General features: G+C 67.7%; 51 protein-coding genes (2 of these 51 running past the window's edge). 19 read left to right on the top strand and 32 right to left on the bottom strand.

Going from position 1 to position 56990, the window contains the following annotated elements:
* Together CFB81_RS07120 and CFB81_RS07115 are read right to left on the bottom strand one after the other, a co-directional pair.
* Positions 1 to 674 carry the 5' portion of an alpha/beta fold hydrolase gene (locus CFB81_RS07120; RefSeq protein ID WP_069621351.1) on the bottom strand. Its footprint begins 223 nt before the window's first position, so only the first 674 of its 897 coding nucleotides appear in the window; its start codon is at positions 672 to 674; the stop codon falls past the left edge of the window.
* A gap of 124 nt (positions 675 to 798) precedes the next feature.
* A complete protein-coding gene (locus tag CFB81_RS07115) occupies positions 799 to 1707 on the bottom strand; it encodes a LysR family transcriptional regulator (protein ID WP_089434928.1) in 909 nt (302 codons plus the stop codon).
* A 134-nt stretch (positions 1708 to 1841) separates the two neighbouring features.
* Here CFB81_RS07115 and CFB81_RS07110 point away from each other — a divergent pair, with 134 nt between their 5' ends.
* Genes CFB81_RS07110 through CFB81_RS07100 form a run of 3 tightly spaced genes read left to right on the top strand, consistent with a single transcriptional unit; the run spans position 1842 to position 4179 of the window.
* Entirely contained in the window at positions 1842 to 2399 is a 558-nt protein-coding gene (locus CFB81_RS07110) for an ester cyclase (protein WP_089434927.1), read from the top strand.
* Between the two features lie 11 nt (positions 2400 to 2410).
* Positions 2411 to 3427 (top strand): polysaccharide deacetylase family protein, encoded by a 1017-nt coding sequence (locus tag CFB81_RS07105; RefSeq protein WP_089434926.1) that lies wholly within the window; start codon positions 2411 to 2413, stop codon positions 3425 to 3427.
* Positions 3428 to 3465: 38 nt separating this feature from the next.
* Complete coding sequence (locus CFB81_RS07100; protein ID WP_089434925.1) at positions 3466 to 4179, top strand: SDR family oxidoreductase; 714 nt, start codon at positions 3466 to 3468, stop codon at positions 4177 to 4179.
* 76 nt (positions 4180 to 4255) lie between these two features.
* On the opposite strand, the gene CFB81_RS07095 is transcribed toward CFB81_RS07100, so the two are convergent.
* Positions 4256 to 4897 (bottom strand): CoA transferase subunit B, encoded by a 642-nt coding sequence (locus tag CFB81_RS07095; RefSeq protein ID WP_069621346.1) that lies wholly within the window; start codon positions 4895 to 4897, stop codon positions 4256 to 4258.
* A 1-nt stretch (position 4898) separates the two neighbouring features.
* A complete protein-coding gene (locus tag CFB81_RS07090) occupies positions 4899 to 5603 on the bottom strand; it encodes a CoA transferase subunit A (RefSeq protein ID WP_069621345.1) in 705 nt (234 codons plus the stop codon).
* A 215-nt stretch (positions 5604 to 5818) separates the two neighbouring features.
* Here CFB81_RS07090 and CFB81_RS07085 point away from each other — a divergent pair, with 215 nt between their 5' ends.
* Positions 5819 to 6364 (top strand): LuxR C-terminal-related transcriptional regulator, encoded by a 546-nt coding sequence (locus tag CFB81_RS07085; RefSeq protein WP_069621344.1) that lies wholly within the window; start codon positions 5819 to 5821, stop codon positions 6362 to 6364.
* A 120-nt stretch (positions 6365 to 6484) separates the two neighbouring features.
* On the opposite strand, the gene CFB81_RS07080 is transcribed toward CFB81_RS07085, so the two are convergent.
* Both CFB81_RS07080 and CFB81_RS07075 read right to left on the bottom strand, forming a co-directional pair.
* Positions 6485 to 6925, bottom strand: coding sequence for a thioesterase family protein (locus tag CFB81_RS07080; RefSeq protein ID WP_089434924.1), 441 nt, complete (start codon positions 6923 to 6925; stop codon positions 6485 to 6487).
* Between the two features lie 32 nt (positions 6926 to 6957).
* Positions 6958 to 7740, bottom strand: a complete 783-nt coding sequence (locus tag CFB81_RS07075; RefSeq protein ID WP_050012456.1) for an SDR family oxidoreductase — start codon at positions 7738 to 7740, stop codon at positions 6958 to 6960.
* A 178-nt stretch (positions 7741 to 7918) separates the two neighbouring features.
* On the opposite strand from CFB81_RS07075, the gene CFB81_RS07070 reads away from it, so the two are divergent.
* Positions 7919 to 9592 carry an electron transfer flavoprotein-ubiquinone oxidoreductase gene (locus CFB81_RS07070; RefSeq protein WP_089434923.1) on the top strand — a complete coding sequence of 558 codons (1674 nt, stop codon included), beginning with the start codon at positions 7919 to 7921 and terminating at the stop codon, positions 9590 to 9592.
* 144 nt (positions 9593 to 9736) lie between these two features.
* Here CFB81_RS07070 and aroC read toward each other — a convergent pair whose 3' ends face one another.
* The 3 genes from aroC to CFB81_RS07055 all read right to left on the bottom strand — a co-directional run bounded on the left by aroC (position 9737) and on the right by CFB81_RS07055 (position 13659).
* Entirely contained in the window at positions 9737 to 10837 is a 1101-nt protein-coding gene (aroC, locus tag CFB81_RS07065) for a chorismate synthase (RefSeq protein WP_089434922.1), read from the bottom strand.
* A gap of 292 nt (positions 10838 to 11129) precedes the next feature.
* On the bottom strand, positions 11130 to 13064 hold the full coding sequence (locus tag CFB81_RS07060) for an MFS transporter (protein ID WP_069621340.1): 1935 nt from the start codon (positions 13062 to 13064) through the stop codon (positions 11130 to 11132).
* A 139-nt stretch (positions 13065 to 13203) separates the two neighbouring features.
* Entirely contained in the window at positions 13204 to 13659 is a 456-nt protein-coding gene (locus tag CFB81_RS07055; RefSeq protein WP_006488504.1) for a CBS domain-containing protein, read from the bottom strand.
* 157 nt (positions 13660 to 13816) lie between these two features.
* Between CFB81_RS07055 and CFB81_RS07050 the strand changes: the two genes are divergently transcribed.
* A complete protein-coding gene (locus tag CFB81_RS07050; protein WP_069621339.1) occupies positions 13817 to 14134 on the top strand; it encodes an Mpo1-like protein in 318 nt (105 codons plus the stop codon).
* Between the two features lie 18 nt (positions 14135 to 14152).
* Here CFB81_RS07050 and CFB81_RS07045 read toward each other — a convergent pair whose 3' ends face one another.
* Entirely contained in the window at positions 14153 to 15481 is a 1329-nt protein-coding gene (locus CFB81_RS07045; protein ID WP_069621338.1) for a YihY family inner membrane protein, read from the bottom strand.
* A 145-nt stretch (positions 15482 to 15626) separates the two neighbouring features.
* Between CFB81_RS07045 and wrbA the strand changes: the two genes are divergently transcribed.
* The 4 genes from wrbA to CFB81_RS07025 are packed head-to-tail and all read left to right on the top strand — an operon-like array spanning position 15627 to position 18932.
* Positions 15627 to 16247: an NAD(P)H:quinone oxidoreductase gene (gene wrbA, locus CFB81_RS07040; protein WP_069621337.1), complete on the top strand. Its 621-nt coding sequence runs from the start codon at positions 15627 to 15629 to the stop codon at positions 16245 to 16247.
* Entirely contained in the window at positions 16244 to 16636 is a 393-nt protein-coding gene (locus CFB81_RS07035; RefSeq protein WP_089434921.1) for a DUF2069 domain-containing protein, read from the top strand. The genes wrbA and CFB81_RS07035 overlap by 4 nt, the downstream gene beginning before the upstream one ends.
* Before the next feature lie 18 nt (positions 16637 to 16654).
* The gene (locus CFB81_RS07030; RefSeq protein ID WP_089434920.1) at positions 16655 to 18076 is read left to right on the top strand and encodes an FAD-binding oxidoreductase; all 1422 of its coding nucleotides are present in this window, start codon (positions 16655 to 16657) and stop codon (positions 18074 to 18076) included.
* A gap of 25 nt (positions 18077 to 18101) precedes the next feature.
* Positions 18102 to 18932 carry a metallophosphoesterase gene (locus CFB81_RS07025; protein WP_069621334.1) on the top strand — a complete coding sequence of 277 codons (831 nt, stop codon included), beginning with the start codon at positions 18102 to 18104 and terminating at the stop codon, positions 18930 to 18932.
* 61 nt (positions 18933 to 18993) lie between these two features.
* On the opposite strand, the gene CFB81_RS36050 is transcribed toward CFB81_RS07025, so the two are convergent.
* Together CFB81_RS36050 and CFB81_RS07020 are read right to left on the bottom strand one after the other, a co-directional pair.
* The gene (locus CFB81_RS36050) at positions 18994 to 19146 is read right to left on the bottom strand and encodes a hypothetical protein (RefSeq protein WP_162838134.1); all 153 of its coding nucleotides are present in this window, start codon (positions 19144 to 19146) and stop codon (positions 18994 to 18996) included.
* A 117-nt stretch (positions 19147 to 19263) separates the two neighbouring features.
* Entirely contained in the window at positions 19264 to 20205 is a 942-nt protein-coding gene (locus tag CFB81_RS07020; RefSeq protein WP_089434919.1) for a LysR family transcriptional regulator, read from the bottom strand.
* A 157-nt stretch (positions 20206 to 20362) separates the two neighbouring features.
* Between CFB81_RS07020 and CFB81_RS07015 the strand changes: the two genes are divergently transcribed.
* Genes CFB81_RS07015 through CFB81_RS07000 form a run of 4 tightly spaced genes read left to right on the top strand, consistent with a single transcriptional unit; the run spans position 20363 to position 25235 of the window.
* Positions 20363 to 21928, top strand: a complete 1566-nt coding sequence (locus CFB81_RS07015) for an efflux transporter outer membrane subunit (protein WP_089434918.1) — start codon at positions 20363 to 20365, stop codon at positions 21926 to 21928.
* Between the two features lie 14 nt (positions 21929 to 21942).
* Positions 21943 to 24147, top strand: coding sequence for an FUSC family protein (locus CFB81_RS07010; protein WP_069621331.1), 2205 nt, complete (start codon positions 21943 to 21945; stop codon positions 24145 to 24147).
* On the top strand, positions 24144 to 24347 hold the full coding sequence (locus CFB81_RS07005; RefSeq protein ID WP_006476212.1) for a DUF1656 domain-containing protein: 204 nt from the start codon (positions 24144 to 24146) through the stop codon (positions 24345 to 24347). Before CFB81_RS07010 ends, CFB81_RS07005 begins: the two co-directional genes overlap by 4 nt.
* A 12-nt stretch (positions 24348 to 24359) precedes the next feature.
* On the top strand, positions 24360 to 25235 hold the full coding sequence (locus CFB81_RS07000) for an HlyD family secretion protein (RefSeq protein WP_069621330.1): 876 nt from the start codon (positions 24360 to 24362) through the stop codon (positions 25233 to 25235).
* A 21-nt stretch (positions 25236 to 25256) separates the two neighbouring features.
* Here the strand turns inward: CFB81_RS07000 and CFB81_RS06995 are convergent, their stop codons facing one another.
* Positions 25257 to 26930, bottom strand: a complete 1674-nt coding sequence (locus tag CFB81_RS06995; RefSeq protein WP_089434917.1) for a methyl-accepting chemotaxis protein — start codon at positions 26928 to 26930, stop codon at positions 25257 to 25259.
* Between the two features lie 407 nt (positions 26931 to 27337).
* Between CFB81_RS06995 and CFB81_RS06990 the strand changes: the two genes are divergently transcribed.
* Positions 27338 to 28573 (top strand): MFS transporter, encoded by a 1236-nt coding sequence (locus CFB81_RS06990; RefSeq protein WP_069621328.1) that lies wholly within the window; start codon positions 27338 to 27340, stop codon positions 28571 to 28573.
* 83 nt (positions 28574 to 28656) lie between these two features.
* Here CFB81_RS06990 and CFB81_RS06985 read toward each other — a convergent pair whose 3' ends face one another.
* From CFB81_RS06985 to CFB81_RS06965, 4 genes are all read right to left on the bottom strand, one after another.
* Positions 28657 to 29454: a 5'-methylthioadenosine/adenosylhomocysteine nucleosidase gene (locus CFB81_RS06985; protein WP_089434916.1), complete on the bottom strand. Its 798-nt coding sequence runs from the start codon at positions 29452 to 29454 to the stop codon at positions 28657 to 28659.
* Entirely contained in the window at positions 29451 to 31814 is a 2364-nt protein-coding gene (locus CFB81_RS06980; protein WP_089434915.1) for a UvrD-helicase domain-containing protein, read from the bottom strand. Before CFB81_RS06980 ends, CFB81_RS06985 begins: the two co-directional genes overlap by 4 nt.
* A gap of 143 nt (positions 31815 to 31957) precedes the next feature.
* Positions 31958 to 32383 (bottom strand): type VI secretion system amidase immunity protein Tai4, encoded by a 426-nt coding sequence (locus tag CFB81_RS06970; RefSeq protein WP_089434914.1) that lies wholly within the window; start codon positions 32381 to 32383, stop codon positions 31958 to 31960.
* A complete protein-coding gene (locus CFB81_RS06965) occupies positions 32380 to 32790 on the bottom strand; it encodes a type VI secretion system amidase effector protein Tae4 (RefSeq protein ID WP_256976067.1) in 411 nt (136 codons plus the stop codon). The genes CFB81_RS06970 and CFB81_RS06965 overlap by 4 nt, the downstream gene beginning before the upstream one ends.
* Before the next feature lie 300 nt (positions 32791 to 33090).
* Here CFB81_RS06965 and CFB81_RS06960 point away from each other — a divergent pair, with 300 nt between their 5' ends.
* Positions 33091 to 35958 carry a valine--tRNA ligase gene (locus CFB81_RS06960; RefSeq protein ID WP_089434913.1) on the top strand — a complete coding sequence of 956 codons (2868 nt, stop codon included), beginning with the start codon at positions 33091 to 33093 and terminating at the stop codon, positions 35956 to 35958.
* An 87-nt stretch (positions 35959 to 36045) separates the two neighbouring features.
* Complete coding sequence (galU, locus tag CFB81_RS06955; RefSeq protein ID WP_089434912.1) at positions 36046 to 36930, top strand: UTP--glucose-1-phosphate uridylyltransferase GalU; 885 nt, start codon at positions 36046 to 36048, stop codon at positions 36928 to 36930.
* A gap of 53 nt (positions 36931 to 36983) precedes the next feature.
* Here the strand turns inward: galU and CFB81_RS06950 are convergent, their stop codons facing one another.
* The 7 genes from CFB81_RS06950 to CFB81_RS06920 all read right to left on the bottom strand — a co-directional run bounded on the left by CFB81_RS06950 (position 36984) and on the right by CFB81_RS06920 (position 44305).
* A complete protein-coding gene (locus tag CFB81_RS06950; RefSeq protein WP_089434911.1) occupies positions 36984 to 37598 on the bottom strand; it encodes a DUF4136 domain-containing protein in 615 nt (204 codons plus the stop codon).
* Positions 37599 to 37635: 37 nt separating this feature from the next.
* Positions 37636 to 40023: a CHASE2 domain-containing protein gene (locus CFB81_RS06945; protein ID WP_069621322.1), complete on the bottom strand. Its 2388-nt coding sequence runs from the start codon at positions 40021 to 40023 to the stop codon at positions 37636 to 37638.
* A 10-nt stretch (positions 40024 to 40033) separates the two neighbouring features.
* Positions 40034 to 41395 carry a FecR domain-containing protein gene (locus CFB81_RS06940; protein WP_069621321.1) on the bottom strand — a complete coding sequence of 454 codons (1362 nt, stop codon included), beginning with the start codon at positions 41393 to 41395 and terminating at the stop codon, positions 40034 to 40036.
* Entirely contained in the window at positions 41392 to 42096 is a 705-nt protein-coding gene (locus CFB81_RS06935) for a response regulator transcription factor (RefSeq protein ID WP_006490421.1), read from the bottom strand. Before CFB81_RS06935 ends, CFB81_RS06940 begins: the two co-directional genes overlap by 4 nt.
* Before the next feature lie 266 nt (positions 42097 to 42362).
* A complete protein-coding gene (locus CFB81_RS06930; RefSeq protein ID WP_089434910.1) occupies positions 42363 to 42797 on the bottom strand; it encodes a peptidase in 435 nt (144 codons plus the stop codon).
* Positions 42798 to 43024: 227 nt separating this feature from the next.
* Positions 43025 to 43252, bottom strand: a complete 228-nt coding sequence (locus tag CFB81_RS06925) for a sulfurtransferase TusA family protein (protein WP_006402122.1) — start codon at positions 43250 to 43252, stop codon at positions 43025 to 43027.
* Positions 43253 to 43369: 117 nt separating this feature from the next.
* Positions 43370 to 44305 carry a LysR family transcriptional regulator gene (locus tag CFB81_RS06920; RefSeq protein ID WP_069621319.1) on the bottom strand — a complete coding sequence of 312 codons (936 nt, stop codon included), beginning with the start codon at positions 44303 to 44305 and terminating at the stop codon, positions 43370 to 43372.
* A 111-nt stretch (positions 44306 to 44416) separates the two neighbouring features.
* Between CFB81_RS06920 and CFB81_RS06915 the strand changes: the two genes are divergently transcribed.
* Positions 44417 to 45937: a CoA-acylating methylmalonate-semialdehyde dehydrogenase gene (locus tag CFB81_RS06915; RefSeq protein ID WP_069621318.1), complete on the top strand. Its 1521-nt coding sequence runs from the start codon at positions 44417 to 44419 to the stop codon at positions 45935 to 45937.
* Between the two features lie 57 nt (positions 45938 to 45994).
* Here CFB81_RS06915 and CFB81_RS06910 read toward each other — a convergent pair whose 3' ends face one another.
* The 8 genes from CFB81_RS06910 to CFB81_RS06875 form a co-directional block, all read right to left on the bottom strand.
* Positions 45995 to 46879, bottom strand: coding sequence for a MurR/RpiR family transcriptional regulator (locus CFB81_RS06910; protein ID WP_069621317.1), 885 nt, complete (start codon positions 46877 to 46879; stop codon positions 45995 to 45997).
* Positions 46880 to 47153: 274 nt separating this feature from the next.
* Positions 47154 to 48326: a Gfo/Idh/MocA family protein gene (locus tag CFB81_RS06905; RefSeq protein ID WP_069621316.1), complete on the bottom strand. Its 1173-nt coding sequence runs from the start codon at positions 48324 to 48326 to the stop codon at positions 47154 to 47156.
* Between the two features lie 31 nt (positions 48327 to 48357).
* A complete protein-coding gene (locus tag CFB81_RS06900; RefSeq protein ID WP_089434909.1) occupies positions 48358 to 49284 on the bottom strand; it encodes a TIM barrel protein in 927 nt (308 codons plus the stop codon).
* Between the two features lie 35 nt (positions 49285 to 49319).
* On the bottom strand, positions 49320 to 50333 hold the full coding sequence (locus CFB81_RS06895; RefSeq protein WP_089434908.1) for a Gfo/Idh/MocA family protein: 1014 nt from the start codon (positions 50331 to 50333) through the stop codon (positions 49320 to 49322).
* Positions 50334 to 50403: 70 nt separating this feature from the next.
* The gene (locus CFB81_RS06890) at positions 50404 to 51315 is read right to left on the bottom strand and encodes a sugar phosphate isomerase/epimerase family protein (RefSeq protein ID WP_089434907.1); all 912 of its coding nucleotides are present in this window, start codon (positions 51313 to 51315) and stop codon (positions 50404 to 50406) included.
* A gap of 43 nt (positions 51316 to 51358) precedes the next feature.
* Entirely contained in the window at positions 51359 to 52384 is a 1026-nt protein-coding gene (locus tag CFB81_RS06885; RefSeq protein ID WP_069621312.1) for an ABC transporter permease, read from the bottom strand.
* A gap of 27 nt (positions 52385 to 52411) precedes the next feature.
* Complete coding sequence (locus tag CFB81_RS06880; protein WP_069621311.1) at positions 52412 to 53986, bottom strand: sugar ABC transporter ATP-binding protein; 1575 nt, start codon at positions 53984 to 53986, stop codon at positions 52412 to 52414.
* Positions 53987 to 54054: 68 nt separating this feature from the next.
* Positions 54055 to 54981, bottom strand: coding sequence for a sugar ABC transporter substrate-binding protein (locus tag CFB81_RS06875; protein ID WP_069621464.1), 927 nt, complete (start codon positions 54979 to 54981; stop codon positions 54055 to 54057).
* 316 nt (positions 54982 to 55297) lie between these two features.
* Between CFB81_RS06875 and iolC the strand changes: the two genes are divergently transcribed.
* Positions 55298 to 56990: the 5' portion of a 5-dehydro-2-deoxygluconokinase gene (iolC, locus tag CFB81_RS06870; protein WP_089434906.1), read on the top strand. It continues 263 nt past the right edge of the window; 1693 of the gene's 1956 nt are visible here — the first part of the coding sequence; it begins with the start codon at positions 55298 to 55300; the stop codon falls past the right edge of the window.

Genomic DNA, 56990 nt, shown 5'->3' with positions numbered 1-56990 from the left:
CCGAGCGCGGCCAGTTCGGGCGTCGTCGCCTTGAACGGCTCGGCGATGCGCGGATCGTAGCGCATCGTCCAGCCACCTTCGGGCAGTTCGTGCAGCAGCGGCCCGTTGATCTCGCGCCACTCGTCGGCGCTCAGCGCACCGAACGGCAGCGACAGCGAAGTCAGATAGTCGATCCCCTCCTGCTCGGTCGCGAAGCGCGGCTGCACGCCGAGGTATTCGCCGATGCGCGTCAGCGAATCGGGTTCGATGCGCGGGCCGACGTCGTTGACGATCATCCGGCGCAACGGCGAACCGGGCAGCCCGGCGAGCGCCATGCCGATCAGGCCGCCCATCGACGTGCCGAACCAGTCGACCGATTCGACGTCGAGCCGCGCAATCAGCGTCACCATGTCGGCCACGTATTGCGGAATCGCATAGAGCCGCGGATCGGCCAGCCGGTCCGACCGGCCACGCCCCGCGACATCGGGGCAGACGACGCGATACGTATCGGACAGCGCGGCGGCAAGCCGGTCGAAATCGCGGCCGGAACGGGTCAGACCGTGCACGCAGACGAGCACGCGCGAATTCGCGGGGTCGCCCCACTCGGTATAGGCGACGTGATGAAGGCCGGCCGTGCTTGCACACTGCACGCGCCGCTGGCGGGGAACCAGGGGATTCGCTGGGGTCGTTGGCATCGTTGGCATCCTGTCGAACGGGGGGCGACGCGCGGGGCAACGCTTGCGACGCCCGATGCAAACGATTGTAAACCGCTTCGGAATGACGGGTCGGCACGCGCCCGGCCCGCCACCCGGGACGGGTTCAGTCGTGGCGGCGCCACGCGTGACGCCACTGCTCGCGCAGGAAATCGACGAACGTCCGCACGCGCAACGGCACGTGACGACCGCCGGGATAGACGGCATGCAGCGGCGCGGCGGACGCCGCGAAGGCCGGCAGCACGCGTACGAGCCGACCGGCGTCGAGATCGGCGCCGACGTCCCAGATCGACTTCAGCGCAATGCCCGCGCCCTCGAGCGCCAGCGTGCGCGCCGCGCCGCCGTCGTTGGTCAGCAGCGCGGCCGTCACCTCGACCGCCACGCCGCCTTGCACGCCGTCGAACCGCCATTCGGTCCGCGGCTGGTCGCCCATCACGATGCATCGATGCGCACGAAGCTCGGCCGGATGGGCCGGCGACCCGTGCGCCGCGAGATAGCCCGGCGACGCGCACAGCACGCGATGATTCGGCGCCAGCTCGCGCGCGATCATCGTCGAATCGGCGAGATTGCCGATCCGCACGGCGACGTCGATGTCGGACGCGAGCAGATCGACGACCGTATCGGTCAGCATCAGCTGCACGGTCAGTTGCGGATGTCGCTGCTGAAAGGCCGCTATAAGCGGCGCGATTCGCAGGCGGCCGAGTTCGCCGGGCGCCGTCACGCGCAGCACGCCGCTGACCGTGCCGCGGCGATCGCGCATCAGCGTTTCCGCATGCTCGACCTCGGCGAGGATGCGCAGCACCTGCGCGTGAAACTGCGCGCCGTCGTCGGTGAGCGTTTGCTGCCGCGTCGTCCGGTGCAGCAGGCGCACGCCGAGCCGCGACTCGAGATGCGCGAGCCGCGTGCTGACGACGGACAACGACAGGTCGAGTTCGCGCGCCGCCGCCGACAGGCTGCCGGCCGACACGATCCGCGCGAAGGTATCGAGCGCCGGAAAATCGTCGATCAGCGTCATGGCGCCTGCCTCACCCCAACCTTTCCTTTTTTCGAATAATCCATTCGCCTTTTGCCCGTATTTACATGCAAAACAGAAACCTACCATACCTGTTCCGCGTCGTCGCCTGACGCTTTCACAGGACTCTCGAAACCATGTCGATCCGCCTTCGTTCGGCCACCCGCCCCGTCGCGCATGCATTCGCGACAGCCGCTTGCGTCGTCGCGCTCTGGCCCGCCGCCGCCCATGCCGCCGATCTCGTCGAGCCGCACGCCCTGACCGTCGCGGCAGGCTTGCCGGCCGCGCAGGCCCGCGCGCAAGTTCTGGCCGCGCGCCGCTACGGCAGCTTCTGGAATACCGGCGACCCCGCGCTCGCCCGCGCGGCGCTCGCCGACGACTTCACCGACCGCACGCTGCCGCCCGGCCGCGAACAGGGCCTACCGGGACCGCTCGCGGCCTCCGGCACGATGCGCGGCGCGATCCCGGATCTGCGCTGCGACATCGAACAGATGATCGTCGCCGGCGACCGGGTCGTCGTGCACCTGCATTTCCGCGGGCATTTCACCGGTACGTTCAACGGAACGGCCGGGCGCGGACAGGCGATCGACTTCATCGCGACCGATATCTATCGGATCGACCACGGCCGGATCGCGGAAAACTGGCACATCGAGGACAACCTGACGCTGATGCGCCAGCTCGGGCTCGTCGGTTGACGGAGGGGACGATGACTCACGATAACGACACTTCCGCGACGCCTTCGCCGCGCCGCAGGTTCCTGGCCCGGGCCGGCGCCGGGCTCGCGGCCGGCGTCGCGCTGGCCGCAGGCACGTCCCTGCCGGCCACCGCCGCGCCGACGCCGTCACCGGCGCCCGCGACGCCGGGCGCCGCGCCGTTCTGGCCGGACGGCGCGCGGCTCGTGATCTCGATCTCGATGCAGTTCGAGGCGGGCGGCCAACCGCCCACGGGCGCGGACAGCCCGTTTCCGGCCGTCGCGTTCCCGCCGTCGGTGCCGGTCGATCTCGCATCGGCCACCTGGTTTGCATACGGCTACCGGGAAGGCATTCCGCGCCTGCTCGATCTGTGGGACCGGCACGGCGTGAAAGTGACGTCGCACATGATCGGGGAAGCCGCGCGCCGGCACCCCGAACTGGCCCGCGAGATCGTGTCGCGCGGCCACGAAGCCGCCGCGCACGGCCCGACGTGGCGCGCGCAATTCGCGATGAGCCGCGACGACGAGCGCCGCTTCCTGACCGAAGCGCGCGACATGGTCGAAGCGGTGACCGGCCAGCGCCCGACCGGCTACAACTGCAACTGGCTGCGGCGCGGACCGCATACGTTGCCGCTGCTGCAGGAACTCGGCTACATGTATCACATCGACGACGTCAGTCGCGACGAACCGTTCATCGAGACCGTCGGCGGTCGCGATTTCGCGGTGGTTCCGTACACGCTGCGCAACAACGACATCCTGCTGATCGAAGGCCGCAACTACTCGCCGACGATGTTCGTCGAGCAGATCAAGCTCGATTTCGACCAGTTGTACGCGGAAGCCGGACAGCGGCGCAGACTGATGTCGATCAGCGCGCACGACCGGATCAGCGGCACGCCGCAGATGGTCCGCGCGTGGGACGCCTTCCTGCACTACGCTCGATCACACCCCGGAGTCGCTTTCATGCGCAAGGACGACATCGCGCGCTTCGCGCTGCACAGCCCGTCGACGCTGCGCGAGACCGAAACCATCTGACCGGATTCCGCTCAACTCATCACCCAGGAGAGACTTTCATGAATGATCCGCTCCACGGAAAGCACGTACTCGTCGTCGGCGGAAGCTCCGGCATCGGCGCCGCCACCGCGACGGCATTCGCGCGGCGCGGCGCGCATCTGACGATCGCGTCGCGCGACCCGGCCAGGTTCGACGTCGACGCCATACCGGGCGCGCAGGTGCGGACCGAAGCGCTCGACATTACCGATACGGCGGCCGTCGATGCGTTCTGCGCACGCGCCGGCCAGTTCGACCACGTCGTGATTTCAGCCGCGAAGACGGCCACGGGCCCGGTCCGGGCGCTGCCGCTCGCCGACGCGCAGGCAGCGATGGACAGCAAGTTCTGGGGCGCCTATCGCATCGCCCGCGCGATCGATATCGTGCCAGGCGGCTCGCTGACGTTCGTGTCGGGCTACCTCAGCGTGCGGCCGAGCGCGTCGTCGGTGCTACAAGGCGCGATCAACGCGGCGCTCGAGGCCCTCGCCCGCGGGCTGGCGCTCGAACTGGCGCCGGTTCGCGTGAATACCGTGTCGCCGGGCCTGATCGCGACGCCGCTGTGGGACAAGCTCGCACCCGACGCACGCGACGCGATGTACGCCGGCGCCGCCCAGCGGCTTCCGGCGCGCAGGGTCGGCCAGCCGGAGGATGTCGCGAATGCGATCCTGTATCTGGCGGCCACGCCTTATGCAACCGGCTCGACGGTACTGATCGACGGCGGCGGCGCGATTGCGTGACGCGTGCGCGCGTGACAAAACGCCCCGCGTTCCGTCGGGAACGCGGGGCGTCGAGGATCACGCACCAGGGTAATGCTCAGGCCACGGCGCTGACGTCGAGCGGTGCGCCCGTCTTCGCCTGGATCTCGTCGACGCTCACGCCGTCGGCGAGTTCGAGCACCTTCAACCCGGACGGCGTCACTTCGATCACGCCGAGATCGGTGATGATCAGGTCGACCACCCCGACACCCGTGAGCGGCAGGTTGCATTCGTCGAGGATCTTGTGCTGATCGCCCTTCGCGACGTGCTCCATCAGCACGACGACGCGCTTCACGCCCGCGACGAGGTCCATCGCGCCGCCCATCCCCTTGATCATCTTGCCGGGGATCATCCAGTTCGCGAGGTCGCCCTGCTTGCTGACCTGCATCGCGCCGAGGATCGCCAGGTTGATGTGGCCGCCGCGGATCATCGCGAACGAATCGGCCGACGAGAAGATCGACGAACCGGGCAGCGTCGTGACGGTCTGCTTGCCGGCGTTGATCAGATCGGCGTCGACTTCGTCTTCGGTCGGCGACGGGCCGATGCCGAGCAGGCCGTTCTCCGACTGCAGCCACACCTCGACGCCTTCCGGCACGTGGTTCGCGACGAGCGTCGGCAGGCCGATGCCGAGGTTCACGTAGAAGCCGTCCTGCAGTTCCTTCGCCGCGCGCGCGGCCATCTGGTCACGATTCCAGGCCATGTCAGTCTCCTTTCGCGCGTACGACGCGTTGTTCGATGCGTTTTTCCGGCGTCGCGTTCAGCACGATGCGCTGCACGAAGATCCCCGGCGTATGAACCTGATCCGGATCGAGCGCGCCGTTCTCGACGATCTCCTCGACCTCCACCACGGTGATCTTGCCGGCCATCGCGCACATCGGGTTGAAGTTGCGCGCGGTGCGGCGATAGATCAGGTTGCCGGACTTGTCGGCCTTCCACGCCTTCACGAGCGCGACGTCCGCCGTCAGCGACGGCTCGAGCACGTAATGGCGATCGCCGAACTGGCGCGTTTCCTTGCCTTCCGCGATCACCGTGCCGTAGCCGGTATTCGTGAAGAATGCGGGGATGCCCGCGCCGCCCGCGCGCAGCTTCTCGGCGAGCGTGCCCTGCGGCGTGAATTCGAGTTCGAGTTCGCCGGCCAGGTACTGGCGCTCGAACTCCTTGTTCTCGCCGACGTACGACGAGATCATCTTCTTGATCTGGCGCGTTTCCAGCAGCAGGCCGAGGCCGAAACCGTCGACGCCCGCGTTGTTGCTGATGCAGGTGATGCCCTTGACGCCCGAATCGCGCAACGCCGCGATCAGCGCCTCGGGAATGCCGCACAGGCCGAAGCCGCCCACCGCGAAGGTCTGCCCGTCGCGGACGATCCCCTCCAGCGCGGCAGCCGCGCTTGGATAGACTTTGTTCATCAGTTGTCCCTTCCTCTATGGAAACCAGCAAAACCGGTTCACGCGCCACGTGGCGCAAGCCCGCCGCATCATTCTATGCATGCGCGGCGATGCCTGCGTCGAGGCACGCTTTTTATGTCGCGACGAACGCCGCGAGATGCCTGAAAGGGTACGATGCGGCGCGGATGCGGCACAATACGCAAAAATACATAAGCATTTCCCTCCGCCCCCGCGCCATGCCCGATCTCGATTACCAGACCGCCTTCCACCTCGCGCCGCTCGGCCTCGTGCTGTCGCGCGACCGCGTGGTCGAGGACTGCAACGACGCGCTCGCGTCGATCTTCCGCTGCGCGCGTGCCGACCTGATCGGAAAATCGTATGCGGTGCTCTACCCGTCCACGGACGAATTCCAGCGAATCGGCGAGCGCATCGCACGCGTGATGGTCGCGAACGGCGTCTACTCGGATGACAGAATCATGAAGCGCGCGGACGGCGAACTGTTCTGGTGCCACGTGACGGGCCGCGCGCTCGACCGCACCGCGCCGCTCGCGGCCGGCATCTGGACCTTCGAGGATCTGAGCGCGACGCGCCGCGTCGCGGTCGAGCTGACCCCGCGTGAACGCGAGATCGCCGCGCAGCTCGCGACCGGCAAGACCAGCAAGCAGATCGGGCGCGTGCTCGACATCAGCTCGCGCACGGTCGATATCTATCGCGCGCGACTGATGCGCAAATACGGGACGAACAATACGCCGGAGCTGCTGCAGCGCCTGCTCGGGCAGTGAACGCGCAGCGGATGGTGGCGCGCGAATGACGATCGGCCGCACATGGCGGCCGATTGACGGAAACGACGGGCACGGCGCGCCACCGACGACCCGATGCGCGGGGCGTGCCGATATACGCGCTCAGCCGACTTTCGTCGCCAGCGCGTGCTCGATCGTGTCGCGCAGCAGCGGCGGCAGCGGCACCGACTTGCCGAGCGCGTAATCGACCCACACGCAGCGCGCGTTGCCGCGTGCATAGACATGCTGCGGATCGTCCGCGCGCGTGAGCTCGAACCCGGTGTCGAAGCTGCTTCGGCCGGGCTTCGCGGCCGACATCCTCGCGATCACGTCGCCCGGATAGTGCAGCTGCTTGAGGAACTCCATCGACGCAGTGACGATGACGGGCCCCTGCCCCTCGCCGTTGCCGCCCGCAATGCCAAGCTGCTCGAACCACGAGATTCGCGCCTGCTCCATGTAGCGGAAATAGACCGTGTTGTTCACATGGCCGAATGCGTCCATGTCGCCCCAGCGGATCGGCATCGACATCTCAAAAACGGGGGAGTAATCGCTCGTTGCGCTCATTGCTGTCTTCTTTGTTGCGAAATGTCATCCGCTCAGGCAAGGCCGAAGCCGTCGTCCGCGGAGATGATCGAGCCATTGATGAACTGCGACTCGTCGGCCGCGAGCAGCAACAACAGCCCGTCGAGATCCTGCGGCTTGCCGACGCGCCGGCGCGGCAGTATCGACTGCAGCTTCTGGCCCTGTTCGGTTTCCCACAGGTAATGATTGATTTCGGTATCGATATAGCCCGGGCAGATCGCATTCACGTTGATCCCGTGGCGGCCCCATTCCAGCGCCATCGCGCGCGTCATCTGCACGACCGCGGCCTTGCTCATCGCGTACAACCCGATTTGCGGGAACACGCGCAGCCCGGCCACCGACGCGATGTTGATGATCCGGCACGGCGGCTTGCCGTTGCCGCCGCCGTTCGCGCGCATGATCATCCGCTTCGCGACTTCCTGCGCGACGAAAAATGCGCCGCGCGTGTTCGTATCGAACACGAACTCGAAATCCGCCGGCGTCACGTCGACGAGCTTCTGCATCGTCGACACGCCCGAATTGTTCACGAGGATGTCGATCGTGCCGGCTTCCGTCTCCGCATGCGCGACGGCCGCCTTGATGCTCTGGACGTCCGTCACGTCGAGCGACACGACGTGCGCGGCGCCGCCCGCCGCCTCGATCTCCGCGCGCAGCTCCTTCAGACGCTCGACGCGGCGGCTCGCGAGCACGACCTTCGCGCCGGCCTGCGACAGCACCTGCGCAAAACGCTGCCCGAGGCCGCTCGACGCGCCCGTGACCAGCGCAACCTTGCCTTCCAGATTGATCGATCGACCCATTTGCCCATCCCCTTTCGATGTCGTTGCGCCAGCCCGGGCGGCACAGTCCGGGCGGCATTACCCTAGCACAAAAATAGAACGATCGTGCTAATCTACCTGCATGCTGTTGCGGCAAGCGTTTCGTTTCGCAGACAATACGCTCCCGAATAAAAGCATTCTAACGGTTAGAGGAACGCCAATGACCCCCGCAAGCCTCATCGAGCAATACGGCCCGCGCGAATCGATGGAATACGACGTCGTGATCGTCGGCGGCGGCCCCGCCGGGCTGTCGGCGGCGATCCGGCTCAAGCAGCTGGCCGCCGAGAAAGGCACCGAGATCGGCGTGTGCGTGCTCGAGAAGGGTTCCGAGATCGGCGCGCACATCCTGTCGGGCGCGGTGATGGACCCGCGCGCGATCACCGAGCTGTTTCCCGACTGGAAGGAGCGCGGCGCGCCGCTCGATGTCGAGGTGAGCGAAGACCGCTTCCTGTTCCTGTCCGAGAAGAGCGCGGTGACCACGCCGAACTGGGCGCTGCCGGACAACTTCAAGAATCACGGCAACTACGTGATTTCGCTGGGCAACGTGACCCGCTGGCTTGGCCAGCAGGCCGAGGCGCTCGGCGTGGAAATCTTCCCCGGCTTCCCCGCTGCGGAGATTCTCTACAACGACGACGGCTCCGTGAAAGGCGTCGCCACCGGCAACATGGGCGTGGGCAAGGACGGCGAGCCGACCGAGAACTTCCAGCTCGGCATGGAGCTGCACGCGAAGTACACGCTGTTCGCCGAAGGCTGCCGCGGCCATCTGGGGCGGCAACTGATCGCGAAGTACAAGCTCGACGCGAACGCCGATCCGCAGGCGTACGGGATCGGCATCAAGGAACTGTGGGAAATCGATCCCGCGAAGCACAAGCCGGGCCTGGTGATCCACACGGCCGGCTGGCCGCTGAAACCGGATACGTACGGCGGCTCGTTCCTGTATCACATGGACAACAACCAGGTCGTGGTCGGCTTCGTGGTGGGCCTGGGCTACACGAACCCGTACCTGTCGCCGTTCGAGGAATTCCAGCGCTACAAGACGCATCCGTCGATCCGCGCGTTCCTCGAAGGCGGCAAGCGCGTGTCGTACGGCGCGCGCGCGATCACGGCCGGCGGCCTGCTGTCGCTGCCGAAGACGGTGTTCCCGGGCGGCGCGCTGATCGGCGACGACGCGGGCTTCCTGAACGCGTCGCGAATCAAGGGCAGCCACGCGGCGATCAAGACCGGCATGCTGGCGGCCGACGCCGCGTTCGACGCGGTGCAGGCCGGCCGCCAGTCGGACGAGCTGAACGCGTACCCCGATGCGTTCAAGCAATCGTGGCTGTACACGGAGCTGTACCGCGCGCGCAACTTCAAGCAGTGGATGGCGAAGGGCCTGTACCTGGGCACGCTGATGGTCGGGCTGGAGCAGAAGGTGATGGGCGGCAACGTGCCGTGGACGCTGCATCACCAGCATGCGGACCACGAGATGCTGAAGCCGGCGTCGCAGTGCGAGCCGATCGCGTATCCGAAGCCGGACGGCAAGCTGACGTTCGACCGGTTGTCGTCGGTGTTCATCTCGAATACGAACCATGAGGAGAACCAGCCGGCGCACCTGACGCTGAAGGATGCGAACGTGCCGGTGAACGTGAACCTGCGCACGTACGCGGGGCCGGAGGCGCGCTTCTGCCCGGCGGCGGTGTACGAGTTCGTGAAGAACGACGACGGCAGCGATCGCCTCGTGATCAACGCGCAGAACTGCGTGCACTGCAAGACCTGCGACATCAAGGACCCGACGCAGAACATCGTGTGGGTCACGCCCGAAGGCGGCGGCGGGCCGAATTACCCGAACATGTAAGCTGCCGGAACGCGCCGCCGCGAGCGGCGCGTTTTTTTGGTCGCGGCACACCACCGCCGCAAACAAAACGGGGCGCTGCATCACGCAGCGCCCCGTTTGCATTCATCGTTCGACGGCCGACGCGACGCGCCCCGCCCGCTTCTGTCAGGTCGCGCTGCCGGCGATCTTCGGCGTGGCGGTCTCGACGTCGCCGCACTGCGCGCGATGGCGCAGCGCATGGTCGATCAGCACCAGCGCGAGCATCGATTCGGCGATCGGCGTCGCGCGAATGCCGACGCACGGATCGTGGCGACCGAAGGTTTCCACCGTCGCCTCTTCGCCGGACTTCGTGATCGAGCGGCGCGGCGTGCGGATGCTCGACGTCGGCTTGATCGCGATCGACACGGTGATGTCCTGCCCCGTCGAAATCCCGCCGAGCACGCCGCCCGCGTGGTTGCCGACGAAGCCGGCCGGCGTCAGTTCGTCGCCGTGCACCGAGCCGCGCTGCGCGACGCTGTCGAAGCCCGCGCCGATCTCGACGCCCTTCACCGCGTTGATGCTCATCATCGCCTTCGCGATATCGGCATCGAGCCGGTCGAACACCGGTTCGCCCCAACCGACCGGCACGCCCGACGCGACGACGTCGATGCGCGCGCCGATCGAATCGCCGTCCTTGCGCAACGCATCCATGTACGCCTCGAGTTCCGGCACGACGGCCGCGTTCGGCGAGAAGAACGGGTTCTCGTGCACGTATGACCAGTCGACGAACGGCACGTCGATGTCGCCGAGGCCGCTCATGTAGCCGCGCACCTCGACCCCGAAGCGCTCGCGCAGCCACTTCTTCGCGACCGCGCCCGCGCCGACGATCGGCGCGGTGAGACGCGCGGACGAGCGACCGCCGCCGCGGTAGTCGCGGATGCCGTATTTCTGCCAGTAGGTGTAGTCGGCGTGGCCGGGACGAAACGTCTCGACGATGTTGCCGTAGTCCTTGCTGCGCTGGTCGGTGTTGCGGATCAGCAGCGCGATCGGCGTGCCGGTCGTCACGCCTTCGAACACGCCCGACAGGATCTCGACCTCGTCGGCCTCCTGCCGTTGCGTCACGTGCCGCGACGTGCCGGGCTTGCGGCGATCGAGCTCGATCTGGATGTCGGTTTCGGTCAGCCCCATCCCCGGCGGGCAGCCGTCGATCACGCAGCCGATCGCGGGACCGTGCGATTCGCCGAAGGTCGTGACAGTGAAAAGCGTGCCGAGGGTATTGCCGGACATGATGGAACCGCCCAAAGAGAAATGGTCAAACCGATGCGCTGCCGGAGCCGCAGGCAGGTCGATCGTTTGCCGGTCGAGAAAGAGGTAAACCGCTATTATGCCAGCGGTCCCGGGGCCTGCGTGCCGGGTGAACCGTTCAGACCACACGGGCCGGCCGCGGATAAGGGCGGATGCGACGCAGGTGTGGCGACCGCAGGCCCTCGGCGTTGCGCTGGAGACCCGCCGAACCGGGCCGCCATCCCGGCCAAGTGCGCGGATCGATCATCCCGCGCCGGAGCCGACGCCCGCCCGCCTACTTCCGCGCGCCGCGCAGCTCGGTCACCGCCGCCTGCAGCACCTCGGGCGTCGCCACCGACGCCGGAATCGGCTCGCCGACCGCCAGCGTCAGCCGGCTCATCACGCCGCGCTTGATCGGGCGCGGCATCCGCGCATCGGTATGCCGCGAAAAATAGCTGCCCCACAGCCCGCGCAGCGCCATCGGGATCACCGGCGCCGGCGTGCGGTTCAGGATCTCGGTGATGCCGTGATGGAACGTGTTGATGTCCCCGGTCTTCGTCAGCTTGCCCTCGGGGAAGATGCACACGAGTTCGCCGTCCTTCAGCGCGGCCTCGCACAGGTCGTACGCACGCGCGAGCATCGCGGGATCCTCGTGGCGCGGCGCGATCGGAATCGCCTTCGCATGCCGGAATACCCAGCTCGCGAAACGCGTCTTGAAGATCCGGTGATCCATCACGAAACGGATCGGACGCGGGCTCGCGGCGGCCAGCACGAGCGCATCGACATAGCTGACGTGATTGCACACGAGTACCGCCGCCCCTTCGGCCGGAATCCGCTCCGCGTGCACGAGGCGGATCCGGTAGAACGTATGCACGAGCACCCACGCGACGAAGCGCAGCAGGAACTCGGGCACGAGCAGGTAGATATACGTCGCGACCACGACGTTCAACAGCGCGGTGACGAGGAACAGCCCCGGGATGTCGACGCCGGCCTTGGTCAACCCCATCGCCATCACGGCCGACAGGATCATGAACAGCGCGTTCAGGATGTTGTTCGCGGCGATGATCCGCGCGCGGTGCGTCGGCGCGCTGCGGCTCTGGATCAGCGCATACAGCGGCACGCTGTAGAAGCCGCCGAACATCGCGAGCAGGAACAGGTCGGCCAGGATGCGCCAGTGGCGCGCACCGGCGAGGAATTCGCCGACCGACAGCAGATGGCCGGGGGACGGCAGCGCATGGCTCGCGAAATACAGCTCGATCGCGAACACGCTGATGCCGATCGAGCCGAGCGGCACGAGGCCGATCTCGACGCGCCGCTGCGACAAGCGCTCGCACAGCAGCGAACCGAGGCCGATGCCGACCGAGAACGTCGCGAGCAGGATCGTGACGACGTCGGGGCTCGCGGACAGCACGTCCTTCGCGAAATTGAAGAACGACGTGAGAAACGTCGCGCCGACGAACCACAGCCACGAGATGCCGAGCAGGCTCAGGAACACCGTGCGGTTCTGGCGCGCGAGCCCGAGGTTGCGCCAGGTCTCGCTGACCGGGTTCCAGTTGATCACGAGGTCGGGCTGCGGCGCGGGCGTGGGCGGCACGCGCTGCGCGACGAGCCGCCCGGCCAGCGCGATGACGACGACGCTCACCGCGAGCACGCGCTCGCCGCTGCCTTCGATGCCGGCCGCCGCGCCGCCGATGATCGTGCCGATCAGGATCGCGATGAACGTGCCCATCTCGACGAGCCCGTTGCCGCCGACCAGCTCATGTTCGCCGAGATGCTGCGGCAGGTACGAATACTTGACGGGCCCGAACAGCGTCGAGTGCATCCCCATCATGAACGTGCACAGATACAGCAGCGTCGCGCTGTGCGTGACGAAGCCGGCCGCGCCGACCAGCATCAGCACGATCTCGAACGATTTCACGAAACGCGTGAGAGTCGCCTTGTCGTATTTGTCGGCGATCTGGCCAGAGGTGGCCGAGAACAGCACGAACGGCAAGATGAAGATCGCGGAAATCAGGAACGCGGCCGTCTTCGCATCGACGCCGGAGAACCGCGCGGTGTGATACGTGACGAGCGACGTGAAACCGATCTTGAAGACGTTGTCGTTCAGCGCGCCGAGGAACTGGGTCGTGAAGAACGGCGCGAAGCGGCGCTCGCGCAGCAGGTCGAACTGGGATGCGTGCGCGTGCCGTTCGCCGCGCCGTTCGGAAGTGGCTTGCGTGTGATCGCTCATTCGGAATACGCGCGCATCGTCTGGGCAATGCTGCGCGGGCCTTGTATGGTTGTTGAAAAAACGGCGGCGCAGGACATGCCTGCGCCGCCGCGTGCCGGATGGCGGCGCCCATGCACCGACGTGCCGGGCGCGGCGCGATTCACGGCTTGTGCGCTTCGGCTTCCGATTCCGGCCAGTCGCGAATGTACGCCTTCAGCATCCGGTTCTCGAAGCTCTGCGCCTCGACGACCGTCTTCGCGACGTCGTAGAACGAAATGACGCCCATCAGCACCTTTTTGTCGAGCACCGGCATGTAGCGTGCGTGGCGCTCGAGCATCATCCGGCGCACCTCGTTGACGTCCGTTTCCGGCGTGCACGTGAGCGGCTCGTCCATCACCTTGCGCACCTGAACGTCGCCGATCGCGCCGCCGTTCACGTGCAGACGCAGGATGATCTCGCGAAACGTCAGCATCCCGACGAGATCGCCGTACTCCATCACGACGAGCGAACCGATGTCGTGCTCGGCCATCGTATCGACCGCTTCGCGCAGCGGCTTATCGGGCGTCACCGTAAACAGCGTGTTGCCCTTCACTTTCAGAATATCGCTGACGCGCATCGTAGTCCCCTCATGCTTGAATGCAAAATCTCTTTCGATCCTATCGGAAAGCCTGTCAAAAGGAAAGCACGGGCCGGCGCAGCGGCCCGCCGGCGCTTGCGGACGCGGGCCACCGGCCGCACAATGACCGCATGAACAGCGGCCCGAGGAGACGGCCATGGCGCATACGCATACGGAGCAATTCGCCAGCTTCGCTGACTTCTACCCGTATTACCTGAACGAGCACCAGAACCTGACGTCGCGGCGGCTGCACTTCATCGGCTCGCTCGGCGTGATCGGATGCGTCGCGATGGCGGTCGCGACCGGGCACTGGCTGTGGCTGCCGGCGGCGATCGTCTGCGGCTACGCGTTCGCGTGGGTCGGCCACTTCTTCTTCGAGAAGAACCGCCCGGCCACGTTCCGGCACCCGATATACAGCCTGATGGGCGACTGGGTGATGTTCAAGGACATCTGCACCGGCAAGATCCCGCTGTAGCCCGCCGGGCCCCTGCCGTCAGGCGGGCCGCGGCGGCCGCGCGTGCGGATCGGCCGCACCCGGCGCCTGGCCGGTGCTGCCGGCCGGCTGCCCACCCGCGAGCCGGTGCGCGGCGATCAGCGACGCGAGCGTCACGTCGAACCGGTCGCTCGACAGCACGTCGAGCAGCGCCGCACCCTCGACGTGGCTGCGGCGCCGCTCCAGCTGATAGGTCAGCTCCGTGCGGTCGATCACCAGCACGTCGAACAGTTGCGCGAGCGTCAGCTGCTCCGGGTTCGCGAGCAGGATATAGCGCGGCGTGATCTCGTCGCCGCCGTCGAGCCGCGCGACCCATTCCCGCTCCTCCATCGTCGTCAGCAGCCGCTGCGCGGTTTCCATGTCGCAGCGCAGCATCGTCGCGAGCCGCAGCGCCGTGTAGCCGCGCTTGCCGGCCGCGCGCGCCTCCGCCAGCCGCGCGAGCAGTTCGAGCGCGTCGAGCAGGTCGCTGCCCGGATAGTGGATCCGATGGAACTGGCCGACGCGGATCGCCGGCAGCGCCGACGCGACCATCGCGCCGAGCAGCGCGATGAACCAGCTCAAATACACCCACAGCAGGAACACCGGCAATGCCGCGAACGCGCCATAGACGGCCGTATAGGTCGGAATGCGCCGCACGTAATAGCCGAAGCCGCGCTTCGCGAGTTCGAACGCGATGGCCGCGAACAGCCCGCCGATCACCGCGTCGCGCCATGCGACCGCGCAGTTCGGCAGGTACACGTACAGCAGCGTGAACGCGAGCACCGTCAACGGCAGCGACGCAAGCGCGAGCAGCCACTCGACGATCGATGTCGACGCGCCCGCGCCGGTGAACGCGAGCGATTGCGTGAACAGGTACGACGAAATCGACAGGCTCACGCCGAACAGCAACGGCCCGAGCGTGATCAGCGCCCAGTACGCGAGCACGCGCTGCGCGAACGGCCGCGGCTTGCGCACGCGCCAGATCAGGTTGAACGCCGATTCGATCGTCATCATGGTCATCACCGACGTGACGACGAGCACGATCAGGCCGGCCGTCGTCAGCCCCTTGGCCTTCGACGCGAACTGGTTCAGGTACTTGAAGATCTGGATGTTGAACTGCGCGGGCATCAGGTGATCCGCGAGGAATCCTTGCAGCGAGATCTGGAACGACGCGAACATCGGGAACGCGGTGAACAGCGCGAACGCGACCGTCAGCAGCGGCACGAGCGCCAGCATCGTCGTGAAGGTCAGGCTCCCCGCCACCTGCGGGATGCGGTCCTCGGCGCTGCGCCGGGCCGCGAACTGCGCGAGGCGCTTGATGGTGTCGAGATCGACGCTCAACTTCGGCAAACGGCTTCTCCTTCTCGAGGCTGCGCGCGTCACGGCGCGCCGCCGCCGCGCTGCGCGACGGCTTCAGCCCCTATAATAGCCGCTCGATTCCAGCAGGGGCCGACTGCACCGGGCACGCGCGCGGCCGCACGCGGCTCCGTCGCCCATGAAAGACATTCTCGTCCTCTATTACAGCCGTCACGGCGCCACGCGCGATCTCGCGCTCGCGATCGCGAACGGCATCGACAGCGTGCCGGGCATGCAGGCCCGCATCCGCACCGTGCCGCCCGTGTCGGCCGTCTGCGAAGCCACCGCCTCCGACATCCCGGCCGACGGCCCGCCGTACGCGGAGCTGCGCGATCTCGAGGAATGCGCGGGCCTCGCGCTCGGCTCGCCCACCCGCTTCGGCAACATGGCCGCATCGCTCAAGTATTTCCTCGACGGCACGACGCCGCAATGGCTGTCGGGCGCGCTGACCGGCAAGCCCGCGAGCGTGTTCACGTCGACCGGCAGCCTCCACGGCGGCCAGGAGTCGACACTGCTGTCGATGATGCTGCCGCTGCTGCATCACGGGATGATGATCGTCGGGATCCCGTACACCGAATCCGCCCTCAGCACGACGCGTACCGGCGGCACGCCTTACGGCGCGTCGCACGTCGCGCAGCACGACCGCGCGGCGCCCGGCGGACTGTCGGCGGACGAGAAGGCGCTCGCGGCCGCGCTCGGCGTACGGCTCGCGCGCGCCGCCGCGGCCCTTTCCGCTGCCCAGGCCGCCGAGGCCGCATGAACGCCCCTGCCCGCCCCGCCGTCGCGGCCCGGCCGCGCTACGCGCTGGCCGCCGCCGCGTGTCTCGTCGCACTGATCGCGCTGTCGCTCGCATGGGAGCTGTGGCTCGCGCCGCTGCGCCCCGGCGGCTCCGCGCTGATGCTCAAGGCCGTGCCGCTCGCGCTCGCGCTGCCCGGCGTCTGGCGGCGTAACATCTATACGATGCAGTGGGCGAGCATGCTGATCCTCGTCTATCTTGCCGAAGGCATCGTGCGCGGGATGTCCGATCGCGGGCTGTCCGCGACGCTCGGCTGGTGCGAGACCGCGCTTGCCATCGGCTTCTTCGTGACGGCGCTGGCTTACGTCGCGCCGTTCAAGCGCGCGGCGAAAAAACCGCGCGCCACGTCCTGACCCTTACGCGACAAGGTGATGATGTCCTCCGAAGCTTTCGTTTCCGCGTGCCGCGACGCGATCGGCGCCGACCATGTGCTGACCGACCCGCACGATACCGAACCATTCCTGACCGACTGGCGGCGCCGCTACAAGGGCACGGCGTGCGCGGTGCTGAGGCCCGCGAACACGGCCGAAGTCGCCGCGCTGGTGAAGCTCGCCAACGCGCACGGCGTCGCGCTCGTGCCACAGGGCGGCAACACGGGCCTCGCCGGCGGCGCGACGCCCGACGGGAGCGGCAGCCAGGCCGTGCTGAGCGTCGCGCGCCTGAACCGCGTGCGGGCGCTCGATCCGCACAACAACACGATCACCGTCGAAGCCGGCGTGATCCTCGCCGACGTGCAGGCGCGCGCCCGCGAAGGCGGCCGGCTGTTCGCGCTGAGCCTCGCGGCCGAAGGCAGCTGCACGATCGGCGGCAACCTGTCGACGAATGCGGGCGGCACCGCGGTGCTGCGCTACGGCAACGCGCGCGAGCTGTGCCTCGGGCTCGAGGTCGTGACGCCGCAGGGCGAGATCTGGGACGGGCTGCGCGGCCTGCGCAAGGACAACACCGGCTACGACCTGCGCGACCTGTTCATCGGCGCCGAAGGCACGCTCGGGATCATCACCGCAGCCGTGATGAAGCTCCATCCGCTGCCGGCCGCGCAGGTCACGGCGCTGGCCGCGCTCGAATCGCCGCACGCGGCGCTCGATTTCCTCGCGCTCGCGCAGCGCGCGGCCGGGCCGCTGTTGACCGGCTTCGAGCTGATGTCGGATTTCTGCATGCAGCTGGTCGGCAAGCACTACCCGCAACTGCGTTACCCGTTCGCGCAGACGCATGCGCAAACGGTGCTGCTCGAGCTGTCCGACAACGAAAGCGAAGCGCATGCGCGCGCGCTGTTCGAGAAGCTGATGGAAGAAGCGTTCGAGGCCGGGCTCGTGGTCGACGCGGTGGTCGCGGAGAACCTCGCGCAATCGCGTGCGTTCTGGGACCTGCGCGAGCACATCCCGCTCGCGCAGGCCGACGAAGGGCTCAACATCAAGCACGACATCGCGGTGCCGATCTCGTCGATCGCCCGTTTCATCGACGAGACCGACGCGGCGATCCAGCAGGCCGCGCCGGGCGCGCGCATGGTCACGTTCGGCCACCTCGGCGACGGCAACCTGCACTACAACGTGCAGATGCCCGAAGGCGGCGATCCGAAGGCGTTCCTCGCGGCGTTCCAGGCGCCGATCAACCGGATCGTCTACGACAACGTGCACCGCCACCACGGCACCATCAGCGCGGAGCATGGCATCGGCCAGCTGAAGATCGACGACGCGCAGCGCTACAAGTCGCCGGTCGAAACGACGCTGATGCGCACGCTGAAGACCGCGCTCGACCCGCGCGGCCTGATGAATCCCGGCAAGGTCCTGCGCTGAAGCCGCCCACTCCGGAGCCACGCCCGTGAAAGTCCGCGTCCTGTCCGACCTGCATCTCGAAAACGACCTGCCCGACGCGATCCCGCATGCCGACGCGGATCTCGTCGTGCTGGCCGGCGACATCCACAATCACGCGGAAGGCCTGCGCTGGGCCGCCGAGACGTTCGACCCGGCGGTGCCGGTGATCTACGTGCCCGGCAACCACGAGTATTACGACGGGGAATTCGGCGCGCTGGAGACGGCGATGCGCGACGCGGCGCATGCGCTCGACAACGTGCATTACCTGAACAACGGCGTCTACGTCGATCCCGCCCAACGCTTCCGCGTGCTGGGCACGACGCTCTGGGCCGATTTTTCGCTGTTCGGCCGGGACGAAGCCAGCGTCGCGCGCGCGACCGAGGCCGCGCTGCGCGTGATGCTCGATTTCAAGGGATTGATTCAGGTGACCTGGCCGCACGACGCGGCGGTGCATACGACAGCAGACGCGCCGGAACGGGATTTCGCGCCGGCCGACGCGATCGCCCTGCACCGGCGAGGCCGCGCATGGCTGGAAGCGCAGCTGGCGGCGCCGTTCGCGGGCAAGACGATCGTCGTCACCCATCATGCGCCGCACCGACGCTCGCTGGCGGAACGCTATGCGGAGGATCTGGCTTCTGCGGGATTCGTCACGGACATGGCGGAACTGGTCCGGCCGCCGGTGGATCTGTGGCTGCACGGCCACACGCATACGTCATTCGACTACGTTGCGGACGGCGGCACGCGGGTGGTATGCAATCCGCGCGGCTACTTTCACCGGCGCACCGGCGAATGGGAAAACCCCGCGTTCGCGTGGGACAAGGTCGTCGAGCTCGGCTGAGCGCCGGCCCGGGCGGCCGCCTGGCGCGGCCTTCCCGGCCTGAAGCGTGACGGCGGCGGGATCAGCGGCCGGGGCGGCGCGGCTCGCGCACCCGGACCGGCACGGGCTTCAGCTGCGCCTTCGCCTTCATCGCACGCAACAGGTCGCGGGTCGCCGCCGCGGCGGCAGCCGCGCCCAGCAGGACGCCAAGGCCGATCATCAGGTGCGTATCCATCGCTACTCCGGTGTGGTGTATCTCGTTAATTCCAACAGTATCAAACTGTCTGACACACGTTCGTAAAAAAATGTTGCGTGAAGGACAAATCTCGTCAGATTGCGGCCGACCGCGCCGTCATGTCGCACGCGTGAACTGTTCGAGCGCGGCTTCGTCGGCTTCGAGCGTAAGCGGCACCTCTTCGCGCAGGAAATCGACCCAGGTCCGGATTTTCGCGTCGAGGTACTGGCGCGACGGATACAGCGCGTAGATGTTCATCACGTGCGACCGGTACTCGGGCATCACGCGCACGATGTGTCCGCTGCGCAGCCAGCCGATCGCCGAATAGAGCGGCAGCCCGCCGACGCCCATCCCCTCCCGCACGGCCACCGCGAGCGCCTCGGCGACGTTCACGCGGAACGGCGGCGCCGTGATCGACACGACCTCCTCGCCGTTCGGCCCCGCCAGCGCCCATTCGTCGAAGTGAAAGCCCGGCGCGACCATCCCGAGGCACACGTGCTGCGCGAGATCGGCCGGCCGTTGCGGCACGCCGTGCGACTCGATATAGCCGGGCGACGCGCACACGACGCTGTAGCTCTCGCCGAGCCGTTGCGACACGAGCCCCGAATCCGGCAGATCGCGGCCGACGACGATCGCGACGTCGTACCCCTCGTCGAGCAGGTCGGGCATCCGCTGCGCGAGCGTCAGCTCGACGTGCACGTCCGGATAGCGCGCGCGGTAGCGCGCGATGGCCGGCACCAGGTAGTGCTGGCCGAGGCTCGTGAAGCAATGGACCTTCAGCTTGCCGGACGGGCGCGCATGCGCGTCGCCGGCCTCGGCTTCGGCCTGGTCGACATAAGCCAGGATCTGTTCGCAGCGTTGCAGATAGCGCTCGCCGGCTTCGGTCAGCGCGATCCGGCGCGTCGTGCGGTTCAGGAGACGCGTGCGCAGATGGGCCTCGAGATCCGAGACCGCGCGCGATGCGTAGGCGGTGGTCGAATTCATCTGCTGGGCGGCCGCGGTAAAGCTGCCCGCGTCCACCACGCGGACGAATACCCGCATGTTTTGTAACGTATCCATCCGATTACCCGTGTGAATCCGGAGGGATTGTTGCACAGGGTCCAACAAATATTATCTCAGGATCCGTAAAAATGACTTGCACCGTTGTCCGTTTATTCAGGAATCGCTGAAAAATATAATCGCCTCCGACTCATCTATATCCGAAAGGGAGAAAATCGTGCAGTCTCCGGCGACAAAAGGGACGCTCGCACTGGCGGTTCTTGCAGTCTCATTAATAATGGCCGGTTGCGCGAGCATGGGCGACAACCATACCCAGTCCACTCGCATCGAAGCGAATGCGCTCGACGCCGGCGCGGCCATCCGCGCGGCCGACCGCGACGCGGGCTGGCCCGCCGCCGACTGGTGGCGCGCGTACCGCGACCCGCAGCTCGACGCATGGATCGCAGCGGCCCAGGCCGGCAACCCCACCCTCGCCGCCGCCGAGGCCCGCGTGCGCGAAGCGCAGGCGATGGCCCGCGTCGCCCGTTCGGCCGAGCTGCCGCAGATCAACGGCAACCTGTCGCTGATGCGTCAGCATTGGCCGGACAACGTGTACTACGGCCCGGGGCCGCTCGCCGATACCGACACCTGGAACAATACCGGCACACTCGGCCTGTCGTACCACCTCGATCTGTGGGGCAAGGACAAGAACGCGACCGAGCGTGCGCTCGACACCGCGCATGCGACCGCCGCCGACGCGCGGGCGGCAAAGCTCGAACTCGAAGTCAACGTCGTGCGCGCGTATGTCGGCATGTCGATGAACTACGCGCTGCTCGACCTCGCGCACGAAACGTACGAACGCCAGCGCTCGCTTGCCGATCTCGCGCGCAAGCGGCTGCAGGCCGGCCTCGGCACGCAGCTCGACGTGAGCCAGGCGGAATCGACGCTGCCCGACTACGAGCGGCAGATCGACAGCTATGAGGAAGCGATCCAGCTCGCGCGCCACCAGCTCGCCGCACTGGCCGGCAAGGGCCCGGGCGCGGGCGACGCGATCAAGCGGCCGCAGCTGGCGCTCGATGCGCCGGCCGGCCTGCCGTCGGCGCTGCCGGCCGATCTGCTCGGCCGCCGCCCGGACGTCGTCGCGGCGCGCTGGACGGTCGACGCGCAGGCGCGCGGCATCGACGTCGCGAAGGCGTCGTTCTACCCGAACATCGACCTGCTCGCGACGGTCGGCGGCTTCGGCGTGACCGCGCCGTTCACCGACTTCCTGCGCGCGATGAACGGCGGCTGGACGGCCGGCCCCGCGCTGTCGCTGCCGATCTTCGAAGGCGGCCGGCTGCGTGCGCAGCTCGGCGCCGCGAATGCCGGCTACGACCAGGCGGTCGAGCGCTACAACCAGACGATCGTCGGCGCGCTCAAGGACATCGCCGACCAGGTCGTGCGGATCCGCTCGCTCGATACGCAGAAGAAGGACGCGGCGCGATCGGTGGCGGCCAACAATCGCAGCTATCAACTGTCGCGCGAAGGCTTCCGCCGCGGGCTGACCGATTACGTGAACGTGCTGGTCGCGCAACAGCAACTGCTGCGCGCGCAGGAGACGGCCGCCCGCATCGACGCGGAACGCCTCGCCGCGCACGCGCAGTTGATGGCCGCGCTCGGGGGCGGGGTCGAGACGGGTGCGGACGTGCCGAAAGACGAGACCGCCTCGTCGGCCACGAAGCCCGCGGCAGCCGTCGCCCGGCCCGCGCAGGTCGCAACCGCCGGCGGCGCCGCGGCGCCGGCCGCCGCGCCGGTCGCACGGTAACGCGGAGCGTCGCCATGTCAGCTTCCTCCCCCGCTTCCCCGCGCGTCGACGGCCCGTTCGCGGCCTGGACCGCCGCGTTCGGCGACTGGGCCCGCACCGACGGCGCCGCGTGGCTCTACCTGTTCAAGGCGCTGCTCGCCGCGTTCATCGCGACCGGCGTGTCGATGCGGCTCGACCTGCCCGCGCCGAAAACGGCGATGACGACCGTATTCATCGTGATGCAGCCGCAAAGCGGCGCGGTGCTCGCGAAAAGCTTCTACCGGGTCGCCGGCACGATCTTCGGGCTGATCGCGACGCTCACCTTCGTCGGGCTGTTCCCGCAGCAGCCGGAACTGTTCCTGCTGGCGGTCGCGCTGTGGGTCGCGCTGTGCACGGCCGGTGCCGCGCGCAACCGCAACTTCCGCAGCTACGGCTTCCTGCTGGCCGGCTACACGACCGCACTGATCGGGCTGCCCGCGTCGCAGCACCCGGACGGCGCGTTCATGAGCGCGATGACGCGCGTGGCCGAAATCATGGTCGGAATCGTGTCGGCCGGCGTGGTCAGCGCACTCGTGTTTCCGCGGACCACCGGCGAGCAGATGCGCACGACGGTGCGCAAGCGTTTCGGCAGCTTCGTCGACTACGTCGCGGCGGCGCTGTCGGGCAAGCTCGACCGCGCGCATATCGAAACCATCCATACGCGCTTCGTCGCGGACGTGGTCGGGTTCGAGGCCGCGCGCAGCATGGCCGTGTTCGAGGATCCGGACACGCGGATGCGCAGCGGCCGCCTCGCGCGGCTGAACAGCGAGTTCATGAGCGCGTCGAGCCGCTTCCATGCGCTGCATCAGTTGATGAACCGGCTGCATGCGGCCGGCGCGCAGGCCGCGATCGACGCGATCGAGCCGTACTTCCGCGAGATCGCGCCGCTGCTGCTGACGCCCGCCGGCGAACCGGTGCGCACGTCGGCCGACGCCGGCCACGCGGCCGCGCAACTGCTCGCATGGCGCGACGCGCTGCCGCGCCGCATCCGCGCGACGCGCGCGGCGCTCGAAACGCAGCCGGACTTTCCGCTGCTCGACTTCGACACGGCCGCCGAACTGCTGTACCGCTTCATCACCGACCTGCACGAGTACGCGGCCACCTACGCGTCGCTGTCGAGCGCGACGCACGAGCGCGAACGCTGGATCGAGCGCTACGAGCCGCGCACCAATGCGACGGCGATGGTGATCGCGGCGATCCGCACGGCAAGCGTGATCCTGCTGCTCGGCTGGTTCTGGATCGAGACCGCGTGGCCGAGCGGCGTGACGATGACGCTGACGGCGGCGGCCACCTGCGCGCTCGCGTCGTCGACGCCGCGCCCGACCGCGATGTCGGCGCAGATGGGCATGGGCACCGCGCTCGCCGTCTGCACGGGCTTCCTGCTGACGTTCGGCATCTATCCGCACATCGACGGCTTCCCGCTGCTGTGCGTCGCGCTCGCGCCGCTGCTCGCGATCGGCATCTTCATGACGCTGAAGCCGAAGCTCGCCGGCTACGGGATGGGCTACCTGATCTTCTTCAGCTTCCTCGCCGGCCCGGACAACATCACGCACTACGATCCGACCGGCTTCATGAACGATTCGCTCGCGCTCGTGCTGGCGATGCTGGCGTCGGCGATCGCGTTCGCGGTGCTGTTCCCGCCCACCGCGCCGTGGCACAAGAAGCGGCTGTTCGCCGACCTGCGCCACCAGGTGGTCGCGGCCGGCCACGCGCGGCTCGCGGGCCTGCGCACGCGCTTCGAAAGCGGCGCGCGCGACCTGATGTACCAGGCGCACACGCTGTCGGCCGACCAGCCCGACGTGCAGCGCGACGCGCTGCGCTGGATGTTCGCGGTGCTCGAAGCCGGCAACGCGACGATCGACCTGCGCCAGGAGCTCGCGACGCTGCCGTCCGACCCGCGCTATGCGCCCGCGATGCCGTGGCGACGCGCGATCGAGGCGATGCGCACCGCGCTGTCGGCGCTGTTCTCGAAGCCGAGCGCCGCGCGTTTCGACGCGACGCTCGCCGCGACCAACGCGGCGATCGACGCGACCCGGCAGACGCTCGATGCGGTCGAGCCGTCGCGCGAAGAGCGCCACCGGCTGCAGCGCATCCTGAGCCATCTGCATTTCGTGCGGACCGCGCTGCTCGACCCGGAATCGCCGCTCGAGCCGCTCAACCGCGACCACCCCGTGCGTCCCCAACCAGGAGCCTCGTCATGATGCCGCGTGAAATCGCCATTCTCGATGCCTACATGCCGACGGTGGTGCTGATGTTCGTCCTCGGCGCGATCGCGACCTGGGCCGTCGACCGCCTGCTCGCCTATACCGGCCTCTACCGTCTCGTCTGGCACCCGTCGCTGTTCCGGGCCTGCCTTCTCGTCTGCATTTGCGGCGGACTGAGTCTTGCCGTTTACCGTTGATTCCGAACCATCATGATGCTCAGAAAACTCTTCGGCTTCGTCGCGACCGCCGTCATCCTTCTCGTCGCGATCCTGATCGGGCGCTCGCTGTGGGTGCACTACATGGACGATCCGTGGACGCGCGACGGACGCGTGCGCGCCGAAATCGTCAACGTCGCGCCGGACGTGTCGGGCGCGATCGTCGAGTTGCCGGTGCATGACAACCAGCTCGTGAAGAAAGGCGACCTGATCATGCAGATCGACCCGTCGCACTACCGGATCGCGGTCGAGCAGGCGCAGGCGGCCGTGGCCGCCCGCCGCGCGGAACTGCAGATGCGCCGCGACGATGCGGCCCGCCGCGCAGATCTCGATGCGCTCGTCGTGTCGAAGGAAAACCGCGAGAACGCGGCGCACAGCGCGTCGAGCGCCGATGCGCAATACCAGCAGGCGCTCGCCGCGCTCGACGCCGCGAAGCTCAACCTCGAACGCACGCGCGTCGTCGCGCCGGTCGACGGCTACATCACGAACCTGCAGACGTTCAAGGGCAACTATGCGGTGGCCGGCCAGGCGAAGCTCGCGATCGTCGACAGCCACTCGTTCTGGGTCTACGGCTACTTCGAGGAAACCAAGCTGCCGCGCGTGAAGATCGGCGCGCCGGCCGAAATGCGGCTGATGAGCGGCGGCGTGATGAAGGGCCATGTGGAAAGCATCTCGCGCGGCATCTACGATCGCGACAACCCGCAAAGCCGCGACCTCGTCGCGGACGTGAACCCGACCTTCAACTGGGTGCGCCTCGCGCAGCGCGTGCCGGTGCGCATCCGGATCGACGAAGTGCCGGCCGACGTGGTGCTGTCGGCGGGCACGACCTGCACGGTCATCATCGATCCGGACAAGCAGAAGAAATCGTAAGCGCCAGGGCGCGCCGCACGCTCAGTGTGCGATGCGGAAACGCCCGACCAGCGCCTTCAGCGCCTGAGCCTGCTCGTCGAGCGCGTTCGCGGCAGCGGCCGCCTGTTCGACGAGCGCCGCGTTCTGCTGGGTGCCGGCATCCATCTGCGTGACCGCGCGGCCGATCTCGTCGATCCCCGCGCTCTGCTCGTCCGACGCCGCCGAAATCTCGCCGATGATGTCGGTCACGCGCTTGACCGCGCGCACCACGTCGCCCATCGTGCGGCCCGCGTCGTGCGCGAGCGCCGCGCCGTTGGCCACGCGCTCGACCGACGCGCCGATCAGCTCCCGAATCTCCTTGGCCGCGGTCGCCGAGCGTTGCGCGAGCAGCCGCACCTCTCCGGCGACCACCGAGAAACCGCGCCCCTGTTCGCCGGCGCGCGCGGCCTCGACCGCCGCGTTCAACGCGAGAATGTTGGTCTGGAATGCGATCCCTTCGATCGTGCCGATGATGTCGCGAATGTTCTTCGCGCTGTCGTCGATCTCGCTCATCGTCGCGACCACGCGCCCGACGACCTCCCCGCCCGTCTCCGCCACCGCCGACGCATTGGCCGCGAGCGTGCTCGCCTGCCGCGCGTTCTCGGCGTTCTGCCGCACGGTCGACGTGAGCTGCTCCATGCTGGCCGCGGTGCGCTCGAGCGCGACGGCCTGCTGCTCGGTGCGGCGTGACAGGTCGAGGTTGCCGGTCGAGATTTCGCCGGACGCGGCCGCGATGGCCTCGGCGCTCACGGCGATCTCGCCGACGGTCGCCGCGAGCCCCGTCTGCATCTCGGCCAGCGCGCGCACCATGCTGCCGCGGTCGTGGCGGCCGAGCGCGATCGGCCGCGTCAGGTCGCCGCGCGCGATGTCCGCGGCAATCTCCTTCGCGAGCGCGGGCTCGCCGCCGAGCTGCGACGCGAGGCGCCGCACGACGCGCTCGGCGATCACGACGGCCAGCACGATCAAGGCGGCCGTCATCGCCGCGATCATCGCGAACGAAGACGAAAAAATGGTCGCGGACGCATCGAGCGTCGCCTTCGACTTCTCGCCGCGCGTCTTCACGAGTTCGGCGACGAGTTTTTCGAGCTTGCCGGTTTCGACCAGCAGCGACACGTCCTGCGTGCCGACCTGCCAGTTCATCTGGGACAGGTCGAGCGGCTGCGCGCGCACCAGCGTGACGAAATCGCGCAGATGCGTGCTCCACGTGCCGACCGCCGTCGAGAACGCGTGCAGCCGCGCCGAATCGCCGGTATCGGCCGGATCCGCATAGCGCTGCAGCGTGCCGAGCGCCTGGCCGATCGACGCGAGCCCCGCGCTCACCTCGGCGCCGAGTTCGTCGCGCTCCTTCGCGGTGGTCGCGGTCAGCAGCATCTTCTGCGCGCGGCTCGCGCGCAGTACCTCGGCGCGGACTTCCGCCGCCGCCCGGCTCGCGACGTGACCCTGCTCGTAGACCGACGCGATCGACGCGTTCAGCCGGCTGATCTGCCACAGCGAAAACACGCCGATCGCGAGCGTGCCGGCCAGCAGGATCGCGAATGCGGCGCGCAACGTCGCCTTGACGGTCCACGACCGGCGCTCGCGACGCGCCGCGCGCGCACGCCGTGCGACACGACCGGCGGCGACGTCGGGTGCGGCGGGCGCCGCACCGGGCTGTGGATGCAAAGATGCTGCTTTCATCGAACTATCCCCGTATGGATCACGCTGCCGGAAAGGTCGGTCCCGGCGGTCCCGCGATGGCAGGCCATGCCGCGCGTCCAGCGCCCGCCCGGCGGGTAGCCGGTGCCAGGCGCGGCGCGCGTGTTGTCATTGGGTCGTTCTACGGCCGCCACCGCCGTTTCTTGAGTCCGGAAAAACACCCACCGGGCCCCGGGCGCGGCCTCGCTGAAGGGTGGACGCGCCGCCAGCGGTTATACCCGTCCAAAAAAGCACGCAGCGGCCGATCCGTCCGACGAATGTCCGATTCGCGATAAAACTTGGCCTGACATTCGTGACACGCCACATTACACTTCTTTGACGCATCAACGAATCAATCACGCGCCGATCCCCAACAGAGCGCGCCAGCCACCTCAACTCGTTCAGCTCACATGGAAACCAGCCTCGACTCCGGCGCCGGCGCAGCCGTCGCCCAGCCGTCCGCACCGCCCGTTGCCCGCACCGTCTACCCGGTACTCGGCGCGATCAGCTTCTCGCACATGCTCAACGACATGATCCAGTCGTTGATCCTCGCGATCTACCCGATGCTCAAGAGCCAGTTCGCGCTGTCGTTCGCGCAGATCGGCCTGATCACGCTCACTTACCAGATCACCGCGTCGCTGCTGCAGCCGCTCATCGGCCTCTATACCGACAAGCGTCCGAAGCCGTATTCGCTGCCGGTCGGCATGGGCTTCACGCTCGCGGGGCTGCTGCTGATGTCGATCGCGTCGAATTTCCCGATGCTGCTGGTGGCCGCGGCGCTCGTCGGCTGCGGCTCGTCGGTGTTCCATCCCGAATCGTCGCGAGTCGCGCGGATGGCGTCGGGCGGCCAGCACGGGCTCGCGCAGTCGGTGTTCCAGGTCGGCGGCAACGCAGGCTCCGCGCTCGGGCCGCTGCTCGCCGCGCTCGTGATCATTCCGCACGGCCAGCACAGCATCGCGTGGTTCTCCGCGGCCGCGCTCGTCGCGATGATCGTGCTCACGCAGATCGGCCACTGGTACAAGAAGCATCCGTCGATGAAGAAGAAGGCCGCACCGGCCGGCCACCCGACGCTGTCGCGCGGCCGCGTGATGGGCGCGATCGGCGTGCTGGTGCTGCTCGTGTTCTCGAAATACTTCTACCTCGCGAGCATCAACAGCTATTTCACGTTCTACCTGATCGACAAGTTCCACCTGTCGGTGCAGGCCGCGCAGATCCACCTGTTCGTGTTCCTCGCGGCGGTCGCCGCCGGCACGCTGATCGGCGGGCCCGTCGGCGACCGGATCGGCCGCAAGTACGTGATCTGGGTGTCGATCCTCGGCGTCGCGCCGTTCACGATGCTGCTGCCGTACGCGAACCTGTTCTGGACCAGCGTGCTGACCGTGATCATCGGCGTCGTGCTGGCATCGGCGTTCGCCGCGATCCTCGTCTATGCGACGGAGCTGATGCCCGGCAAGGTCGGGATGGTCGCGGGCCTGTTCTTCGGCTTCGCATTCGGGCTGGGCGGTGTCGGCGCGGCCGTGCTCGGCCAGCTCGCGGACGCGACGAGCATTCCGTTCGTCTACAAGGTGTGCTCGTTCCTGCCGCTGATCGGCGTGCTGACGGTATTCCTGCCGAACCTCGAAGGCAGCGGGCGCAAAAAGGCGTGACGAACGACAGGCCGCGGCGTGCGCGCCGCGGCCTGTCGTCTGGTTCGTCTGGTTCGAATGGGGAATAGCTCGACGGCGGCTCTTCAGGCCGCCGTCGTCGCATGCAGCGTCAGGAAACGCTTGAGGATGCCCGACGAATAGCTGCTCGCGATCGCCGACAGGAAGTGCGAGAACGACTGCGTCGCGTGATCGTCGGCCGTATCGGAGATCGTGCGCACGAGCGCGAACGGCACGTCGTGTTCGGCGCACACCTGCGCGATTGCGGCGCCTTCCATTTCGACCGCGAGCGCGTCCGGCAGCGCGTCGCGCAGCGCGACGACTTCGCGCTCGCTCGACACGAAGCGGTCGCCGCTGATGACGAGCCCCGCGTGCAGCGCCGCGCCGGCGAGCCCGAAACGCTCGGCGAACCGCGCGGCCTCTTCCTCGACGAACAGCGTGCACGCAGCCCGCAAGCGGGCCGTCAACGCGGCGTCGGTCGCGAAACGCGTGATGCCGAGCAGCGGCACTTCGTAGCGCGGAAAGAGCGGCGATGCGTCGAGATCGTGCTGCAGCAGCGTATCGGCCACGACGACGTCGCCGACCCGCACCGTGCGCGACACGCCGCCCGCGACGCCGGTAAACACCACGCCCGATACGCCGAACACGTGGATCAGCGCGCTGACCGTCGCGGCGGCCGCGACCTTGCCGACCCGCGCGAGCGTGACGACGCAGGCCGCGCCGTGCACGGTGCCGACGTGATAGTCGCGGCGCCCGAGCGTGACCGTCTTCATCGCGCCGTCGGCGCGCATCGCGGCGATCAGGTCGCCGAGTTCCTCCGGCAGCGCGGCCAGAATGCCGAGCGGACGCGCCGCGGGCGCCGCGACCACGTCGATGTCCATCATTCCACCGCCTGCAGTTTCGCGACCGCGAGCGCGAGCCATTTCTCGCCGTGGCGCTTGAACTTCACCTGCGCCTTCGCGTCGGTGCCGTTGCCTTCGAGCGCGGTGACCGTGCCTTCGCCGAACTTGGTATGGAACACCTGCTGGCCGACCCGGAAGCCAGTGTCGGCCGCGCGCTGCTTGTCCGCGAACGCGGGCAGCGGCGCGGACACGGCCGCATCGACGATCTGCTCTCGGCTGCCGCCGCCCGGCCGCGCGAACCAGTCGCGCCCGTAGCCGGCGTTGTCCGAACGTCCGCCCCAGCGCGACCCGGCCTCGACCTTCGGCGTGAGCCACTTCAGCACATGCTCCGGCAGCTCGTCGAAGAAGCGCGAGCGCACGTTGTAGCGGGTCTGGCCGTGCAGCATCCGGCTTTGCGCGAACGACAGGTAGAGCCGCTCCTTCGCGCGCGTGATCGCGACGTACATCAGCCGGCGCTCTTCCTCGAGGCCGTCCGATTCGAGCACGCTGTTCTCGTGCGGGAACAGCCCCTCCTCGAGCCCGGTGATGAATACGGCCGAGAACTCGAGGCCCTTCGCCGCGTGCACGGTCATCAGCTGCACCGCGTCCTGGCCAGCCTGCGCCTGGTTGTCGCCGGCCTCCAGCGACGCGTGCGACAGGAAACCGGCGAGCGGCGTCATCGTGTCGGGGTTCTGGGCGGGATCGGCGGGCGATGCCGGATCGAGCACGTCGACCGCGGGATCGTCGGTCGCGGCGCCGAGCTCGGGCGCGGCGATCGCGCCCGCGCGCAGCGGGATCGAGCGGGCCGGCGTGTCGAGCCCGTAGCCTTCCTCGGCGATGAACGCGGTGGCCGCGTTCACGAGTTCCTGCAGGTTTTCGAGACGATCCTGGCCTTCGCGCTCGCCCTGGTAGAAATCGGCGAGGCCGCTCGCGCGCACGATGTGCTCGACGGTGTCGGGCAGGTTCATGTGCTGCGTGTCGGCGCGCATCTTCGCGATCAGGTTCGCGAACCCGCCGAGGCTCGTGCCGGCCTTGCCGGTCACGTACGGAATCGCCGCGGCCATCGAGCATCCGTACAGGCGCGCGGCGTCGGCCAACTGCTCGACCGAGCGCGCGCCGATCCCGCGGGTCGGGAAGTTCACGACGCGCGCGAATGCCGTGTCGTCGTTCGGGTTGTCGATCAGGCGCAGGTATGCGAGCGCATGCTTCACTTCCTGCCGCTCGAAAAAGCGCAGGCCGCCGTACACGCGGTACGGAATGCCCGACGACATCAGCGTGTGCTCGATCGAGCGAGACTGCGCGTTGCTGCGGTACAGAACGGCCACTTCGCTGCGCGCCATGCCGGTATTGATCAGCGAGCGGATCTCCTCGACGATCCAGCCGGCTTCCTGCGAATCGGTGCTGGCTTCGTACACGCGCACGGGCTCGCCGTGACCGGCATCGGTACGCAGGTTCTTGCCGAGACGGTGCGCGTTGTTCGAGATCAGCTGGTTCGCCGCGTCGAGGATGTTGCCGTGCGAACGGTAGTTCTGCTCGAGCTTGATCAGGTTGCGCACGCGGAATTCGTCTTCGAAGTCGCGCATGTTGCCGACGTTCGCGCCGCGGAACGCGTAGATCGACTGATCGTCGTCGCCGACCGCGAAAATCGCGTTTTCGCCGCCCGCGAGCATCTTGAGCCACGCGTACTGCAGCTTGTTCGTGTCCTGGAACTCGTCGACGAGGATGTGCCGGAAGCGCGCCTGGTAGTGCGCGCGCAGCGGCGCGTTGTACGCGAGCAATTCGTAGCAGCGCAGCAGCAGCTCGGGAAAATCGACGACGCCTTCGCGCTGGCACTGCTGGTCGTACGCCTGGTACAGCTCGACGAACTTGCGGTTGAAGTTGTCGGTCGCGTCGACCTTGTCCGGGCGCAGCCCCTGCTCCTTCGCGTTGTTGATGAAGTACTGGACGTTCTTCGGCGGGTACTTTTCGTCGTCGACGTTCGCCGCCTTCATCAGTCGCTTGATCGCGGACAGCTGGTCGGCCGTATCGAGGATCTGGAAGGTCTGCGGCAGGCCCGCGTCGCGCCAATGCGTGCGCAGCATCCGGTTGCACAGGCCGTGGAACGTGCCGATCCACATTCCGCGCGTGTCGATCGGCATCATCGCCGACAGGCGCGCCATCATTTCGCGCGCGGCCTTGTTCGTGAAGGTGACGGCGAGCACGGTGGGCGGCGATGCATAGCCCTGCTGGATCAGCCACGCGATGCGCGTGATCAGCACGCGGGTCTTGCCGCTGCCCGCCCCTGCGAGGATCAGCGCCGGTTCGTTCGGCAACGTGACGGCGGCGAGTTGTTCGGGGTTCAGATTGGCGAGCAGGTCGGGCATGGAGCGGCGGCTAACGGGCGAGAAAAATGCGGACCCGACATTATAAGTCGGCTGCGTGCGATCCCGTGGCCGATCAATGCGGCATCGGGGCCCGACGAGGCCGCTTCCTCCACCGGCGACGGCTTCGGCGCCCGTAGTCAGCGTTACTTGCTGCGTCGCCCGGCAGGTTTGTCGCCGATCCAGTCGGGATGAGGGACATACCGGCGAACTTGTTCGTCGAGTTCGGGGCCGTGATACAGGTCCAGGCATTTCAGCAGCGCAAATTTTGCCCCGGCGTAACCTTCCACGGGATTGCCGTAATCGCGGCGCAAATAGCGTTCTGCAAGCTGCTCGACCGCCCGATCGCCTTTATCCTCATCGTAATAAGTCCATTCCAGGAACGCACTCTTGGTGACATCGGCATCCTCGCCTGCCGGCGATCCCCGGTAAGCGAGCGACAGGCACGCCGCCAACGCCCTGTCCTTGTAATTCTCCGCATTGGTGCGCCGCACGGCCATGACCGAATCGGCTGCTTCGGCAGACAGTGCCGAACATAGCGCGACGGCGCAGACCACCCGAAAAATGTTCATTTGAGCGCCCAGAAATAAGCGCGGCTAGTGCGATAGTTCGCCTCCGGCTCGTTGAAATAGCAAGCGTCGTAGCACTTGCGTCCATTGAAAAGTGTCGCATGCCCGCTGGCGTCACTCCATCCATGCACCTCGAAAAGGATAAGACCACATTTCCCCGCCAGTGAGCCCCCGCCACTCGGTGGATAGGCAATGAGTTGAGGCGCGCCCCAAACGACTTTCAGAAACGAGACAACATCTCTGACACGATAGAAATAGTGCCGGCGATCGGCTCCTTCCCTGGTCTTGCCCGACATGAACGGAACGACTACGCCAGATTCATTCAGGATATAGCTCATACGAACCGCGCATGTGTTCCGCCAAGGGTTCGTTTTATCCCGGATATGCGCAGCAACGCTGCCCCCTATCACCTGTGCCACTCTCTCGCCCGAACGGGCCGGATCGTAAATCTTCGTTGACGCCGCCCACGCGGCGGCAAATGTCGGTCGTATCACTCCATTCTCCTTGGTGGCGACGGCGGACCGGTGCGGCAGCAAGCCCTCGCCGACTCAAACCCGCAGCCTGCCCCGCAAGTTAGCCGTCCCGACACGCGTCGGCAATTGGACGCGTACGAACCTGACTGTAAGCCGCGAACGGCTCCGCTCGACGCCCGGCGACTTATAATGTGCGGTTCAAGTCTCCAACAAGCATTTTTCGGCAAATTTCCAACCATGAGCGACAACACGCTGGCGAAGAGCTTCGAACCCCACACCATCGAGACCCAATGGGGGCCGGAGTGGGAAAAACGCGGCTATGCCGCCCCGGCATTCGATCCGTCCCGCCCCGATTTCGCGATCCAGTTGCCGCCGCCGAACGTGACGGGCACGCTGCACATGGGCCACGCGTTCAACCAGACGATCATGGACGGCCTCGCCCGCTATCACCGGATGCTCGGCGAGAACACGCTGTGGGTGCCCGGCACCGACCACGCAGGGATCGCGACCCAGATCGTCGTCGAGCGCCAGCTCGACGCGCAGGGTGTGTCGCGCCACGACCTCGGCCGCGGGAAATTCGTCGAGCGCGTGTGGGAGTGGAAGCAGAAGTCCGGCTCGACGATCACCGGCCAGGTGCGCCGCCTCGGCGCGTCGACCGACTGGTCGCGCGAGTACTTCACGATGGACGACAAGATGTCGGCCGCCGTGCGCGACGTGTTCGTCACGCTGTATGAACAGGGCCTGATCTATCGCGGCAAGCGCCTCGTCAACTGGGATCCGGTGCTGCTGACCGCCGTGTCGGATCTCGAAGTCGTGAGCGAGGAAGAAAACGGCCACCTGTGGCACATCCGCTACCCGCTCGTCGACGGCTCGGGCTCGTTGACGGTCGCCACCACGCGTCCCGAGACGATGCTCGGCGACGTCGCGCTGATGGTTCACCCGGAAGACGAGCGCTACGCGCACCTGATCGGCAAGCTCGTCACGCTGCCGCTGACGGGCCGCGAGATCCCGGTCATCGCCGACGACTACGTCGATCGCGAGTTCGGCACCGGCGTCGTGAAGGTCACGCCCGCGCACGACTTCAACGACTATCAGGTCGGCCTGCGCCACAAGCTCGCGCCGATCGAGATCCTGACGCTCGACGCGAAGATCAACGACAACGGCCCCGAGCAGTATCGCGGCCTCGACCGCTTCGACGCGCGCCGTGCGATCGTCGCCGACCTCGATGCGCAGGGCTTCCTCGATTCGGTGAAGCCGCACAAGCTGATGGTGCCGCGCGGCGACCGCACGGGCGTCGTGATCGAGCCGATGCTGACCGACCAGTGGTTCGTCGCGATGACGAAGCCGGCGCCGGAAGGCACGTTCAACCCGGGCAAGTCGATCACCGAAACGTCGCTCGACGTCGTGCGCAGCGGCCAGATCAGGTTCGTGCCGGAAAACTGGACGACCACCTACTACCAGTGGCTCGAGAACATCCAGGACTGGTGCATCTCGCGTCAGCTGTGGTGGGGTCACCAGATTCCCGCATGGTACGGCGAGAACGGCGAGGTGTTCGTCGCGCGCGACGAGGAAGACGCACGCGCGCAGGCCGCCGCGAAGGGTTATACGGGCGCGCTCAAGCGCGACGAGGACGTGCTCGACACGTGGTTCTCGTCGGCGCTCGTGCCGTTCTCGTCGCTCGGCTGGCCGAACGAAACGCCTGAACTGCAGCACTTCCTGCCGTCGTCGGTGCTCGTCACCGGCTTCGACATCATCTTCTTCTGGGTCGCCCGGATGGTGATGATGACCACGCACTTCACCGGCAAGGTGCCGTTCCACACCGTCTACGTGCACGGCCTCGTGCGCGACGCGGAAGGCCAGAAGATGTCGAAGAGCAAGGGCAACACGCTCGACCCGATCGACATCGTCGACGGCATCGATCTCGACACGCTGGTCGCGAAGCGCACGACGGGCCTGATGAACCCGAAGCAGGCCGCGACGATCGAGAAGAAGACCCGCAAGGAATTCCCGGACGGCATCCCCGCGTTCGGCACCGACGCGCTGCGCTTCACGATGGCGTCGATGGCGACGCTCGGCCGCAACGTGAACTTCGACCTCGCGCGCTGCGAAGGCTATCGCAACTTCTGCAACAAGCTGTGGAACGCGACGCGCTTCGTGCTGATGAACTGCGAAGGCCACGACTGCGGCGCCGACAAGCCGGACGTGTGCGGCGCGGGCGACTGCGGCCCCGGCGGCTACCTCGACTTCTCGGCGGCCGACCGCTGGATCGTGTCGCTGCTGCAGCGCACCGAAGCCGACATCGCGAAGGGTTTCGCCGATTACCGCTTCGACAACGTCGCGAGCAGCATCTACAAGTTCGTGTGGGACGAGTACTGCGACTGGTATCTCGAACTCGCGAAGGTGCAGATCCAGAACGGCACGCCGGAACAGCAGCGCGCGACGCGCCGCACGCTGCTGCGCGTGCTGGAAACGGTGCTGCGCCTTGCGCACCCGGTCATCCCGTTCATCACCGAAGCGCTCTGGCAGAAGGTCGCGCCGCTCGCCGGCCGCTATCCGCAAGGCAAGGCCGAGGGCGAAGCGTCGCTGATGACGCAGGCGTATCCGGTCGCGAACCTGCAGAAGCTCGACGAGGCGTCCGAACAGTGGGCGGCCGACCTGAAGGCGATCGTCGACGCGTGCCGCAACCTGCGCGGCGAGATGAACCTGTCGCCGGCCACCAAGGTGCCGCTGCTGGCAGCCGGCGACGCCGAGCGCCTGCGCTCGTTCGCGCCGTACGTCCAGGCCCTCGCGCGCCTGTCGGAAGTGCAGATCCTCGCGGACGAAGCGGCGCTCGACCAGCAAGCGCACGGCGCGCCGATCGCGATCGTCGGCCCGAACAAGCTGGTGCTGAAAGTGGAGATCGACGTCGCGGCCGAGCGCGAGCGCCTGTCGAAGGAAATCGCGCGCCTGACGGGCGAGATCGCGAAATGCAACGCGAAGCTCGGCAACGAGGCATTCGTCGCGAAAGCGCCGCCGGCCGTGGTCGAGCAGGAGCAGAAACGCGTCGCGGAATTCCAGAGCACGCTCGAAAAACTGCGCGCGCAGCTCGATCGGTTGCCTGCGTAACAAACGGTAAGGTCGTTTGCGTTCACTATAATCGGAACGTGAACATAGACCGTCTGACAAGTCGATTACAGGAATAAAGGTTCGATCATGTTGAAAGTCACCAAGGCGGTATTCCCCGTGGCCGGCCTCGGCACGCGGTTCCTGCCGGCAACGAAGGCGAGCCCGAAGGAAATGCTGCCCGTCGTCGACAAGCCGCTGATCCAGTACGCGGTCGAGGAAGCGATCGCCGCGGGCATCACCGAGATGATCTTCGTGACCGGGCGCAGCAAGCGCGCGATCGAGGACCACTTCGACAAGTCGTACGAAGTCGAGGCCGAACTCGAGGCGCGCGGCAAGGAAAAGCTGCTCGAGCTCGTTCGCAGCATCAAGCCGAGTCATGTCGACTGCTTTTACGTGCGCCAGCCGGAAGCGCTGGGCCTCGGCCACGCGGTGCTGTGCGCGGAAAAGCTGGTTGCCGACAACCCGTTCGCGGTGATCCTCGCGGACGACCTGCTCGACGGCAACCCGCCGGTGATGAAGCAGATGGTGGACGTGTTCGACCACTATCACAGCTCGGTGATCGGCGTCGAAGAGATTCCGCCGTCGGAGACGAAGTCGTACGGGATCGTCGACGGCAAGGAATGGGAAGAGTCGATCGTCAAGATGTCGGCGATCATCGAGAAGCCGGCGCCGGAAGTCGCGCCGTCGAACCTCGGCGTGGTCGGCCGCTACATCCTGAAGCCGCGGATCTTCGAGCACCTGCGCGCGCTGAAACCGGGCGCGGGCGGCGAACTGCAGCTCACCGACGCGATCCAGGCGCTGCTCGCCGACGAGCAGGTGCTGGCCTACAAGTATCAGGGCACGCGTTACGACTGCGGCAGCAAGCTCGGCTACCTGAAGGCGACGGTCGAATTCGCGCTGCGCCACCCGGAAGTCGGTGCGGAGTTCGAAACGTACCTGCGCACGCGCGACGGCGGACAACCGACCGTCTGAACGCGGCACGGGCCCGCCCCGGCGGGCCCGCCCTCATCTCGCGGCCAGCGCTTTCAGCGCGCGTCGGCCGGCTTCACCGAGACGACGCCCGGCATGCCGCCCGCGTCGTCTTTTTTCGTCTTGACGAGCCAGCCGTTACCGTCGCCGAACGGCACCTTCGCCAGCGCGCTCTTCACGAGCGCCGGCGCGGCCTGCTGCGTGCCCGGATCGCGGTCGCGCAGCGACGCCGACACGCGATAGACGTCGGCGCCCGATTTCGCATCGACGAAGCGCAGCGTCAACACGTGGCGGTACACGCGGCCCATGAACGGCAGCGCGAGCGGCGCGGGCCCGTCGACCGTCACGCATGCGCTGCTCGCCGCGCCGCAGCCGTCGGCGCTCGCCGCGACCGCCGCCGGCTGCGTCGCGTACGCGACCGACAACCGGTAGCGCGCGTCCTTGAGCGGCTGCGCATCGAAGCCGCGGCGCGCGAGTTCGTCGCGCACGAGCGTCTCGATCTGCCGGTACTCGGCGTCGCTCGCCTGCGCGGCCGTCCGCACGAAATCGTAGCCGTGCGCCCCCGAGGCAAATGCATTCGGCTGACCGAGCGCACTCACGCCGCTCGTCACGCCGGCGCAACCCGTCAACAGCGACGCCGCCAGCGCGGTCGCCGCCCATTGCTTTCTCATGGCTTTCCCCAAATACCTGCCGTCGCGCCCGGCCCTGTCAGGCGGACGGCTCGTCGATCGCGGGCAGCGACACCGTCACCGCGGTGCCGACCCCGACTTCGCTGTCGACCGACACGCTGCCCCCATGGCGCGTGACGACCGTCTTCACGAACGCCATGCCGAGCCCGGAACCCGAGATTTCGGGCCGCTCGCCGGCATGGAATCGCTTGAAACGCTCGAACAGATGCCGCTGATCTTCCGGCGCGATGCCGTATCCCTGATCGCGAATCGTACAGAACATCCGCTTCGATGCGTGCTCGACCGTCAGCGTACACGTGATCACCGTGTCGGACGGACTGTATTTGACCGCGTTGTTCAGCAGGTTCACGAATGCGCGCGTGATCAGCGAGCGGTCCGCACGCACCCAGCACATGTCGGCGCCCACGTCGGTCTCGACGCGGATGTGCTTCGCCTGCGCCTGCGGCCACACCTCGTCGCTCGCGTCGATCAGCACGTCGACAAGGCTCGTCACCTCGAGCTGGTACGCCTGCGACTCCGCGCGCGCCAGTTGCACGAACTCGTCGGCCAGCGACAGCGCGCGGTGCGCATAGCGCTCGATCCGCGCGAGCAGCCCGCGCATCGCGTCGCTCTCGACGCGGTCGCGCTCGATCTCGACCAGCGCGAGAATCGACGACTGCGGCGAGCGCATGTCGTGCGACAGCAGATGCAGCGCTTCCTCGCGCTGCCGCTCGGCCGCGTGCAGCTCGGTCACGTCGACGAGGCCGGCGATCCAGCCGGTCACGCGGCCCTGCGCGTTCGTACACGCCGCGTAGCGTAGCAGATGGTCGAGCCCGTCGCGGTCGCGCACCTCGATGCCGCGCGCCATCGCGTCGTGCTCGGCCTCGAGCGTCGGATCGAGCGCCGCCGGCCAGTGCTCGCGGATCGTCGCGTCGTGCTCGGCGTTGCCGTCGACGGTCTTCATGAACGTCAGCTCGCCGAGCGCGATGCGCAGCGGCCGCCCTTCCGGCAGCGGCAGCGCGAGCCGCGACCCGTAGCGTTTCGCCGCGTGGTTCGCGATCAGCACGGTGCCGGCGAGGTCGGTCACGAAGATCGGCTCCGGCATGCTGTCGAGGCTGTCCCACACGAAGCGCTTCATGTCCTGCACGCGCTGCGCAGCCTGCGCCATCAGCGCCATCTGCCGCTCCAGCACGTCGCCGCCGACGTTGCGCGTGCGCGGCGCCTCGGGCAGCAGGTGCGGCTCGTCCGCGAGCTTCTGCAGCTCGCGGCGCAGGTACGACATCGTCATTTCCAGCCGCCGCCAGTTCCAGATCGGGTAGACGGCGATCAGCCCGAAGATCGCGGGCGCTGGCGTCAGCCAGATGCGCGCCTCGAACAGCAGCGCCAGACTCGCGACGACGGCGAGCGCGGCAAGGCTCAGCGTCAGCAGCAACGCGCGCCACGGCGACAGCATCAGGAAGCCGCCCAGCAACACGGCGAGCGGCAGCAGCGACGCGACGAACAGCCCCGCGCGCGACGCGGGCGAGATCGCACTGCCGGTCGCCAGCATGTCGAGCACGTTCGCATGGATGTATACGCCGGCGAGCGGGCCGAACTCGCCGGACACCGGCGTCGCGAAGCGATCGTACAGCCCGGACGCCGTCACGCCGACGACGACGACCTTGCCGCGCAGTGCGTCAGGCTTCACGCGCCCTTCGAGCACGTCGTCGAACGATAGCGTCGGATACGCGGGCGTGTTGCGGCTGAACGGAATCAGGTAGCGGCCCTCGCCCGCCGCATCGCGCGACAGGTCGTGCGCGTTCGGGCCGGGCACGCCGCCGACCGGGTGCAGCCGGCCGGCCTGGATCGCACGATAGACGGGCACCATCAGTTGCGGCCAGCGCACGCGGCCGTCGCTTTCGAACAGCGCGACGCTGCGCACGATGCCGTCGCGATCGACTTCGAGATTGATATGGCCGAGCCCCGTCGCACGCGCCGCGAGCGCGGCGACCGGCGGATCGACGGAGCGCGTGCCGTCCGCCTGCTCGGGGCTCAGCAGCACCGGCAAGAAGGTCGGCACGCGGCTCATCGCGTCCGCGAACGCGCGATCCTCTGGCGACGGCTCGGTAAACAGCACGTCGTAGACGACGGCGGCCGGCTGCGCGCGCGCGAGCGTGTCGAGCAGCCGCGCGTGCACGTCGCGCGGCCACGGCCAGCGGCCGAGCGCGGACACGCTCTGGTTGTCGATGTCGACGACCACCACGTCGGGTGACAGCGGCAGGCTGCGCAGCATCAGCAGCCGGTCGTAGATCAACCCGTCGACGCTCGACGACAGGCGGCCGAGCGCGCACGCGAGGATCACCGCGACGCCGAGGCAGCCGATCGCGATCCATTCGATCAGGAAACGGCGGCCGAGGCGCCGCCGCGGAGAAACGGAGTCTGGTTTCATGCGCCGCGGGTCAGCGCGACAACGTGAACGCGCCGACCGGACTGGTCTTCTCGTAGAACTTGCCGCCTTCGAATTCCTCGACGATCACGGCCCAGAAATAGTCGCCCGGCGGCAGGTGCGCGACGGTGATCTGGCGCGCGTGCAGGCCGACCTGGTCGACGACAGGCGCGCTCAGGTCCTTCGAGCGCGACAGCACGAACCGGTAACGCGCGTTCTTGCCCGCCCCGTTCGGCGACCAGCGGAACTCGTAACCGCCGGCGCCCTGCGACGCGCTCGCGTCGAGCCCCATTGCCCGGCGTTCGAACGTATAGGTGCGCGGCAGCCCCTCGAGGCCGTTCGTATCGATCGCGGCGATCCGCACGAAGTAGTTGCCGTTCGGCACGTCGCGGAACACCGCGCGCGGCGAATCGGTGCGCGTTTCGCGGAACAGGTCGAGCAGCCCCGCGTCGTGCGCGAGCTGCACGCGATACGCTTGCGCGTGCGCGAGCGGCACGACGTCGAACGCGACGTCGGGCTCGTCCTGCACCTTGTCCGGATGCTCGAGCGTGGGCGCGCCGAGCAACTCGACCGGCGCCCCGACCGCGCCCGACGACGTCGCGACGCTGCCGAAGTTCGCATGCACGAGCGTTGCGCCGGCCGGCTTGCGGCCGCCCGCGACGCCGACCGTGCCGTCGAGCACTTCGACGCGCGTCGCCGCCGTGCCGGCCGCGTCGTAGTTCACGCGAAAGCGCGTGCCGCGCACGCCGGCGACGACCGACGGCGAGCGGATCTGGAAGCGGTCGTCGCGTTTCTTCAGGTGGGTGACTTCGCTGTCGACCGAGCCGCGCGTCAGTTCGAACTCGCGATCGAGCGTGCCGGTCAGCACGGTGCGGCGCAGCGACTTCAGGTCGAGCTGACTGTCGGGCGGCAGGCTCATGTGCGTGCCGTCGGTCAGCTCGATCGTCACGAAGCCGTTCGGGCCGGTGCGCACGCGGTCGCCTTCGGCGAGCGTCGCATCGTTCGCGAGCGGCGCGAAAGCATCGCCGGACGCGCGCTCGGCCGTGCCCTGCACCGCGATCACGCGCGCGGTGAGCTTTTCCTTGCGCAGGCGCGCGACCGGCAGCTTCAGCGCGATGCCGGGCTGCAGGCGCTTCGGCGCCGGCACGCCGTTGATCTGCTGGAGCAGTTGCCAGTCGTCCGCGCCCTGCAGGTAGCGCGCGGCGACGTCGTACAGCGTGTCGCCCGCCTGCGTGCGATAGACGACCGTCTTGCCCGCGGCGGCGGGCGGCTGCGCCGCGGCCTGCTGCGCGGCGAACGCGAATGCGACCGCGCAGGCCGCGCGCAGCGCCGCCGTGCACAGGCGCGCCGTGCGCTGCGTGATGCGCGCGGTCACTCCGGTTCCCCCTGGCCGACCCGTTCGAGTCGGTAGCCGTACCCGTAGATCGGCGCGAGACGGTAGCCGTTTTCGGGCCGCAGGCCGAGCTTGGTGCGCAGCATCGAAATGTGCGTATCCATCGTGCGCGACGGAATGTCGGTCGCCTGCTTCCATACGAGGTCGAGAATGTGCGCGCGCGACAGCGGCCGGTCGAGATGCTGGAACAGCAGCAGCGCGAGCTCGAATTCCTTTTGCGTGAGGCTCACGGCCTTGTCGCCGACGTACGCCTGCTTCAGGTTCACGTCGAAACGGAACTGGTCGAACTCGCGGACGGTCGCCTCGGCATTGACTGGATACGCGCGGCGCAGCAGCGAACCGATACGTGCGCGCAGGATCGGACCCGACACGGGCTTGACCACGTAATCGTCGGCGCCGGCGTTGAGGATCTGCGTGATCCCGGCCTCGTCGTCGCGGCTCGTCATGAAGATGATCGGCAGGCTGTGCTCGGTCTGGTTCGCCCGCACCCACTTGAGCACTTCCTCGCCGGACATGTCGGGCACGTTCCAGTCGAGCACCAGCAGGTCGAACGTCTCGCGCTGCAGGCGCTTCTTCAGGGCCTTGCCTTCCTTGAACGCATAACACGTATGGCCGACGGCCGTCAGCGTTTGACTGACGAAATCCGTCTGGGCCGGATCGTCATCCAGTACAGCAATTCTCATAGCACCCCGCAAATCGAAGTCGATTCGTCCATTCGGCTCCCGCGCCTGCCCGGTCGCGCAGCGTGCGTGCGGCGTCCGGATACCGGCCTGCGAGCCCTCGTTCGCCGCTCGCGCCACCTGCGCAAGCCGGCGACCCCGGCTAAATATCTCAAAAACGGGGCACGGACGAACCGGCGATTTCATCATAGTAGTATGAAATTCGCCAAGAAATTGCGCGGACTATCACCCTTTCTTCGAATAATCCTTTCTCTTGCGCAACCGGACGCCTATTCGGCGCCCACGATGCCGGCCACCGGCTCGGCGAAATCATCCGTCGGCATGCGTGGCGACGGCCGCCGCGGCAGCGGCGGTTGCGCCAGCATCCGCTGCAGCTGGTCGCGCACGCGCTCCCACGCGCCGGCCGCGTAGTCGGGCTGGCCCGCCGCCCATGCCTGCGCCAAATCGAACACGCGTTCGATCGTCGCCCCGCAGTAGGTCGGGCCCGAGCCGTCGTCCCGCGCGGCGTCGCGCAGCCGTTCGTCCAGCCACTCGGACAGCCACGGCATCTCGGCCGCGGCCGAATCCGCATAGGCCTCCAGCGCGGCACGCGCGTGGCGGTCCTGTTGCGGATCGAGCTCGATCCGGCTCAATTCCGAGGTGCGCACGGGCGCAATGCTTTCCGCTCCGGACGGACTTCGAAGGGTCCCTGGTCTGAAGGACATGTCCTCTCCCCGTTGTACGACGGTAGCGTCAGGCATGGCCCCCGAGCCCGCCGTGCGACGTACCGTGGCCGGCGCCTCCGCTGGGAGCGGACGACCGGCCGGGTCAGTATACGCAGCCGGTCACGCAACGAGGTTTAAGAATTGTCAGAGAAGCGCGGCTAGCGCTTTCCAGTGGAACAGGAGCCTGGGCGAGGCGCCTGGCGCCGCGGGACACGTGATGCGCGCCTTCAGCGGCGGCGCATCAGGAACACGAAGGTCTTGTCCTGGGTCGTCGATTCGACGATCTCGTTGCCCGTCTGCTTCGCGAACGCGGCGAAATCGCGCTGCGAGCCCGGATCGGTCGCGAGCACCTTGAGGATCTGCCCGCTTTCCATATCGGCAAGCGCTTTCTTGGCACGCAGGATCGGCAACGGGCAATTGAGCCCGCGCGCATCCACTTCCTTGTGAATCTGCATCGGCTGTCGACCTTCGAATGACGCGCCACACATGGCGCGGGAGGAAGCCGCGATTTTACCGCAGCGCCGCCGTGCGCGCCCGGGCCGCCCACGGCCAGACGCCCGCCGGCACCCGGCTCACGCGCCGGAGAAGCCGCCCGCGAGCCGTTCGCGCAGGTGCCGCACGAGCGCGCGCACCGCACTCGGCACGACCGGGCTGTACGGACGGATCGCAAAAATGTGATCGCCGAACGCGCCCGACGGCCGCCAGCCGTCGAGCAGCGCGACGAGCCGGCCGGCGTCGAGATCGCGCCGCGCGCTGAAATCGGGCAGCAGCGCGATGCCGAGCCCGCCGAGCGCGGCCTCGCGCATCGCCTCGCTGTTGTTCGCCGCGAAACTGCCGCGCACCGGCACGCTCACGCGCTCGCGCCGTCGGCCGTCCGGCTCGAAGCTCCACGCGGCCGGCTCGTGCTCGCGCAGGTAGCACAGGCAGCTGTGATCGACGAGCTCGCTCGGGTGGCGCGGCGCGCCGCGCGTGTCGAGATAGTCGCGGCTCGCGACCAGCAGCGAACGCGTGTCGCACAGTTTCCACGCGACGTGGGTCTGCGGCGCGGTGGTCGTATGGCGGATCGCGAGATCGAAGCCCTCCTGCGTCAGCGAATGCAGGCGGTCCGACAGGTCGAGCTCGATTTGTACGCCCGGATGCTGGCGCAGGAAATCCGGCAAGTGCGGCACGACCTGCTGGCGCCCGAGCGCGACCGGCGCCGTGACGCGCAGCAGCCCGCGCGGCTCGCCGGCGAGATCCTTCACGCGCGCGAAGTGCTGGCCGATCGACTCGAACGCGTCGCGCGTGCTGTCGACGAGCGTCTGGCCCGCATCGGTGAGCCGCACGCTGCGCGTGGTGCGGCGCACGAGCGGCACGCCGGCCGCCTTTTCGAGATCGGCGATGCGCTGGCTCATCGCGGCCTTGCTGATGCCGAGCCGCTGCGCGGCAGCCGTGAAGCTGCCGGCCGCGGCCAGCACCGTCAGCGAATGGATATGCGGCCAGAGCGCCTGGACATTTTGCTGATTCATCCAGTGATTATTCAGAATTCTGAACAGTGAATCAAGCTGCGCGGCCTTCTCGCGCCTGGCCGCTTTGCCTAGACTAGGTGCGGTCCATCCCCCCCATTCCAGGAGACGCGCATGACCACGGTTCCCGCATATACGTCCGACGCCGACGTCGGCCACTACATCGACGGCGCGCCCGTCGCCGGCCGCAGCGGCCGCTTCCAGGACGTCCTCAACCCGTCGCTCGGCCGCGCGGTGCGCCGCGTCGCACTCGCCGGCAACGACGAAGTCGACCGGGCGGTCGCGTCCGCCCACGCCGCGTTCCCGGCCTGGGCCGATACGCCGCCGATCCGCCGCGCGCGCGTCCTGCACCGCTTCCTGCAACTGATGAACGAGCACCGCGACACGCTGGCGGCGATCATCACGGCCGAGCACGGCAAGGTGTTCTCCGACGCACAGGGCGAAGTCGCGCGCGGCATCGACATCGTCGAATTCGCGTGCGGCGTGCCGCAACTGCTGAAGGGTGACTTCACCGACCAGGTCAGCACCGGCATCGACAACTGGACGATGCGCCAGCCGCTCGGCGTCGTCGCGGGCATCACGCCGTTCAACTTCCCGTGCATGGTGCCGTGCTGGATGTTTCCGGTCGCGCTCGCGACGGGCAACACGTTCGTGCTGAAGCCGAGCGAGCGCGACCCGTCGGCCGCGCTGTTCATCGCCGACCTGCTTACGCAGGCCGGCCTGCCGGCCGGCGTGTTCAACGTCGTGCAGGGCGACAAGGGCGCGGTCGACGCCCTCCTCGACCACCCGGACGTGCAGGCCGTCAGCTTCGTCGGCTCGACGCCGATCGCGGCCTACGTGCAGCAGCGCGCGGTGCAGTCGGGCAAGCGCGTGCAGGCGCTCGGCGGCGCGAAGAACCACCTCGTCGTGATGCCCGATGCGAACATCGAGCAGGCGGTCGATGCGCTGATCGGTGCCGCGTACGGCTCGGCCGGCGAGCGCTGCATGGCGATCAGCATCGCGGTGCTGGTCGGCGACGTGGCCGACAAGATCGTGCCGGCCGTGGCCGAGCGCGCGCGCAAGCTGGTGATCGGCGACGGGATGTCGCCGGAAGTCGAGATGGGCCCGATCGTCACCGGCGAAGCGCTCAAGCGCATCGAAGGCTATATCGAGCAAGGCGTGAACGAAGGCGCGCAACTGGTGGTCGACGGCCGCGGGCTGCGCGTGCCGGGCCGCGAGGCCGGCTTCTTCACCGGCGGCACGCTGTTCGATCACGTGCGGCCCGACATGCGGATCTACAAGGAAGAAATCTTCGGGCCGGTGCTCGGCTGCGTGCGTGTGAAGGATTTCGGCGAAGCGGTCGACCTGATCAACGCGCACGAGTTCGGCAACGGCGTGTCGTGCTTCACGAGCGACGGCGGCATCGCCCGCGAATTCGCGCGGCGCATCCAGGTCGGGATGGTCGGCATCAACGTGCCGATCCCGGTGCCGATGGCGTGGCACGGCTTCGGCGGCTGGAAGAAGAGCCTGTTCGGCGACATGCACGCGTACGGCGAGGAAGGCGTGCGATTCTACACGCGCCAGAAGTCGGTGATGCAGCGCTGGTCGTCGAGCATCGGCAAGGGCGCCGAATTCGCGATGCCGACCGCGAAGTAAGCCGACCGGTGCGCCGTCGGCCGATCCGTTCGGCGGGCGACGCACCGGTCGTCGAGGTCAACCGGCCTTCGTGCCGTGCGCGCCGTCGGCGGTCGGCAGGTACGACAGCTCGAGCCGGTACGCAAGCGCGACGAACAGGCTCTGCGCGAGGCCCATCGTGGCCGTCAGCGCGCGGAAGCCGAACGTCGCGCTGTCCTGCACCATCAGCGTCACTTCCGCCTCCCGCGCGAGCGGGCTCATCCGGCTGTCGGTGATCGCGATCAGCCGCGCGCCGCGCTGCGCGGCCTGCTGCGCAACCTGCACGGTCTCGTCGGCGTACGGCATGAACGAGATCACGATCATCACGTCGCCTTCGCGCACCGAGCGAATCTGGCCGAGATGCATGCTGCCGAGCGCGCTGAACAGCCCGATGCGCTTGTCGGTATGCTGCAGCGCATAGTCGAGATACACGGCGATCGGAAACGCGCGCCGCGACCCGGCGATCCAGATCGCCTGCGTATCGGCCAGCAGGTCGACAGCCTGCGCGAGCGCGTGCGAATCGAGCGTCTGCCGCAACTGCTGCATACCGGCAATGCTGCCCTTGATGAACTCGTCGGCGATCTGTTCGGGCTGCAGGCTCGACGAACCCGATTCGATCACGTCGCGCACACGCAGGTTGTATGCGCGCCCGGGCGCGATCTGCTGCGCGAGCCCCTCGCGGAACAGCCGCTGCATCTCGGAGAACCCGGAGAAGCCGAAGTGCTTCGCGAAGCGCACGACCGCCGACGGCTGGACGCCGCAGGCCTCCGCGAGCGACTGGATGCCCTCCAGCCCAAGCTGGTCCCGATGTGTTTCCACGTGGCGCGCAATCACCTTCAGGCGATTGCTGAGGCCGTCGTACTCCTGCGTCAGGTGCTGCAGGAACGCCTCGACGGTGGCGGGCGGTTTCTCGGATGAGCTCATCGGATAGCGCGAAGTTGACGGCCCCGATGCGCGCGTGGCTGGCCGGCGCGGCCCGGGGCTCGACTGGATACATGCATGAAGGGCGAATTTAATCACGTTTGCGGCACGGCCCGCGCCGCCCGCTCGCTCCCACGCGCTCGATCATCACTTGCATACGCTCCACGGCAAGACTGGAAGCGATTGTCCAACGCGCTCGCGGCGGCGTAAAGATCAGGGTGTGTACCGACGAGGCCGGCCGTCGCGACGAAGCGCGACGCAGCCGGCCCGCCTCCGTTCAGCGATAGTCGACCCACACGCTGCCCGCGTCGGCCGACCGCACGCAATTCTCGACCCAGCGCACGCCCTCGACGCCCGCATGCACGTCCGGAATGCGGATCGCCTTCGCCGCCGCGGCATCGCCGCGATCGGCCGCGTCCATCGCGAGCGCGAAGCGCGCGTAGAGGTTCGACCATGCTTCGAACAGTCCTTCCGGATGGCCGGCGCCGATGCGGTCTTCGCGCAATGCGTGCGGATGCAGGTACGGCATCCCGCGATCGAGCACCTGCGCGGGCTGCCCCTGGATTTCGTAGCGCAACTGGTTCGGATGTTCGTCCCACCATTCGATACTCGCCTTCGAACCGATCACGCGCACCTTCTGCCCGTGCATCGAGCCGGCGTTCACCGCGCTCGACCACACGTAGCCGATCGCGCCGGTGTCGTATTCCATGATCGTGAACGCGTTGTCCTCGAGCGGCGCGCGGCTCTTCACGAAGCTTTGCCGCGAACACATCAGCCGCTTGATCTTCAGTTCCGGCGCCATCACTTCCGAGATGTACAGCGGATGCGTGCCGATGTCGCCGAGCACGTAGCTCGGGCCCGCGAACTTCGGATCGACGCGCCAGCGCGCGGCCGCGCTGGCAGCCTCGACGCCTTCGCTGTGGAAGCCGTGCGCGAACTGCATCTGCACGATGCGGATCTCGCCGAGATCGCCGCGCGCGATCATCTCGCGCGCCTGCTCGATCATCTGGTGCCCCGAGTAGCCGTACGCGACGCCGACGATCCGGTTCTTCTCGACCGACAGGCGCTGCAGCGCCTCGGCCTCCTCGGTCGTGAAGCACAGCGGCTTCTCGCAGACCACGTGCAGCCCCGCGTTCAGCGCGGCGCGACAGATCTCGAAGTGCGTGTTGTTCGGCGTCGCGATCGACACCGCGCGGATGCCGTCCGGGCGCCGCGCCTCGGCGTCGAACATCGTCGCGTAGTCGGGATAGCAGCGCTCGGCCGCGACGCCGAGCTTCACGCCGAACTGGCGGCCGCGTTCGGGATCGATGTCGAATGCGCCCGCGACCAGCTGGAAGCTGCCGTCGCGCAGCGCGGCCGACCGGTGGCTGTAGCCGATCTGGCTGCCGAGCCCGCCGCCGACCATGCCCCAGCGAATCGAATGTCCAAGCAGAATCTGTCCGTCAATCATGATGGTGTGTTCCTGGTGCGTGTTCAGGGGGTCATGCAAAACCGGCCGACGCGAGAAACGCGCGGCTCGCGGCGACGTCGCGCAAGCTCGTGCCGGCGTTGCGCGGGTCGCGTTCCTGTTCGATCGTGATGTAGCCGGCATAGCCGATGTCGACGAGCGCGCGGCGGATCGCCGGGTAGTCGAGCACGCCGGTGCCGATCGGACACATCACGCCGCGTGCGCAGGCCGCGAAAAACGCAATGTGCTCGCCCATCACCGCGTCGTATACGGCCGCGTCGATATCCTTGAAATGCACGTAGTCGAGCCGTGCCGCATGGCGGCGCAGCCACGTTTCCGGGTCCATGCCCGAGTAATGCAGATGGCCCGTGTCGAGACACAGGCCCGCCGTCTCGGCCGGCATATCGGCAACGATCCGGTCGATCTCGTCCGCGAACTCGATATAACCGCCCGCATGCGGATGGATCACCGCGCGCACGCCGAATTCGTCGCGCGCGATCGCCGCGATCTGCCGGATATGGTCGACCATCCGCGCCCAGCGCGCGTCGGACAGCCGCGGCGCGCGATCGCCGTGGCCGGCCGCGTAGTCGCGCTCCTCGTGACCCCAGTCCATCACGACCAGGTACGGCGCCGCATGGCGCTGGCCGTCCTGCGTCGGCAGCTTCGGCAACTGCGTGATCAGCGCGCAGATGTCGCGCGTCTGGCGCAGCAGGTTCGGCAGGTTCTCCGGCGACACGAGATCGTCGAAGATCGTGCCGGCCGTGATGCTCAGGCGTTGGCGTTCGAGCTCGGCGCTCACCACGCCGAGGTCCAGCGGGATGTAGCCGTACGGCCCGAGCTCGATGCCCGAGTAGCCGGCCTGCGCGGCCTCGGCGAGCACCTGCCGCCATGGCGGCAGGTGCGGGTTCTTCACGTCGTCGACGCCCCAGCAGCACGGCGCGCAGCCAATCTTCATCGTCATGTCGGTCGGTCCAGGTAAATGGCAAGCGGTCACGGTCAGCCGCGATAGAACGCGGGACGGTCGGCCATCGCGATCGGCTCGACCGCGCCGCTCTGCTGCGCGCGCACGCACGCGTCGGCCGCGACCGCCGCCGCGTAGCCGTCCCACGCGGACGGCCCGGTCAGCGCGCCCTGACGCACGCCGTCGATGAACGCCTGCAGCTCGACGTCGTACGACGCGATGAAGCGCTCCTTCCAGTCGGTCATGATCTCGACCGACTGCCGCGCCGCATGCTTGAGCCCGACGGCCGGCGGATCGGGCAGCTTCGCGATGCCCTGCTCGCCGACCACCTCGCACTGGATGTCGTAGCCGTACTGGCAGTTCACGAAGATCTCGACGTCGATGCGCACGCCGCTCGCGGTTTCGAGCAGCACGATCTGCGGATCGGCCAGATGCGCGCTCGCATGGCGCGTCTTCTTCGGATAGACGACCTGCGCGCGCGTGTAATCCTCGCCGAGCAGCCAGCGCAGCACGTCGAGTTCGTGGATCAGCGTGTCGGTGATCGCCATGTCGGTCGTATAGCGCTCGCCGACCGACTGGTTGCGGTGCGCGCAATGCAGCATCAGCGGCGCGCCGATCTGGCCGCTGTCGATCACGCGCTTGAGCGCGCGATAGCCTTCGTCGTACGGCCGCATGAAGCCGACCTGCACGAGCCGCTTGCCGTGCGCGACCTCGGCTTCGACGATCCGCATGCAGCCGTCGGCCGTGACGGCCAGCGGCTTCTCGCAGAACACCGGCTTGCCGTGCGCGATCGCGTCGAGCACGAACGCCTCGTGCGTCGGCCCCCACGACGTGACGAGCACGGCCTGCACGTCGGCGGCCGCGACCACTTCGTGGCCGTCGCCGTAGATCTCGGCGTCGAGCCCGTACTTCGTCACCGCGTCGCGCGCCTGCTGCGGATCGATGTCGTTGACGGCCACGACGCGCGCGCCGGACAGCGTGCGGGTCAGTCTGCGGATGTGGTCCTGGCCGATCGCGCCGCAGCCGATCACGCCGATTTGCAAGGTCATGCAGTTGTCTCCAGTCGTTCGTTCATCAGCGGCGCGGCCCGTGCCGCGCCGGTGGGCAATCGGTCATCAGTCAGCGCGCGGTGCGATCGAAATGGCGATCGACGTAGCGCTGGATCGTGTCGCGCATGTAGCGCGACGACGCTTCCGCGCGGTCCTCCCACGCGAACACGCACGACGACATCACGCCGTCGAAGCCGGCGGCGCCGAGCGCGCCGAAGAACGCGTCCCAGTCGATCTCGCCCTGCCCGATGTCGAGATGCTGGTGCACGCGGATCTGGTTCGAGCCGGGCGGGTTCACGATGTAGCGCAGCTGGCTGCTCTTGCGGTGGTCGAACGTATCGGCCACGCGCACGTGCGCGAGGATCGGCGCGGCCTGCGCGATCATCTCGGCCATGTCGTCGCCGTAGTAGAACGTGTGCGGCGCGATATACGACAGCTTCAGCGACGGCGAATCGATATTGGTCACGATGTCGATCGCCGGCTGAAGCTGCTCGATCCAGTCCTCCGGATGCGGCTCGACCGACAGCACGATGCGTTCGCGCTCGAGGATCGGCAGCAGCTCGTCCATCGAGCGGAACCACGCGGCCTCGCACAGCTCCTTCGGGTTCGCGCCCGGCCGCTCGCCGACCGAGCGCTCGGGCGACGCGCCACGACCGAACTCGGACACCATCAGCGGGCATTCCATCTCCACTGCCACCTCGATCGCCTTCTTCCAGCACCGCACGGCCCATTGCCGCTCGTCGTCGAACGGGCTCGCCCAGCGGTACATCGGTTGCAGCGACGCGAGGCCGACGCCGCTCGTGCGCATCGCCTGGCGGAACGCGGCCATGCGCTCACGCGTCGCGCGCGGCATCACCCACCAGTCGAGAAAGTCGCTGCGCGGCGACAGCTCGATCTGGTCGTAGCCGAGCTCGGCCACCGCATGCGGCAGCCGGTCGAGCGGCAGGTGGCGAATCATGTAGGGGTCCAACGCGATCTTCATCGGGCTTCCTTGGCGAATACGGATTCGGGGCTCGCGCGTGCGTTCAGCGGCGCGACTTCTTGTTGCGGTACTGGTCGGCGATCACGGCCGCGACGATGATCGCGCCCTTCACCATCTCCTGGTAATACGCGTCGATGCGGATGAACGTGAAGCCCGACGTCATCACGCCGAGGATCAGCACGCCGATCACGGTGCCCGTCACGCGGCCGAGGCCGCCCGACAGCGACGTGCCGCCGATGACGACGGCCGCGATCGCATCGAGCTCGTACATCACGCCCATGCCGGACTGGCCGGAGATCGCGCGTGCGGCCGTCACGGTGCCGGCGATCCCGCTCAGGAGGCCCGCGATCGCATAGACGAAGATCAGGTGCCGTGTGACGTTGATGCCCGACACGACGGCCGCATGGCGGTTCGCACCGATCGCATAGGTGTACTTGCCGAAGCGCGTATAGCGCAGCACGACGTGGAAGATCGCGGCGATCACGACGAAGATGATCACCGGATTGGCGCCCGCGCCGATCGCCGCGAACGGATCGGTCAGCATCGACACCGGCATCCCGTTGGTGAACCACTTCGCGAAGCCGCGCGCGGCGACCATCGTGCCGAGCGTCGCGATGAACGGCGGGATGCCCGTCATCGCGATCAGCGTGCCGTTCAGGAGACCGACCAGCAGCCCGACACACACGCCGGCCAGCACCGGCCAGATGACCGGCAGGTCGGTGAGGTGCGGAAACACCGCGCGCGGAAAGTCGGACACCTGCGCGAGGCTCGCCGACACGACGGCGGCCGCCGCGACGACCGACCCGGAAGACAGGTCGATCCCGCTGGTGATGATCACGAGGTTCACGCCGACGGCGATGATGCCGATCACGGCCATCTGCAGCACGATGATCTCGAGCCGCTCGGCATTGAACAGGAAGCTCTGGCCGACGACGATCCAGCCGACGACCTCGAAGAACAGGCTGATGCCGACCAGCACGAGGAAGATGCTCAGTTCGGGCGGCCACTTCGCATGCCGCGACTTGAGTGTCATGGTCTGCGCATCCGCGACCGGGTTCAGGTTGCCCATTTCAGTTGTCTCCAATCTTGTTTCGGCTCAGCGCGACGCGAGATCCATGATGCGGACCTGGTCGGCGTCCTTGCGATCGACGATGCCGGTCATGCGTCCTTCGTGCATCACCATCACGCGATCGCTCATCCCCAGCACTTCCGGCATTTCCGACGAGATCATCAGCACCGCGACGCCCTTGCCGGCGAGCGCGCTGACGAGCCGGTGGATCTCGGCCTTCGCGCCGACGTCGATGCCGCGGGTCGGTTCGTCGAGGATCAGGATGCGCGGCTGCGTGAGCAGCCACCGGCCGATCAGCACCTTCTGCTGGTTGCCGCCCGACAGGTTCTGGATTTCCTCGTGCAGCCCGGGCGACTTCACGCGCAGCATCCGGCTCATTTCCTCGCAGTCGCGCTTCAACTGCGCCTGCTGCACGAAATTGAACTTCACGTAGCGACGGCTGAGCACCGCCGCCTCCATGTTCGCGAGCAGGTCGAGATTCAGGAAGCAGCCGGAATCCTTGCGGTCCTCGGTGAGGAACGCCATCCCGTGCTTCATCGCCTGCGCGGGCGTCGCGATCCGCACCGGCTTGCCGTCGATGCGGATCTCGCCCGACGTGGCCGGCACGACGCCGAACAGCGCCTCCGCGACGTTCGAGCGCCCCGAGCCGACGAGGCCCGCCACGCCGAGGATCTCGCCCGCGCGCAGCTCGAAGCTCACGTCGCGGAACACGCCGTCGACGCACAGATCCTTCACCGACAGCACGACGTCGCCGATCGGCACCGCCTCCTTGGGGAACATCTGCGTGATCTCGCGCCCGACCATCATGCGGATGATGTCGTCGCGCGTGACGTCGCTCGACGCATGCGTGCCGATGTACTTGCCGTCGCGGAACACCGAGAACTCGTCGGCGATCTCGAACAGCTCGTTCATCTTGTGCGTGATGTAGACGATGCCCTTGCCCTGCTCGCGCAGCTGGCGAATGATCCGGAACAGGTGCGTGACTTCCTTGTCGGTCAGCGCGGAGGTCGGCTCGTCCATGATCAGCACGTCCGAGTCGAACGACACGGCCTTCGCGATCTCGACCATCTGCCGGCTCGCGACCGTCAGCGTGCGCACGTCGGTTTCCGGATCGATGTCGATCGACAACCGCTCGAACAGCGCGGCCGTGCGGCGGCGCAGCTCGGCGTGATCGATCAGGCCGAAGCGGTTCTTCGGTTCGCGGCGGATCCAGATGTTCTCCGCGACCGTCATGTACGGCATCAGGTTGAGTTCCTGATGGATCATCGCGATGCCGCGGTCGAGCGCGTCGAGCGGGCCGTTCAGCACGACCGGTTCGCCGTTGATCAGGATTTCGCCCTGGTCGGGCGTGTAGACGCCCGCGATGATCTTCATCAGCGTGGACTTGCCGGCGCCGTTCTCGCCCATCAGCGCATGCACGGTGCCGCGGCGCACGCGGAATTGCACGCCGTCGAGCGCGACGACGCCGGGAAAGGACTTGCCGACGCCGCGCACCTCGAGCACGCAGTCGGCCATGGGCGCACCGGACGAACCCGGCGCGGCGGACGACGCGGCCGGCGCGCTTTCGCTGGCCATCGAGCGCGCGATCCTGGCTGTAAACATGGACGTACCTCGAAAATCGCGCGCGAACCCGGCCGCGCCGGGCCCGCGCAGTTCAGCGGAAAAACCGGTCAGTGCTTCGCGTACTGGTTCATGTTCTCCGGCGTCACGAGTTCGAACGGCACGTTCACGTAGCGATCGACCGGCTGCTTCTTCGCGAGCTTGAGCGCCGCGGCCACCGCCTGCGCGCCCTGCCCGGTCGCGTTCTGGTAGACCGATACCTTCAGCTCGCCGGCCTTCATCGCCGCAAGGCCGTCCGGCGTCGCGTCGATGCCCGCGACGACCGTCTTCGGCGTCAGCTTGCGCGCGGCCTTCAGCGCGTTGATCGCGCCGATCGCCATTTCGTCGTTGTTCGACACGATCGCGTCGAACTTCGTCCCGGAGCTCAGCCAGTTCATCGTGATGTCCTGGCCCTGCGTGCGGCTCCACTTGCCTTCGCGCTTGTCGACGATCTTCATGCCCGAGCAATCCTTCGTCGCGATCACGTCCTCGATGTCCTTCGTGCGGGCGCGCGCCGATTCGTTGGACAGTTCGCCCATCAGCACGAGGATGTCGCCCTTGCCGCCGAGCAGCTTGCACACCTGGCGCGCCTGCAGCGTGCCCGACTGCTTTTCGTCGGAGGCGACGACCGCGACGCCGGCCGGCAGCTTGTCGAAATCGACCGGCTTGCGGTTCACGTACACGAGCGGGATCTTCGCGGCGGTCACCATCTTCGTGATCTTCGGCGTCGCGTCGGTATCGACCGCGTTCACGATGATCGCGTCGACCTTCTGCGCGATCATGTTCTGGACCTGGCTCAACTGCTTGCCGACGTCGTTGCCGCCGTCCTCGATCTGCGCCGTCGCGCCGTCCTTCTTCGCCGAATCGGCGATGCTGTTGCGCAGGATGGTCAGGAATGTGTCGTCGAACGATGCCATCGTCACGCCGATCTTCTCGGCATGCGCGAGCGGCGCAGCCAGGATCGCGGCGGCCGCGACGGCCATCAGCTTGGTCTTCATGATCAATCTGTCTCCTCATCTCCGGGGGCGGAAGACGGCGCGTTGCGCGCCGCCGGGCCGAGTCCGATCGGGTCCGATCGGGACTGAAGCATCCGGATGAAACTGTAGATCACTTCCTCGAAAATTTGGAAATTTATTTCTACGTGATTTCACCTAGGGAACTGGATTTCCAAAAAGTCTAGACTGCGTTCCGTAGCCCGAATCCCGGCGACAGGCAGCCCCATGTCGTACAGCTCATGCTGCGGACAGCCGCCCCCGGATCGGTCCCCTAATCTGCCGGCAGCGCCGAACGCCGGCCGCGAGCGTGACACGTGATATGAGCCTGCTGAACTTTCCGAGTGACCGCCCCATCGATCTCGCCTGCCTCGGCCGCGTGGCCGTGGATCTCTATGCGCAGCAGTACGGCAGCCGCCTCGAGGACGCGCGCAGCTTCCAGATGTATCTCGGCGGCTCGTCGGGCAACGTCGCGTTCGGCGTCGCGCGGCTCGGGCTGAAGACCGCGATGATTTCGCGCGTCGGCGACGAGCAGATGGGCCGCTTCCTGCGCGAGACGCTCGAGCGCGAAGGCTGCGACACGAGCCAGCTGCAGACCGACCGCGAGCGCCTGACCGCGCTGGTGCTGCTCGGGCTGAAGGATCGCGATACGTTCCCGCTGCTGTTCGTGCGCGAGAACTGCGCGGACATGGCCGTGCGCGCCGACGAGATCAGCGAGGACTTCATCGCCGGTTGCCGCGCGCTGGCGATCACCGGCACGCATCTGTCGACGCCGGGCACGCGCGAGGCGTCGCTGACCGCGTTGACGTATGCGCGCCGCCACGGCGCCGTGCGGATCCTCGACATCGACTACCGGCCGGTGCTGTGGGGCTTGACCGCGCGAGGCGCCGGCGAAAACCGCTACGTGCCCGACGCGCAGGTGACGCGGCAGTTGCAGCAGGTGCTCGGCGAATTCGACCTGCTGGTCGGCACCGAGGAGGAATTCCTGATCGCGGGCGGCGTGCCGCATGATCTGATCGCGTCGTTGCACGCGGTGCGCGCGATCACGAACGCGACGCTGGTCGTCAAGCGCGGTGCGCTCGGCTGCTGCGTGATCGAAGGCGACGTTCCCGCGCGCATCGACGATGCGCCGACCTTTCTCGGCGAGCGCGTCGAAGTGCTCAACGTGCTCGGCGCGGGCGACGCGTTCCTGTCGGGGCTGCTGTCCGGGCTGCTGCGCGGGCGCGACTGGGCCGAATCGACGCGTATCGCGAACGCATGCGGCGCGATCGTCGTGTCGCGCCACGCATGCTCGGCCGCGATGCCGACGCCGGCCGAACTCGCGCACTGGTTCGACGGCAGTCGCAACCCGGTGGTCGATGCAGACCGCACGCTCGCGCACCTGCATCGTGTGACGGTGCCGCGCCGCGAATGGGACGATCTCTGCGTGATGGCGTTCGACCATCGCAGCCAGTTCTACGAGCTCGCGGTGCAGGCCGGCGCGGACGAAGCGCGGATCAAGACGCTGAAGCGCCTGCTCGTGCGCGCGGTCGAACAGGTCGAGCGCGATCGCGGCATCGCGGGCCACGTCGGTGTGCTGATCGACGGCGGTGCGTACGGCAGCGACGCGCTCGCGTCGGCCACCGGGCGCGGCTGGTGGGTCGGCCGCCCGGTCGAGTTGCCCGGCTCGCGGCCGCTGCGCTTCGACGACACGCGCTCGGTCGGCTCGTCGCTCACGCACTGGCCGACCGAACAGGTCGTGAAGTGCCTTGTCCACTATCACCCCGACGACCACGTCGACCTGCGCGTCGAGCAGGAGCAGCGCGTGCTGGAACTGTGGGAAGCCACGCGCGCGAGCGGCAACGAACTGCTGCTGGAAATGATTCCGCCGCGCGCGGTCACGCCGGCCGGCACCGAGGACGACGCGGTGCTGCGCACGGTCGCGCGCTTCTACAACCTCGGCGTGAAACCCGAATGGTGGAAGCTCACGCCGCTCACCGCCGACGGCTGGGCGCGGCTCGCCGCGCTGATCGCCG

This window comes from Burkholderia sp. AU28863, assembly GCF_002223195.1.
In the GTDB taxonomy this organism is placed as follows: domain Bacteria; phylum Pseudomonadota; class Gammaproteobacteria; order Burkholderiales; family Burkholderiaceae; genus Burkholderia; species Burkholderia sola.
The sequence above is the reverse complement of the archived record's forward strand: the minus strand, read 5'-3'. Positions and strand labels throughout refer to the sequence as shown.

Excerpts from the sequence above, each read along its gene's own strand:
- CFB81_RS06880 (WP_069621311.1), bottom strand. The coding sequence starts at position 53,986 with ATGTTTACAGCCAGGATCGCGCGCTCGATGGCCAGCGAAAGCGCGCCG.
- CFB81_RS06905 (WP_069621316.1), bottom strand. The coding sequence starts at position 48,326 with ATGATTGACGGACAGATTCTGCTTGGACATTCGATTCGCTGGGGCATG.
- CFB81_RS07110 (WP_089434927.1), top strand. The coding sequence starts at position 1,842 with ATGTCGATCCGCCTTCGTTCGGCCACCCGCCCCGTCGCGCATGCATTC.
- CFB81_RS07085 (WP_069621344.1), top strand. The coding sequence starts at position 5,819 with ATGCCCGATCTCGATTACCAGACCGCCTTCCACCTCGCGCCGCTCGGC.
- CFB81_RS06895 (WP_089434908.1), bottom strand. The coding sequence starts at position 50,333 with ATGACCTTGCAAATCGGCGTGATCGGCTGCGGCGCGATCGGCCAGGAC.
- CFB81_RS06985 (WP_089434916.1), bottom strand. The coding sequence starts at position 29,454 with ATGATGGACATCGACGTGGTCGCGGCGCCCGCGGCGCGTCCGCTCGGC.
- CFB81_RS06935 (WP_006490421.1), bottom strand. The coding sequence starts at position 42,096 with ATGAGAATTGCTGTACTGGATGACGATCCGGCCCAGACGGATTTCGTC.
- wrbA (WP_069621337.1), top strand. The coding sequence starts at position 15,627 with ATGAAAGACATTCTCGTCCTCTATTACAGCCGTCACGGCGCCACGCGC.
- CFB81_RS06920 (WP_069621319.1), bottom strand. The coding sequence starts at position 44,305 with ATGAATCAGCAAAATGTCCAGGCGCTCTGGCCGCATATCCATTCGCTG.
- CFB81_RS06960 (WP_089434913.1), top strand. The coding sequence starts at position 33,091 with ATGAGCGACAACACGCTGGCGAAGAGCTTCGAACCCCACACCATCGAG.
- CFB81_RS06950 (WP_089434911.1), bottom strand. The coding sequence starts at position 37,598 with ATGAGAAAGCAATGGGCGGCGACCGCGCTGGCGGCGTCGCTGTTGACG.
- CFB81_RS06980 (WP_089434915.1), bottom strand. The coding sequence starts at position 31,814 with ATGCCCGACCTGCTCGCCAATCTGAACCCCGAACAACTCGCCGCCGTC.
- CFB81_RS07010 (WP_069621331.1), top strand. The coding sequence starts at position 21,943 with ATGTCAGCTTCCTCCCCCGCTTCCCCGCGCGTCGACGGCCCGTTCGCG.
- CFB81_RS07070 (WP_089434923.1), top strand. The coding sequence starts at position 7,919 with ATGACCCCCGCAAGCCTCATCGAGCAATACGGCCCGCGCGAATCGATG.
- CFB81_RS07060 (WP_069621340.1), bottom strand. The coding sequence starts at position 13,064 with ATGAGCGATCACACGCAAGCCACTTCCGAACGGCGCGGCGAACGGCAC.
- CFB81_RS07075 (WP_050012456.1), bottom strand. The coding sequence starts at position 7,740 with ATGGGTCGATCGATCAATCTGGAAGGCAAGGTTGCGCTGGTCACGGGC.
- CFB81_RS07105 (WP_089434926.1), top strand. The coding sequence starts at position 2,411 with ATGACTCACGATAACGACACTTCCGCGACGCCTTCGCCGCGCCGCAGG.
- CFB81_RS07030 (WP_089434920.1), top strand. The coding sequence starts at position 16,655 with ATGATGTCCTCCGAAGCTTTCGTTTCCGCGTGCCGCGACGCGATCGGC.
- CFB81_RS06910 (WP_069621317.1), bottom strand. The coding sequence starts at position 46,879 with ATGAGCTCATCCGAGAAACCGCCCGCCACCGTCGAGGCGTTCCTGCAG.
- CFB81_RS06970 (WP_089434914.1), bottom strand. The coding sequence starts at position 32,383 with ATGAACATTTTTCGGGTGGTCTGCGCCGTCGCGCTATGTTCGGCACTG.
- CFB81_RS06945 (WP_069621322.1), bottom strand. The coding sequence starts at position 40,023 with ATGAAACCAGACTCCGTTTCTCCGCGGCGGCGCCTCGGCCGCCGTTTC.
- CFB81_RS07115 (WP_089434928.1), bottom strand. The coding sequence starts at position 1,707 with ATGACGCTGATCGACGATTTTCCGGCGCTCGATACCTTCGCGCGGATC.
- CFB81_RS06990 (WP_069621328.1), top strand. The coding sequence starts at position 27,338 with ATGGAAACCAGCCTCGACTCCGGCGCCGGCGCAGCCGTCGCCCAGCCG.
- CFB81_RS07100 (WP_089434925.1), top strand. The coding sequence starts at position 3,466 with ATGAATGATCCGCTCCACGGAAAGCACGTACTCGTCGTCGGCGGAAGC.
- CFB81_RS06930 (WP_089434910.1), bottom strand. The coding sequence starts at position 42,797 with ATGTCCTTCAGACCAGGGACCCTTCGAAGTCCGTCCGGAGCGGAAAGC.
- CFB81_RS06885 (WP_069621312.1), bottom strand. The coding sequence starts at position 52,384 with ATGGGCAACCTGAACCCGGTCGCGGATGCGCAGACCATGACACTCAAG.
- CFB81_RS07080 (WP_089434924.1), bottom strand. The coding sequence starts at position 6,925 with ATGAGCGCAACGAGCGATTACTCCCCCGTTTTTGAGATGTCGATGCCG.
- CFB81_RS07005 (WP_006476212.1), top strand. The coding sequence starts at position 24,144 with ATGATGCCGCGTGAAATCGCCATTCTCGATGCCTACATGCCGACGGTG.
- CFB81_RS06875 (WP_069621464.1), bottom strand. The coding sequence starts at position 54,981 with ATGAAGACCAAGCTGATGGCCGTCGCGGCCGCCGCGATCCTGGCTGCG.
- CFB81_RS07050 (WP_069621339.1), top strand. The coding sequence starts at position 13,817 with ATGGCGCATACGCATACGGAGCAATTCGCCAGCTTCGCTGACTTCTAC.
- CFB81_RS36050 (WP_162838134.1), bottom strand. The coding sequence starts at position 19,146 with ATGGATACGCACCTGATGATCGGCCTTGGCGTCCTGCTGGGCGCGGCT.
- CFB81_RS06925 (WP_006402122.1), bottom strand. The coding sequence starts at position 43,252 with ATGCAGATTCACAAGGAAGTGGATGCGCGCGGGCTCAATTGCCCGTTG.
- CFB81_RS06900 (WP_089434909.1), bottom strand. The coding sequence starts at position 49,284 with ATGACGATGAAGATTGGCTGCGCGCCGTGCTGCTGGGGCGTCGACGAC.
- galU (WP_089434912.1), top strand. The coding sequence starts at position 36,046 with ATGTTGAAAGTCACCAAGGCGGTATTCCCCGTGGCCGGCCTCGGCACG.
- CFB81_RS06890 (WP_089434907.1), bottom strand. The coding sequence starts at position 51,315 with ATGAAGATCGCGTTGGACCCCTACATGATTCGCCACCTGCCGCTCGAC.
- CFB81_RS07095 (WP_069621346.1), bottom strand. The coding sequence starts at position 4,897 with ATGGCCTGGAATCGTGACCAGATGGCCGCGCGCGCGGCGAAGGAACTG.
- CFB81_RS07035 (WP_089434921.1), top strand. The coding sequence starts at position 16,244 with ATGAACGCCCCTGCCCGCCCCGCCGTCGCGGCCCGGCCGCGCTACGCG.
- CFB81_RS06995 (WP_089434917.1), bottom strand. The coding sequence starts at position 26,930 with ATGAAAGCAGCATCTTTGCATCCACAGCCCGGTGCGGCGCCCGCCGCA.
- CFB81_RS06915 (WP_069621318.1), top strand. The coding sequence starts at position 44,417 with ATGACCACGGTTCCCGCATATACGTCCGACGCCGACGTCGGCCACTAC.
- aroC (WP_089434922.1), bottom strand. The coding sequence starts at position 10,837 with ATGTCCGGCAATACCCTCGGCACGCTTTTCACTGTCACGACCTTCGGC.
- CFB81_RS07000 (WP_069621330.1), top strand. The coding sequence starts at position 24,360 with ATGATGCTCAGAAAACTCTTCGGCTTCGTCGCGACCGCCGTCATCCTT.
- CFB81_RS07055 (WP_006488504.1), bottom strand. The coding sequence starts at position 13,659 with ATGCGCGTCAGCGATATTCTGAAAGTGAAGGGCAACACGCTGTTTACG.
- CFB81_RS07020 (WP_089434919.1), bottom strand. The coding sequence starts at position 20,205 with ATGGATACGTTACAAAACATGCGGGTATTCGTCCGCGTGGTGGACGCG.
- CFB81_RS07090 (WP_069621345.1), bottom strand. The coding sequence starts at position 5,603 with ATGAACAAAGTCTATCCAAGCGCGGCTGCCGCGCTGGAGGGGATCGTC.